51 protein-coding genes and 2 pseudogenes (1 of these 53 cut by a window edge) are annotated in these 56,947 nt (G+C 67.2%); 25 read left to right on the top strand and 28 right to left on the bottom strand.

Going from position 1 to position 56,947, the window contains the following annotated elements:
* From ACFUTU_RS10145 to glyA, 13 genes are all read right to left on the bottom strand, one after another.
* Positions 1-256: the start of a YihY/virulence factor BrkB family protein gene (locus ACFUTU_RS10145; protein ID WP_377963826.1), read on the bottom strand. The gene continues 809 nt to the left of window position 1, outside the view; only the first 256 of its 1,065 coding nucleotides appear in the window; the start codon lies at positions 254-256; its stop codon lies off the left edge, out of view.
* 37 nt (positions 257-293) lie between these two features.
* Positions 294-902 carry a 2'-5' RNA ligase family protein gene (locus tag ACFUTU_RS10140; RefSeq protein WP_377963764.1) on the bottom strand — a complete coding sequence of 203 codons (609 nt, stop codon included), beginning with the start codon at positions 900-902 and terminating at the stop codon, positions 294-296.
* 4 nt (positions 903-906) lie between these two features.
* Positions 907-1,995: a tryptophan--tRNA ligase gene (trpS, locus tag ACFUTU_RS10135; RefSeq protein ID WP_377963762.1), complete on the bottom strand. Its 1,089-nt coding sequence runs from the start codon at positions 1,993-1,995 to the stop codon at positions 907-909.
* Positions 1,996-2,013: 18 nt separating this feature from the next.
* Positions 2,014-2,847, bottom strand: a complete 834-nt coding sequence (locus ACFUTU_RS10130; protein WP_377963760.1) for an exodeoxyribonuclease III — start codon at positions 2,845-2,847, stop codon at positions 2,014-2,016.
* Between the two features lie 10 nt (positions 2,848-2,857).
* Positions 2,858-3,421, bottom strand: coding sequence for a hypothetical protein (locus ACFUTU_RS10125; protein ID WP_377963758.1), 564 nt, complete (start codon positions 3,419-3,421; stop codon positions 2,858-2,860).
* Between the two features lie 108 nt (positions 3,422-3,529).
* On the bottom strand, positions 3,530-4,363 hold the full coding sequence (locus ACFUTU_RS10120) for an ABC transporter permease (protein WP_377963756.1): 834 nt from the start codon (positions 4,361-4,363) through the stop codon (positions 3,530-3,532).
* Positions 4,360-5,178 (bottom strand): ABC transporter permease, encoded by an 819-nt coding sequence (locus ACFUTU_RS10115; RefSeq protein ID WP_377963824.1) that lies wholly within the window; start codon positions 5,176-5,178, stop codon positions 4,360-4,362. The genes ACFUTU_RS10120 and ACFUTU_RS10115 overlap by 4 nt, the downstream gene beginning before the upstream one ends.
* A gap of 91 nt (positions 5,179-5,269) precedes the next feature.
* Positions 5,270-6,229 (bottom strand): ABC transporter ATP-binding protein, encoded by a 960-nt coding sequence (locus tag ACFUTU_RS10110; RefSeq protein WP_377963754.1) that lies wholly within the window; start codon positions 6,227-6,229, stop codon positions 5,270-5,272.
* A 179-nt stretch (positions 6,230-6,408) separates the two neighbouring features.
* Entirely contained in the window at positions 6,409-6,729 is a 321-nt protein-coding gene (locus ACFUTU_RS10105) for an SHOCT domain-containing protein (RefSeq protein ID WP_377963753.1), read from the bottom strand.
* 142 nt (positions 6,730-6,871) lie between these two features.
* The gene (locus ACFUTU_RS10100) at positions 6,872-7,537 is read right to left on the bottom strand and encodes a response regulator (RefSeq protein WP_377963751.1); all 666 of its coding nucleotides are present in this window, start codon (positions 7,535-7,537) and stop codon (positions 6,872-6,874) included.
* Positions 7,534-8,730, bottom strand: coding sequence for a sensor histidine kinase (locus tag ACFUTU_RS10095; RefSeq protein WP_377963749.1), 1,197 nt, complete (start codon positions 8,728-8,730; stop codon positions 7,534-7,536). The genes ACFUTU_RS10100 and ACFUTU_RS10095 overlap by 4 nt, the downstream gene beginning before the upstream one ends.
* Positions 8,731-8,843: 113 nt before the next feature.
* Positions 8,844-9,743 (bottom strand): bifunctional methylenetetrahydrofolate dehydrogenase/methenyltetrahydrofolate cyclohydrolase, encoded by a 900-nt coding sequence (locus ACFUTU_RS10090; protein WP_377963747.1) that lies wholly within the window; start codon positions 9,741-9,743, stop codon positions 8,844-8,846.
* Positions 9,744-9,746: 3 nt separating this feature from the next.
* The gene (gene glyA, locus ACFUTU_RS10085; RefSeq protein WP_377963745.1) at positions 9,747-11,051 is read right to left on the bottom strand and encodes a serine hydroxymethyltransferase; all 1,305 of its coding nucleotides are present in this window, start codon (positions 11,049-11,051) and stop codon (positions 9,747-9,749) included.
* 303 nt (positions 11,052-11,354) lie between these two features.
* Here glyA and purU point away from each other — a divergent pair, with 303 nt between their 5' ends.
* The gene (purU, locus tag ACFUTU_RS10080; RefSeq protein WP_377963743.1) at positions 11,355-12,215 is read left to right on the top strand and encodes a formyltetrahydrofolate deformylase; all 861 of its coding nucleotides are present in this window, start codon (positions 11,355-11,357) and stop codon (positions 12,213-12,215) included.
* A gap of 95 nt (positions 12,216-12,310) precedes the next feature.
* Positions 12,311-12,670: a class I SAM-dependent methyltransferase gene (locus ACFUTU_RS10075; protein WP_377963741.1), complete on the top strand. Its 360-nt coding sequence runs from the start codon at positions 12,311-12,313 to the stop codon at positions 12,668-12,670.
* 21 nt (positions 12,671-12,691) lie between these two features.
* On the opposite strand, the gene ACFUTU_RS10070 is transcribed toward ACFUTU_RS10075, so the two are convergent.
* On the bottom strand, positions 12,692-12,841 hold the full coding sequence (locus tag ACFUTU_RS10070) for a hypothetical protein (protein WP_377963739.1): 150 nt from the start codon (positions 12,839-12,841) through the stop codon (positions 12,692-12,694).
* 69 nt (positions 12,842-12,910) lie between these two features.
* The gene (locus ACFUTU_RS10065) at positions 12,911-13,828 is read right to left on the bottom strand and encodes a DMT family transporter (RefSeq protein ID WP_377963822.1); all 918 of its coding nucleotides are present in this window, start codon (positions 13,826-13,828) and stop codon (positions 12,911-12,913) included.
* Positions 13,829-13,868: 40 nt separating this feature from the next.
* On the opposite strand from ACFUTU_RS10065, the gene ACFUTU_RS10060 reads away from it, so the two are divergent.
* The 3 genes from ACFUTU_RS10060 (at position 13,869) to ACFUTU_RS10050 (ending at position 16,359) form a co-directional block, all read left to right on the top strand.
* On the top strand, positions 13,869-15,281 hold the full coding sequence (locus ACFUTU_RS10060; protein ID WP_377963737.1) for a PLP-dependent aminotransferase family protein: 1,413 nt from the start codon (positions 13,869-13,871) through the stop codon (positions 15,279-15,281).
* 119 nt (positions 15,282-15,400) lie between these two features.
* Positions 15,401-15,721, top strand: coding sequence for a DMT family transporter (locus ACFUTU_RS10055; protein WP_377963735.1), 321 nt, complete (start codon positions 15,401-15,403; stop codon positions 15,719-15,721).
* Between the two features lie 113 nt (positions 15,722-15,834).
* Entirely contained in the window at positions 15,835-16,359 is a 525-nt protein-coding gene (locus ACFUTU_RS10050) for a gamma carbonic anhydrase family protein (protein WP_377963733.1), read from the top strand.
* An 89-nt stretch (positions 16,360-16,448) separates the two neighbouring features.
* Here ACFUTU_RS10050 and ACFUTU_RS10045 read toward each other — a convergent pair whose 3' ends face one another.
* Together ACFUTU_RS10045 and ACFUTU_RS10040 are read right to left on the bottom strand one after the other, a co-directional pair.
* On the bottom strand, positions 16,449-18,179 hold the full coding sequence (locus ACFUTU_RS10045) for a flavin monoamine oxidase family protein (protein ID WP_377963731.1): 1,731 nt from the start codon (positions 18,177-18,179) through the stop codon (positions 16,449-16,451).
* Positions 18,180-18,212: 33 nt separating this feature from the next.
* A complete protein-coding gene (locus ACFUTU_RS10040; RefSeq protein ID WP_377963820.1) occupies positions 18,213-19,751 on the bottom strand; it encodes an amino acid permease in 1,539 nt (512 codons plus the stop codon).
* Positions 19,752-19,852: 101 nt separating this feature from the next.
* Here ACFUTU_RS10040 and ACFUTU_RS10035 point away from each other — a divergent pair, with 101 nt between their 5' ends.
* Positions 19,853-21,607: a PucR family transcriptional regulator ligand-binding domain-containing protein gene (locus ACFUTU_RS10035; RefSeq protein ID WP_377963729.1), complete on the top strand. Its 1,755-nt coding sequence runs from the start codon at positions 19,853-19,855 to the stop codon at positions 21,605-21,607.
* A 27-nt stretch (positions 21,608-21,634) separates the two neighbouring features.
* On the opposite strand, the gene ACFUTU_RS10030 is transcribed toward ACFUTU_RS10035, so the two are convergent.
* A complete protein-coding gene (locus ACFUTU_RS10030; protein WP_377963818.1) occupies positions 21,635-22,450 on the bottom strand; it encodes a nitrilase-related carbon-nitrogen hydrolase in 816 nt (271 codons plus the stop codon).
* 211 nt (positions 22,451-22,661) lie between these two features.
* On the opposite strand from ACFUTU_RS10030, the gene ACFUTU_RS10025 reads away from it, so the two are divergent.
* The 11 genes and pseudogenes from ACFUTU_RS10025 to ACFUTU_RS09975 all read left to right on the top strand — a co-directional run bounded on the left by ACFUTU_RS10025 (position 22,662) and on the right by ACFUTU_RS09975 (position 36,676).
* Positions 22,662-23,852, top strand: a complete 1,191-nt coding sequence (locus tag ACFUTU_RS10025) for an ROK family transcriptional regulator (RefSeq protein WP_377963727.1) — start codon at positions 22,662-22,664, stop codon at positions 23,850-23,852.
* Between the two features lie 129 nt (positions 23,853-23,981).
* Entirely contained in the window at positions 23,982-25,538 is a 1,557-nt protein-coding gene (gene mmsA, locus ACFUTU_RS10020; protein WP_377963725.1) for a multiple monosaccharide ABC transporter ATP-binding protein, read from the top strand.
* A gap of 43 nt (positions 25,539-25,581) precedes the next feature.
* Complete coding sequence (gene mmsB / locus ACFUTU_RS10015; RefSeq protein ID WP_377963723.1) at positions 25,582-26,859, top strand: multiple monosaccharide ABC transporter permease; 1,278 nt, start codon at positions 25,582-25,584, stop codon at positions 26,857-26,859.
* 56 nt (positions 26,860-26,915) lie between these two features.
* Positions 26,916-28,016: a substrate-binding domain-containing protein gene (locus ACFUTU_RS10010; RefSeq protein ID WP_377963721.1), complete on the top strand. Its 1,101-nt coding sequence runs from the start codon at positions 26,916-26,918 to the stop codon at positions 28,014-28,016.
* A 327-nt stretch (positions 28,017-28,343) separates the two neighbouring features.
* Entirely contained in the window at positions 28,344-29,834 is a 1,491-nt protein-coding gene (locus ACFUTU_RS10005) for an ABC transporter permease (protein WP_377963719.1), read from the top strand.
* Between the two features lie 2 nt (positions 29,835-29,836).
* Positions 29,837-30,541: an ABC transporter ATP-binding protein gene (locus ACFUTU_RS10000; RefSeq protein ID WP_377963717.1), complete on the top strand. Its 705-nt coding sequence runs from the start codon at positions 29,837-29,839 to the stop codon at positions 30,539-30,541.
* A 122-nt stretch (positions 30,542-30,663) separates the two neighbouring features.
* Positions 30,664-31,734 (top strand): Gfo/Idh/MocA family protein, encoded by a 1,071-nt coding sequence (locus ACFUTU_RS09995; protein ID WP_377963715.1) that lies wholly within the window; start codon positions 30,664-30,666, stop codon positions 31,732-31,734.
* 126 nt (positions 31,735-31,860) lie between these two features.
* Positions 31,861-33,060: a hypothetical protein gene (locus ACFUTU_RS09990; protein WP_377963713.1), complete on the top strand. Its 1,200-nt coding sequence runs from the start codon at positions 31,861-31,863 to the stop codon at positions 33,058-33,060.
* An 87-nt stretch (positions 33,061-33,147) separates the two neighbouring features.
* Positions 33,148-34,752: an LPXTG cell wall anchor domain-containing protein gene (locus tag ACFUTU_RS09985; protein ID WP_377963711.1), complete on the top strand. Its 1,605-nt coding sequence runs from the start codon at positions 33,148-33,150 to the stop codon at positions 34,750-34,752.
* Between the two features lie 281 nt (positions 34,753-35,033).
* Positions 35,034-36,155, top strand: a pseudogene (locus tag ACFUTU_RS09980) (serine/threonine-protein kinase).
* Positions 36,152-36,676: a mucin-associated surface protein gene (locus tag ACFUTU_RS09975; protein WP_377963709.1), complete on the top strand. Its 525-nt coding sequence runs from the start codon at positions 36,152-36,154 to the stop codon at positions 36,674-36,676. The pseudogene ACFUTU_RS09980 and the gene ACFUTU_RS09975 overlap by 4 nt, the downstream one beginning before the upstream one ends.
* A 90-nt stretch (positions 36,677-36,766) precedes the next feature.
* Here the strand turns inward: ACFUTU_RS09975 and ACFUTU_RS09970 are convergent, their stop codons facing one another.
* Positions 36,767-38,983, bottom strand: a complete 2,217-nt coding sequence (locus tag ACFUTU_RS09970) for a catalase (RefSeq protein WP_377963707.1) — start codon at positions 38,981-38,983, stop codon at positions 36,767-36,769.
* A 273-nt stretch (positions 38,984-39,256) separates the two neighbouring features.
* Here ACFUTU_RS09970 and ACFUTU_RS09965 point away from each other — a divergent pair, with 273 nt between their 5' ends.
* The gene (locus tag ACFUTU_RS09965) at positions 39,257-40,174 is read left to right on the top strand and encodes an SRPBCC family protein (protein WP_377963705.1); all 918 of its coding nucleotides are present in this window, start codon (positions 39,257-39,259) and stop codon (positions 40,172-40,174) included.
* A 94-nt stretch (positions 40,175-40,268) separates the two neighbouring features.
* On the opposite strand, the gene ACFUTU_RS09960 is transcribed toward ACFUTU_RS09965, so the two are convergent.
* Positions 40,269-42,488, bottom strand: coding sequence for an NADP-dependent isocitrate dehydrogenase (locus ACFUTU_RS09960; RefSeq protein WP_377963703.1), 2,220 nt, complete (start codon positions 42,486-42,488; stop codon positions 40,269-40,271).
* A gap of 374 nt (positions 42,489-42,862) precedes the next feature.
* On the opposite strand from ACFUTU_RS09960, the gene ACFUTU_RS09955 reads away from it, so the two are divergent.
* Positions 42,863-43,864, top strand: coding sequence for a trypsin-like serine peptidase (locus tag ACFUTU_RS09955; protein WP_377963701.1), 1,002 nt, complete (start codon positions 42,863-42,865; stop codon positions 43,862-43,864).
* Positions 43,865-44,018: 154 nt separating this feature from the next.
* Here ACFUTU_RS09955 and purH read toward each other — a convergent pair whose 3' ends face one another.
* Complete coding sequence (gene purH, locus ACFUTU_RS09950) at positions 44,019-45,689, bottom strand: bifunctional phosphoribosylaminoimidazolecarboxamide formyltransferase/IMP cyclohydrolase (RefSeq protein ID WP_377963699.1); 1,671 nt, start codon at positions 45,687-45,689, stop codon at positions 44,019-44,021.
* A gap of 180 nt (positions 45,690-45,869) precedes the next feature.
* On the opposite strand from purH, the gene ACFUTU_RS09945 reads away from it, so the two are divergent.
* Positions 45,870-47,222: an MFS transporter gene (locus ACFUTU_RS09945; RefSeq protein WP_377963697.1), complete on the top strand. Its 1,353-nt coding sequence runs from the start codon at positions 45,870-45,872 to the stop codon at positions 47,220-47,222.
* Between the two features lie 71 nt (positions 47,223-47,293).
* Here the strand turns inward: ACFUTU_RS09945 and ACFUTU_RS09940 are convergent, their stop codons facing one another.
* On the bottom strand, positions 47,294-48,163 hold the full coding sequence (locus tag ACFUTU_RS09940) for a collagen-like protein (protein WP_377963695.1): 870 nt from the start codon (positions 48,161-48,163) through the stop codon (positions 47,294-47,296).
* 255 nt (positions 48,164-48,418) lie between these two features.
* Entirely contained in the window at positions 48,419-49,000 is a 582-nt protein-coding gene (gene purN / locus ACFUTU_RS09935) for a phosphoribosylglycinamide formyltransferase (RefSeq protein WP_377963693.1), read from the bottom strand.
* A gap of 39 nt (positions 49,001-49,039) precedes the next feature.
* On the opposite strand from purN, the gene ACFUTU_RS09930 reads away from it, so the two are divergent.
* On the top strand, positions 49,040-49,483 hold the full coding sequence (locus ACFUTU_RS09930) for a hypothetical protein (RefSeq protein WP_377963691.1): 444 nt from the start codon (positions 49,040-49,042) through the stop codon (positions 49,481-49,483).
* Between the two features lie 33 nt (positions 49,484-49,516).
* On the opposite strand, the gene ACFUTU_RS09925 is transcribed toward ACFUTU_RS09930, so the two are convergent.
* Positions 49,517-50,836 (bottom strand): DUF6350 family protein, encoded by a 1,320-nt coding sequence (locus ACFUTU_RS09925; RefSeq protein WP_377963689.1) that lies wholly within the window; start codon positions 50,834-50,836, stop codon positions 49,517-49,519.
* Positions 50,837-51,012: 176 nt separating this feature from the next.
* Here ACFUTU_RS09925 and ACFUTU_RS09920 point away from each other — a divergent pair, with 176 nt between their 5' ends.
* Complete coding sequence (locus tag ACFUTU_RS09920) at positions 51,013-51,474, top strand: DUF4383 domain-containing protein (protein ID WP_377963687.1); 462 nt, start codon at positions 51,013-51,015, stop codon at positions 51,472-51,474.
* Between the two features lie 210 nt (positions 51,475-51,684).
* Here the strand turns inward: ACFUTU_RS09920 and ACFUTU_RS09915 are convergent, their stop codons facing one another.
* Together ACFUTU_RS09915 and ACFUTU_RS09910 are read right to left on the bottom strand one after the other, a co-directional pair.
* Entirely contained in the window at positions 51,685-52,476 is a 792-nt protein-coding gene (locus ACFUTU_RS09915; protein ID WP_377963685.1) for a ZIP family metal transporter, read from the bottom strand.
* 51 nt (positions 52,477-52,527) lie between these two features.
* Positions 52,528-52,710, bottom strand: a complete 183-nt coding sequence (locus ACFUTU_RS09910) for a hypothetical protein (protein ID WP_377963683.1) — start codon at positions 52,708-52,710, stop codon at positions 52,528-52,530.
* A gap of 857 nt (positions 52,711-53,567) precedes the next feature.
* Between ACFUTU_RS09910 and ACFUTU_RS09905 the strand changes: the two genes are divergently transcribed.
* On the top strand, positions 53,568-53,951 hold the full coding sequence (locus ACFUTU_RS09905) for a hypothetical protein (protein WP_377963681.1): 384 nt from the start codon (positions 53,568-53,570) through the stop codon (positions 53,949-53,951).
* 88 nt (positions 53,952-54,039) lie between these two features.
* Positions 54,040-54,213: a hypothetical protein gene (locus tag ACFUTU_RS09900; protein ID WP_377963679.1), complete on the top strand. Its 174-nt coding sequence runs from the start codon at positions 54,040-54,042 to the stop codon at positions 54,211-54,213.
* Positions 54,214-54,329: 116 nt separating this feature from the next.
* Here ACFUTU_RS09900 and ACFUTU_RS09895 read toward each other — a convergent pair whose 3' ends face one another.
* Both ACFUTU_RS09895 and ACFUTU_RS09890 read right to left on the bottom strand, forming a co-directional pair.
* Positions 54,330-55,109, bottom strand: coding sequence for a MarR family winged helix-turn-helix transcriptional regulator (locus ACFUTU_RS09895; RefSeq protein ID WP_377963677.1), 780 nt, complete (start codon positions 55,107-55,109; stop codon positions 54,330-54,332).
* A 102-nt stretch (positions 55,110-55,211) separates the two neighbouring features.
* The gene (locus ACFUTU_RS09890; protein ID WP_377963675.1) at positions 55,212-56,072 is read right to left on the bottom strand and encodes a DUF2382 domain-containing protein; all 861 of its coding nucleotides are present in this window, start codon (positions 56,070-56,072) and stop codon (positions 55,212-55,214) included.
* 384 nt (positions 56,073-56,456) lie between these two features.
* Between ACFUTU_RS09890 and ACFUTU_RS09885 the strand changes: the two are divergent.
* A pseudogene (locus ACFUTU_RS09885) lies at positions 56,457-56,947 on the top strand (hypothetical protein); the annotation flags it as partial.

Here is a 56,947-nt window from a genome sequence, read left to right as displayed (position 1 = left end):
CAATCCGGTCCAGCAGCGCCGGCTGGCCGCGGAGCGCCAGCCCCGCAATGGAGAAACCGGTGGTCAGCAGGCCCGTGATGGAGAAGAACATGTTGAAGCCCGTGCCGGCGCTCATCAGCGGTCCGTGCTGCAGCGTGTAGTGCTGCCAGGTCCGCATCGGCCGGAAGGCGTTGAGCCGGGCCTGCAGCCACTGGGCCAGCGCCATGAGCTGCGGAAAAGCCCCCTGGCCGGAGCGGCGGGCCTTGCCCCACTCCACCTGCTTGCGGATGACCTGCAGCTTCAGCTGCGCCCGCTCAGTGGGGAGCGGTGGCTCCGTCGGCGTTTGTTGCTCGGAGGGCGTCCCGTTCGTCGTCTGGTTCGGTACCAAAGTCAAGCTCTTCCCGTAGCTGCCAAATACCGTCGGAGTCGTGCTCGTAAAGTCCCATGCTAACCACCGGGAAGGTTGCCCTGTAGTCTTTCAGCACCGTTTCGGCCTCATCGAGGCTTTCCGGTGCCACATCGTGGGCGATGGTCACATGGGGATGGTAGGCAAAGGGGAGCTCACGTTGCAGCGGCCCGGTCTGGAGCCTTTCGTGGAGGTCGACGCACTCCTGGAACCCTTCCTCCACGTTGATGAACACCACCGGGGAGACGGGCCGGAAAGACCCGGTTCCGCAGATGGTCACCATGAACGGCGCCTGCGTCCGTGCGACCTCCCGCACGTGGTCCCGGGCAGCTTCCCAGTCATGCGTGGGGGTGGTGGTCACCAGGGTGATGTGCGCCGGAATGACGGTGGCCATGGGGTCCCCGAAGGACGCCCGCCACCGCTGCAGTTCCTCGGCGATTTCAGGCGGGAAGCCCAGAATGACCCCAAGGCTCATTCCTTCGCTGACTCCGCTGTTGGCGGGCTTTGAGGCCGGCATCTCGCTAGCGGGCTCCGGCATATGGAAGGAAACCGGTCTTGGCGTAAACGTCCTCGAGGGTGGCCGAGGCGATTGCGCGGGCCTTGTCGGCACCGTGGGCCAGCAGCCGGTCCAGCTCTGCCGGGTCCGCGAGGAGTTCGTTGGCACGGTTGCGGATGGGGGTCAGGTGCTCGGTGACCACCTCGGCGAGGTCCACCTTCAGGTGGCCGTACATCTTGCCTTCGTAGGCCTTGACCAGCTGCTCCACGGTCTGCCCGGTGATGGCCGAGTAGATGGTGAGCAGGTTGGACACGCCGGGCTTGGTTTCGCGGTCGAACCGGATCTCCGTCTCGGCGTCGGTCACGGCGGACTTGATCCGCTTGGCGGTGACCTTCGGCTCGTCCAGCAGGTTGATCAGGCCATTGGGAGACTCCGCCGACTTGGACATCTTGGCGGTGGGAAGCTGCAGGTCATAGATCTTCGCCGATTCCTTCTGGATGAAGGGCTCCGGAACAGTGAAGGTCTTGCCAAAGCGGGTGTTGAACCGGGTGGCGAGGTCGCGGCTGAGCTCCACGTGCTGGCGCTGGTCCTCCCCCACCGGAACGCCCTGCGGCTGGTAGAGCAGGATGTCCGCGGCCTGGAGGATCGGGTAGGTGAACAGGCCGACGCTGGCGGAGTCCGAGCCCTGCCGGAGCGACTTGTCCTTGAACTGGGTCATGCGGGAGGCCTCGCCGAACCCGGTGATGCAGTTCAGGACCCAGGCCAGCTGGGCGTGTTCGGGCACCTGGGACTGGACGAACAGGGTGCATTTGTCCACATCCACGCCGCCGGCGATGTACTGGGCCGCCGTGACGCGCGTGCGGCGTGCGAGCTCCGCCGGGTCCTGGGGAACGGTGATCGCGTGCAGGTCCGGGATGAAGAAGATGGCGTCGTACTCATCCTGCATCCGGACCCAGTTCACCAGGGCACCGATGTAGTTGCCGAGGTGCAGGGAGTCGGCGGACGGCTGCATCCCGGACAGGATGCGGTGCCGGATCCCGGCTGCCGGCTGGGTGCCGTTGGCTGCCGCGGGCTGGGCAGCTGCGGTGTCAGTCGCGGTGGAAGTGGAAGTCATTCGTCAAAGCCTTAGGAACTAGAGCCGGTAGTCCACTACCAGCGGGGCATGGTCAGAGAAGCGGGTGTCCCACGACGGCGCCCGGTCCACGACGGCCTGCACTGCGGCGGCCGCCAGGGCGGGGGTGGCCAGGTGGTAGTCGATGCGCCAGCCGGTATCGTTGTCGAACGCCTGGCCGCGCTGCGACCACCAGGTGTAGGGGCCGTTGACGTTACCCGCCAGGCCCCTGTGAACATCCTTCCAGCCGATCTCCTCGCCGAAGAAGCGGTCAAAGTAGGCACGCTCCTCCGGAAGGAAGCCGGCACGCTTGACGTTGCCCTTCCAGTTCTTGATGTCCAGCTCGGTGTGGCCGACGTTCAGGTCACCGGTGACCAGGGCATGGTCGCTGTGCTTGGTGAGCTCGGGCAGGCGCGTGCTCATGACATCCAGGAAGCGGTATTTGTCCTCCTGCTTGGGGGTGCCGGCCTCGCCGGAGTGCACGTAGGCGCTCACGACGGTCAGCTGGGAGGCGTTGCCTTCGGCGTCGCGGACGCGGAAGTCCGCCTCCACCCAGCGGCCGGCCGCGGCGAAATAGTCGTCGCCGATGTGGTCACGGGTGACCAGGGGCTCCTCGCGGGAGGCGATGGCGACGCCGGCGCGGCCTTTGGCCTCGGCTTCGGCGTGCAGGATGTGCCACCCCTCACCGATGAGCTGGCGGACGATGGCGTCCGGGGCCCGGACTTCCTGCAGGGTGAGGATGTCCACTTCGCGGGTCGCCAGCCACTCGGCCATGCCTTTTTTGTAGGCTGCGCGGAGGCCGTTGACGTTGACTGTTGCGATGCGAAGGTGGTCCTTCTTCAATGCCGAGCTCACCCGTTCCACTCTAGTCGATGATGGTTCCGGTTACGGGCTCGCCGGAGCCGCCGGACGACTTGATCATGTCACGGGCGTTGGTGGCGGTAATTTCGATGGTCTCGAGGGCCCGGCGGATGGTGTCCTGGTCCGCTGCGGCGCCTTTGGCGCGCTCCTGCTCCACCACGCGCACCTGCACCTGCACGATCTTGAAGGAGTGGTCGAGCTTCATGTCGCGGAGTTCCTCCGCCTCGCTGCGCTCCTGGACCAGGCGGGTTCCGCCGTGATCTGCCGAAACGGTGGAGGGGGCACGGCCGGTGGCGGCGTTGAACGCGTTGTGCGCCTCGTTGATCTTCGCCCCGGCCTTCTTGGCCGCCCGCTGGATGCTGAAGACCACGAAGGAGGCGAGCGCCAGCCAGAACAGCGCGATGACGGCCACGACCCAGCCGACGACGTCGTTCTGGTTGGCCGCGAAGATCACTGCCACCAGGAAGGCGGTGATCAGGACCAGCAGGCCCGGGCCGCTGATGCGGAACAGGGAGAAGCCGCCCCGGCCGGGGGTGGATGAAGACTTGGAGCTGCCCAGAGATTGCATGCAGCTATTCTCTCAAATCCCCGGAGCGCCCCAGGACGCTTCCACCGGCGGCGAACACCTGTCAGCGAACAACCCCCGGCACCCCTCCCGTGAACTCCGGCGGGGAACCTACTTGAGGAACAGGCTGCGCAGCCTGCCGGTGGTGAGCATGAGGCCCAGCACGATCATCACGAGGTAGTAGCCCACGTGGATGGCCGTCGCCGGGGTGAAGGAGGCGGCGCTGATCTGGCGCAGCAGCTCCACCCCGTGCCACAGGGGCATGGCCTGGATGAGCCACTGGATGTACTGCGGGTAGACGCTCAGCGGGTAGAACGTGGCGCTGAACAGGAACATCGGCAGCATGATGAAGTTCACCCAGTCCATTTGCTGGAAGGTCTTCATGAAGCTGGTGATGCCCATGCCGAAGCTCGCGAACCCGAACGCAATCAGCACCGAGGCCGGAATCATCAGCAGCGCCCACGGCGTGGTGATCAGGCCCATCACGCCCATGACCGCCGTGAACCCGGTGGCGTATAGCAGGCCGCGCAGCAGCGCCAGGAAGATCTCCCCGATGGCCACGTCCAGGGGTCCGAGCGAGGTGTACAGCATGCCCTGGTAGAGCCGGGCGAAGTTCATCTTGAAGAAGACGTTCCAGGTGGAGTCGTAGACCGCGCCGTTCATGGCCGACACCGCCAGGAGCGCGGGCGCGATGTACGCCGCGTAGCTGATCTCCTGCCCGCCCGGCCCGGTGACGGAACCCACCACGGCACCCATCCCGACGCCCATGGAAATCAGGAACAGCACCGGCTCGAAGAACCCGGACAGCATGACCAGCCAGTTGCTGCTCTTGGTGGCCATCAGCCCGCGCCCGATCACTGCCCGGGCGTTGCGTGAATAGAGCGGGCCGAAGCGCCGGTTCCGGGCTTCCTCCGTGACGGCGTGGCCCTGCGTCAGGACTGTCACTGTCCCATCCTCCTGACGAACTGCCGTTTGGTGAGGACCCACCCGAACCACGCCAGTCCCAGCAGGAATACGACGTGGATGATGGTCAGCACCGGGGACTCCCCGTAGCCGAAGGTCATCACCCGGCCCAGCTCCGTGCCGTGCCAGATCGGCGAGATCCAGCCGATCCACCGGACCAGCACGGGCAGCGTATCCAGCGGGAAAAACGTGCCGGAGAAGAGGAACAGCGGCATGACGATGAACCGCATCACCATGGCGAACTGGCCCTTGTCATCCTTGATGGATGCCGCGTAGGCCATGAGCGGCAGGCCGAACGAGAGCCCTGCCAGGGTCGCCACCAGCACCGAGCCCCAGCCCCAGCCGCTCGGCGAGGCACCGAACATGGCCACGATGGCGAAGTAGATGACAGACTGCAGCAGGAACCGCAGCGTGACGGCGATGATCTGCCCGGCCGCGATCTGCTCAGGGGTCAGCGGGGAGGCGTGCGGCCCGTAGTAGACCCGGCGCCATTTGAAGCCGTCCATCACGGGGAACGTGAACTCGTTGGCGGCGGTCATGACGGCGGCGGAGACCAGCAGGGCCGGCGCAATGAAGGCGATGTAGCTGACCCCGCCGAACGCTGCGGCGCTGCTGGTGTCCACCAGGGTGGCCAGGCCGACGCCCATCGCGAACAGGTACGCCGCCGGCTGGCCCACGCTGTACAGGAAGATGGACCAGCCGTAGCCCTTCATGACGCGCAGGACCTGTTCGGCGTAGTAGAAGGCGCCCCAGCGCCGCGCTTTGGCGGCCGACACCCCGGGAGGGTGGGCGCGCAAGGTGCGTCCCGCCGTCGGACTTTCCGGTGAGCCGGCGGTGACGGCGGCCGGCCCGGCGGAACGGCCCGGGGACGGCTCAGTCCGGGATGGCTCAGTCAATGAGGCTCCTGCCGGTCAGCCGGAGGAACACGTCCTCCAGCGAGGACCTGCGCACCAGCGAGGTCAGTGGCCGCAGCCCGCGCGCCGAGACGTCTTCCAGTGCCGCCTCGCCGTCGTTTGTGTAAATCAGCACCCGGTCCGGGAGTGTTTCCAGGCGTTCGCCGATGCCCTCGAGCTCGGACCCGATGCTGGCGTTGCGCTCCGATCCGAACCGCAGCTCCAGGACCTCCCGCGTGGAGTAGTCACGGATGAGCGACGCCGGAGAGCCCTCGGCCATGATCCGGCCCTTGTCCACCACGATCAGCCGGTCGCAGAGCTGCTCGGCCTCGTCCATGTAGTGGGTGGTGAGGATGAGCGTGACGCCCTGCTCCTTCAGCCGGAACAGCCGGTCCCACAGGATGTGCCGTGCCTGCGGGTCCAGGCCGGTGGTGGGCTCGTCCAGCAGCAGGATACGCGGCTCGTTGATGAGCGAACGGGCGATGGTGAGGCGCCGCTTCATGCCGCCGGACAGGGCGTCCACCTTTGACTTGGCCTTGTCCGTCAGCTGCGCGAACTCGAGGAGCTCGTCGGCCTTGGGCCTGAGGTAGCTCATGGGAAGGCCGAAGTAGCGGCCGTAAACCAGCAGGTTGTCCCGGACCTTGAGTTCCTCGTCCAGGTTGTCCTGCTGCGGCACAACACCCAGGTGTGCGCGGACCTCGGGACCGTTCTGCTCCGGGTCCAGCCCCATGATGGTCAGGTTCCCGGAGGTCCGCTGGGACACCCCGCCGATCATTTTCATGGTGGTGGACTTCCCCGCACCGTTGGGCCCGAGCAGCCCGAAGGACTCCCCCGCGGGAACGCTGAAGGAGATCCCGTCGACGGCGGTCACGTCGCCGTAGGTCTTGGTCAGGTTCTCGGCGGTGATCACGTACCGCGGCGCGGCGGGCACAGCAGTGCCATCATTTTCGGGCACAGGCTTCCTGGACGTTCCTTCGGCGGAATGGAGTTCGGGCACCCCATCACGCTAGTACGCGGCGTTAGCCAAAGGAATAGCTGAATCTCGAAAACCCTGAACGGCGGCAACGCGAGGTCACTTTCCGCCCAATCCGACGTCTCCATTCGGCGCCATCTGACCTCGCGTTGCGGTTGGCGTTACCGGCGGGTGCCGCGGGTGTCTCCCCGCAGGACCTCCAGCCGCTGGCGGTACTCGGTCTCGTCGATCTCGCCGCGTGCATAGCGCTCCCGCAGGACGCTTTCGCCGCCGCGGGCGGTGGCCCACTCGTGGTTCCGGCGCCACGTGCGCCGGAAGAAGAAGATCAGCAGGCCGATCACCAGGATCCAGAACAGCGGGAACAGCAGGAACCATGGGGAGAATCCTGCGCCCCAGGGGCCTGTACCCCAGGGACCGTGGACGGGATCGGTCAGCAGCTGCACGGTCTGGGCCGTGAAAGTGGTGGCTAGGGGTGTGGTCATGTCATGCTCCCAAATCTCGGTAAGGGCCGTCTTTCGGCTCTGCTTCGAGTCTGGCTTTCCGACGGCGGCGGGTCGTCCGGCGCCGGGAGTCACCTTGGATGCCCCGCATACTCCGTCGGGAGGCCCCCAGTGCGCTGCGGCCTCAGCCGGTCCAGCCGGGGCGGACGAGGCCTGACTCGTAGGCCAGCACCACCAGCTGGGCCCGGTCCCGGACCAGCAGCTTGGTCATGATGCGGGAGACGTGGGTCTTGGCCGTGAGCGGCGTGATCACCAGCCGCTCCGCGATCTCGGCGTTGTTCAGGCCCTCGCCCACGAGCTTCAGGACTTCCCGTTCGCGTTCGGTGATGTTCGCCAGGGATACCGGGGCATCCGTCGCCCGGGACTGCACCGCCAGCTGGGCCATGATGCGCCGGGTAACTGACGGCGAGAGCAGCGCGTCGCCGTCGTGGACCACGCGCACGGCGCGGAGCAGCTCCTCGGGTTCGGTGTCCTTCACCAGGAACCCCGCTGCCCCGGCCCGCACCGCCTCCGCAATGTATTCGTCCAGTTCGAAGGTGGTGAGGATGATGATGCGGGTGCCGGCGAGGCCGCGGTCAGCCATGATTTTCCGGGTGGCCTCCAGGCCGTCGGTGCCGGGCATCCGGATGTCCATGAGTACGACGTCGGGACGCTCCCGGGCGGCGAGCCGGACGGCGTCTCCTCCGGTGCCGCACTCAGCCACCACCTCCATGTCCGGTTCGGCATTCAGGAGGGCACGGAAGCCGGCCCGGATGAGGGTCTGGTCATCGGCGAGCAGGATGCGGATCATCGCGTCTCCCGTTCCGGAGCCGGCAAGGGCGCGGCCGGCGGCCCGGCTACCGGCATCACGGCACGGACGCGCCAGCCCGGCCGCAGCGGCGCAAGGTCCAGCGACCCGACGGAGAGCGAACCGCCCACGGCGGCCGCCCTCTCCCGCATCCCCGTCACGCCGTTGCCTTCCGGCACTCCGGCGGCCCCGGCGCCGTCGTCGTCAACGGTCACGGTGAGCTGCTGTCCCTGGTTCCGCGCCGCCGTCGGGCGTTCCAGGGCGATTACGACGGCGGCCTTCCGCCCGCCTGAATGGCGCACCACGTTGGTCAGTGCCTCCTGGACAATGCGGTACGCCGCTTCCTGGACGGTGTCCGGGAGCTGCTGCACGGCGGCTGTGTCCGGCTGGGTCAGGCTGACCTCGAGCCCGGCGCGGCGCGCGTCATCGGCAAGCGCGGGAACGCGGTCCAGCCGGGGCGGGGGTGCGGGGCTTAACGGGGCATCCTCACGGAGCACGCCCAGGAGCTGGCGGATCTCGGCGAGCGACTCCTTGCTGGCGGCTTTGATGGCCTCCAGCGCCGGGCGGAACTGGGCCGGGTCCTTCTCGCCCAGATGCAGCGCCACCGAGGCGCGGACGTTGATCAGCGACAGGGAATGGGCCACAACATCGTGAATGTCCCGGGCGAGGGCCAGCCGGTACTCGTCGCGGGCGGCCTGTTCACGGGCCTCCCGCTGGCGACGGCGTTCGGCCACCCGCTCGGTCCGCAGCCGGATGCCCTCCCCCATCAGCACCAGGATGGCCAGCCACGAGGTTCCGGCGAAGGCCCGGACCAGGGCGAACTCGTCACCGCCGGCCACCGCTGCCGCCACCAGCACCGCTGCGCATGCGCCCGCCACGGTCCAGGTCTGCCATCGCTTGCCCGCCGCGGCGGACAGCACGATCGCCAGCGCCAGCGACAGGAACACCGGACCCCACGCGTAGCCGAGCGCCAGGTAGGTCCCCACAGAGGAGGCCGCGACGGGCAGCATCACCAGCGGGGCGCGGCGCCGCAGCGACAGGGAGGCTGGTCCCGCCAGCAGCAGGACGAAGGCCAGGGCATCCAGCGGCCGGTGGTCCGGCTGCCGGGCGGAGGCGAAGACGGTGCCCACCACCTCGATGACGCCCACGGCAACCACGATGGCTGCTGTGGGCGGTCCCCGGAAACGGCGCTGCATAGGTCCGAGCCTAGCCGGGAAGGCAGCGCCCGTCGTCGGCTTAACGGGGTAGGGCGCCTACTCCCTCAGGAGTAAGCGCCCCACGACGATGGTTGAGCTGGGCCCAGCTCAGGCTAGGAGATACCCGCCTGGCGTTCCGCGGTTTCCACCACGTTGGCCAGGAGCATGGCGCGGGTCATCGGACCCACTCCGCCCGGGTTCGGCGACAGCCAGGCGGCGACGTCGGCGGCGTCGGGGTGCACGTCCCCTGTGACCACGGCCTTGCCGGTGCCGTCGTCCACGCGGCTCACGCCGACGTCGAGCACGATGGCGCCGGGCTTCAGGTCCTCCGCCTTGACCAGGTGCGGCACGCCGGCCGCAGCAATCACGACGTCGGCCTGCCGGAGTTCGGCGGGCAGGTCGGCGGTACCGGTGTGCGCCAGCACCACGGTGGCGTTGACGTCCTTGCGGGTCAGCAGCAGGCCCACCGGACGGCCGATGGTCACGCCGCGTCCGACCACGAGAACGCGCTTGCCCTTGAGGTCGATGCCGTGCCGGCTGAGCAGTTCCACGCAGCCCTTGGGGGTGCAGGGCAGCGGGGACTTCATGGGTCCGCTGATGTTGGCCACCAGCCGGCCCAGGTTCATCGGGTGCAGGCCGTCGGCGTCCTTGTCCGGATCCATGGCCTCCAGGATGACGTCCTGGTCGATGTGCTTGGGCAGCGGCAGCTGGACGATGTACCCCGTGCAGTCAGGGTTTTCGTTCAGCTCGCGGACCACGTCCAGGAGCTCGTCCTGGGTGGTTTCCTCGGGCAGGTCGCGGCGGATGGAGTTGATGCCCACCTCGGCGCAGTCCTTGTGCTTGCCGCCCACGTACCAGGTGCTGCCGGGGTCAGACCCCACCAGGATGGTGCCCAGTCCCGGAGTGACGCCCCTGGCCTTGAGTGCGGCCACGCGTTCGGTCAGCTCGGCCTTGATGGCAGCGGCGGTGGCCTTGCCGTCAAGGATCTGCGCGGTTTTTGCGGTTTCAGTCATGGATCACCACTGTTCGTGCTGCGGGTACAGCGGGAAGTCGGCTGCGAGCTTGTCAACGCGGGCCTGCAGGGCCTCGACGTCGGTTGCGGAACCGGCCTTCAGCGCGGTCGCGATGATGTCGGCAACCTCGGTGAACTCGGTGGCGCCGAAGCCGCGGGTGGCCAGGGCCGGGGTGCCGATGCGCAGGCCGGAGGTGACCATCGGCGGGCGCGGGTCGAACGGCACGGCGTTGCGGTTGACGGTGATGCCGACCGAGTGCAGGAGGTCCTCGGCCTGCTGGCCGTCCAGCTGCGAGTTGCGCAGGTCAACCAGCACCAGGTGGACGTCGGTGCCGCCGGTGAGGACGGAAACGCCGGCCTCGGCAACGTCGGACTGGTTGAGCCGGTCGGCAATGATCTTGGCGCCTTCCAGGACGCGCTCCTGGCGCTCCTTGAATTCCTGGGAGCCGGCGATCTTGAAGGCCACGGCCTTGGCGGCGATGACGTGCATGAGCGGTCCGCCCTGCTGGCCCGGGAAGACGTTGGAGTTCAGCTTCTTGGCCCACTCCTGCTTTGCCAGGATCACGCCGGAGCGCGGGCCGGCGAGGGTCTTGTGCACGGTGGAGGTGACGACGTCGGAGTGCGGCACCGGGCTCGGGTGCAGGCCCGCTGCCACAAGGCCGGCGAAGTGTGCCATGTCCGTCCAGAGCAGGGCGCCCACTTCATTGGCGATCGAGCGGAAGGCGGCGAAGTCGAGGTGGCGCGGGTAGGCGGACCAGCCGGCGATGATCACCTGCGGCTTCTCGGCGATGGCCTGCTCGCGGAGCTTGTCCATGTCCACCCGGAAGGTGTCCTGCTCAACCTGGTAAGCGGCGACTTCGTAGAGCTTGCCGGAGAAGTTGAGCTTCATGCCGTGGGTGAGGTGTCCGCCGTGGGCGAGGGACAGGCCCAGGATCTTGTCACCGGGGGTGATCATGGCGGACAGGGCAGCAGCGTTGGCCTGGGCGCCGGAGTGCGGCTGGACGTTGGCGTATTCGGCACCGAACAGGGCCTTGACCCGGTCGATGGCCAGCTGCTCGGCGACATCGACATACTCGCAGCCGCCGTAGTAGCGGCGGCCCGGGTAGCCCTCAGCGTACTTGTTGGTCAGCACGGAGCCCTGGGCTTCCATGACGGCGCGGGGGGCGAAGTTTTCGGAGGCGATCATTTCCAGGGTGCCGCGCTGGCGGCCAAGCTCCTGGTCCAGTACTGCGGCGATCTCGGGATCGAGCTCAGCCAGCGGCTGGTTGCTGACGGCGGAAGTGCTAACGGAAGTCGGTGAAGTAGTCACGAAGAACTCCTGGCTAGGGATGGGCACTGCTAAAGGTCAGGCTACCGGCTGGAACGTTGCTCCGCCCTTCGATGACCACCATCCGGAAAAGGCTCCGGGCGCAGGTCAATCAAGGGCGCCGCAGCGCACTGGGTGGCTGCTCTTGGAGAAGCGCACCGCTACCGGCAAAACATGACCCTCGGCCCAGGCGTACGATCCGTGGTCTTCGTGAGTGCCGCTCCCTGGTGGTTAGCCACCCAAACGCCAGTTGCGACGCCACCACACTATCAAAAGCAGGACCAACGCGCGGGTAGGCTGTTCTTCGTGAATGAAGACCAGCTCGCCAAATCGTACGTTGTAACCCTCTCCTGCCCCGACCGCCCCGGAATCGTGCACGCCGTTGCCGGCGCCCTGCTCGTGGCGGGCTGCAACATCACGGACTCCCAGCAGTACGGCAGCGAGACCACCGGCACCTTCTTCATGCGCGTGGAAGCCACCACCACCGCCTCGCAGAACGAGGTGGTCGCGGCCCTGGAACCGGTGGCCGAGGCCTTCGGCATGCAGTGGAACCTGAACCCCGTGGGGCGCAAAGTCCGCACCCTGCTGATGGCCAGCAAGTCCGCGCACTGCCTGAACGACCTCCTGTTCCTGCAGCGCTCCGGCACCCTGCCCATCGAAATTCCCGCGATCGTCTCCAACCACCGCGACCTGGCCGGGCTGGCCGACTTCTACGGCATCCCGTTCCACTACATTCCGGTCACGCCCGACACCAAGGAGCAGGCCGAGGACCAGCTGCGCAAGATCATCGCCGAGGAGGGTGTGGAGCTGACCGTCCTGGCCCGGTATATGCAGATCATCTCCGATGACCTCTGCACTGAACTGACCGGCAAGGCCATCAACATCCACCACTCCTTCCTGCCGTCCTTCAAGGGCGCCAAGCCGTACCACCAGGCCCACGCCCGCGGCGTGAAGCTAATCGGCGCCACCGCGCACTACGTCACGGCGGCGCTGGACGAGGGTCCGATCATCGAGCAGGAGGTCATCCGCGTCAGCCACGCCCGCACGGCTGAGCAGCTCGTGCAGATCGGCCGTGACGTGGAGGGCCGCGCCCTCGCCCAGGCCGTGCAGTGGCATGCCGAACACCGCGTGCTGCTGGACGGCAACCGGACCGTCGTCTTCAACTGACCGAAACGCCGCCGCGGGCCGCCGGGTCCGCGGCGGTTTCGGGTCCCGGGCAGCGGTTCACAGCCGGCGGGTTTTAACCAAGACTGGTTAACACGATGACCCTGCTGACGGAAACCTCGCTCGAACCCTTCATCGCCCTGCTCAAGGCACAGGGCAGGCACGCCGTGCTGGACGTGTGCTGCGGCCCGGGCGACGACGGCCTCCGCTTCGTCCAGGCCGGAATCCACTACACCGGCGTTGATCCCTTCGACGGCAACGTCCGGTACGCGATGGCCCGCCGCCTGAGCGTGACGGTGGCAGACCCGGCGTGCCTGCCCTTTGCCGCGAACACCTTCCCCGCAATCTGGGCGGTCCAGTCGCTGGAGGGCCTCACGGCAGAGCAGGCGGACGACGTCGTACGTGAACTTGAGCGCGTGGCACAACCGGGTGCGCCGATCGCCGTCATTCTTCCTTGACCACCGCTGGAACTGATCCGGTTAAACCTCGGTTACAGCGTCCCGCGCCTTTTCTGCCTCGTACGACCGCAGGCCGTGCTTCACACCGAGCCGGATGATCCAGTACAGCGCCGTTGCCACGAGCGCCGTCGGAACCACGTAGATGACTATGGGCATAAGTATCGAAAGCATGTTTCCCCCTTGTGAGCGTTCCGTACTGGGGATAGCGTCTCATGCGGATCGCAGGCGGGGACAACTCCGTCAGGACGCTGCCGGACGGTTGAGCCGCACGCGGACCGCGGCGCCGGCGCAGAGCATAACGGCCAGTCCGCCGACGGCGGTGGCCCACGTCAGCTGTTCCCCAAGCAGCAGCGCAGCCCAGCAAATGGTCATCACCGGCTGTGCGAGCTGGACCTGGCTCACCTGTGCCATGGGCCCGATGGCGAGGCCGCGGTACCAGGCGAAGAAGCCCAGCAACATGCTGACAAGGGCGAGGTAAACAAAGGCGGCCCATTGCCCGGGCGTACCCGAGGGCGGCTGGTGCGACACCGTGAATGCCACAACACCGGCCATCAGGGGCGCGGCCAGGACAAGGGCCCAGGATATGGTCTGCCATGCACCCAGTTCGCGGGCCAGCAGCCCGCCCTCGGCGTACCCCACGGCAGCTGCCAGCACGGCGCCGAAGAACAACAGGTCCGTCCAGTGCAGCTGCCCGAAGCCGCCGGGCTGCGCGAAGGCGAAACCGACGGCGGCAAGGGCGCCCGCTCCGGTCGCAGCCCAAAACGCCACCGGCGGCCGCTCACGGCCGCGCAGAACCGCCGTCGTGGCAGTGGCGGCTGGCAGTAACGCGATCACAACAGCCCCGTGGCTGGCCGGCGCGGCGGTGAGTGCGAAGGAGGTCAGCATGGGGAAGCCGACGACGACACCGCCGGCAACCACCGCCACGCGCAGCCACTGCCTGCCGCGGGGCAGGCGCTGCCGCGCCAGCACCAGCGCCGCGGCGGCCAGAACAGCTGCTGCCACCGCCCGGCCTGAGCCGATGAACAACGGCGACAGCCCCTCCACGGCAACCTTCGTAAAGGGAACCGTAAACGAGAAGGCCAGCACCCCCAGCAGGCCCCACCACAGCCCGCTCCGCACTGGCCTGTCCTGGGACGTTTTGTCCTGCGGCGGGAGTATCACCAAGTGAGCAGCAACAGTAGCGCTATCATTATCTCTCATGAACAACGATAGCAGTTCGCGCATCGCGTCGGAATTAAGGGAATGGGTGGCCAAGGCGGCGCCCGGGGCGCAGCTGCCGTCAACCCGCGCGCTGGTCGCCGACTACCAGGCCAGCCCCGTCACGGTGCAGAAAGCACTGCAGGTGCTCACCCGGGAAGGCGTCATCGAGAGCCGGCCGGGTGTGGGCACATTCGTGCGGGCCATCCGGACCGCGCGGCCCGCGGATTACGGCTGGCAGACGGCGGCCCTGCGTTCGCCGCAGGCGCCGCTCCGGCCGGCCTCCGCGGCGATGCGCAGCGCACCGAACGATGTCATTGCATTCCATTCCGGCTATCCGGACCGCGAACTTCTGCCCGAGCGGCTGGTACGGGCGGCGCTCACGCGCGCGGCACGCGGCGAAGCGGCGCTGTCCCGTCCCCCGGCCGCGGGGCTGCCCGAGCTGCAGTCCTGGTTCGCACACGAGCTCGGCGGTGCAACACCGGCCGGCGTCACCCCGCCAACCCCGAGTGACGTCGTCGTTCTTCCGGGCAGCCAGAGCGGGCTAAGCTCCATCTTCAGGGCGCTCATCGGCTACGGGCAGCCGCTGCTGGTGGAGTCCCCCACCTACTGGGGCGCCATCCTGGCCGCGGCGCAGGCCGGCGTCCGGGTGATCCCTGTACCCAGCGGGACCGGCGGCCCGGATCCGGAGGAGTTGGCCCGCGCCTTCGAGGAATCGGGGGCGCGGATGTTCTATGCCCAGCCGAACTACGCCAACCCCACCGGAGCCCAGTGGGATGGCAAGCTCGCTGAACAGGTACTGGACGTCGTGCGAAAGTACGGCGCCTTCCTCCTCGAGGACGACTGGGCGCACGACTTCGGCATCACCACCACAGCCCACCCGGTGGCGGCCCGCGACGATTCCGGGCATGTTGTGTATCTGCGGTCACTGACCAAGAGCGTCTCCCCTGCCATCCGCGTGGCCGCCGTCATTGCCCGCGGCCCGGCACGCGAGCGCATCCTCGCAGACCGGGCGGCCGAGTCCATGTATGTCAGCGGCCTCCTCCAGGCCGCCGCACTCGACGTCGTCTCCCAGCCGGCCTGGCAAACCCACCTCCGAAGCCTCCGGCATCAGCTCCAGTCGCGCCGCGACCTGCTCCTCACTAGCCTGCTTGAACACACCCCGCAGGCCCACATGGAGAACGTCCCGAAGGGCGGGCTGAACCTATGGGCGCGCCTTCCCGACGGGACCGACGTCGAACAGCTCGCCCGGAACTGCGAAAGGGCCGGCGTGGTCATCGCTGCGGGAACGGAGTGGTTTCCGGCCGAACCGGCGGGGCCGTTCATCCGGCTCAACTACGCGGGACCCAATCCGGCAGCCTTCCCCGAAGGTGCCCGGATCATCGGCCGCGAGCTCGGGCGGGCCGCAGGGTAATTCCGGCCCGCCCGGCGCGCCTAGGATGGGAGTGGCCGGGTGCGCGCATCCCACCTCTGGGTTAGCGGTCCCGGCAGCACGCCGGTCCAGGCTCCGGCGACGGGAAAGGACGAATCTTCGTGGGCTATGTCTATCTGGCGCTGGCAATCGCCGTGGAGGTCTTGGGCACCAGCCTGCTGAAGTCAACGGAGGGATTTACCCGGCTCTGGCCGAGCGTCCTGTGCCTGGGGTCCTACGGGGTGGCCTTCGCCCTGCTGTCGCAGGTGGTCAAGAGCGTCCCGGTCGGGGTCGCCTATGCCCTGTGGTCCGGCCTCGGAACGGTTGCCATCGTGGCGATCGGTGCGATGTTCCTCGGCGAAGAGCTCAATCTGACGAAGATCCTCGGCATCGCGCTGGTGGTGGCTGGCGTCGTCGTCCTCAATGTCGGCGGAGCCCACTGACCGGACTGGGTGAGTTTTTGTCCAGATATCGCGGGTTAGAGGCCCTTTAAGTCACGATACGTGGACAAAAACTCCTGAGGAGTTGGGGGCTTATCGTGTCCTAGGCTTGGGGCATGGCTCCCATTTACCCCTTCGCCGGTGACACCCCGGACGTCCACCCTTCCGTTTTTGTTGCGCCGACGGCGTCGGTCATCGGCCGCGCCACCCTCGCCGAGGATTCCAGCGCGTTCTACGGCGTGTCGGTCCGCGCGGACACGGCCGCCATTACCGTGGGCACGGGCAGCAACCTGCAGGACAACGTGGTGCTGCACGCGGATCCCGGCTTCCCCTGCAGTGTCGGCGCCCGCGTCAGCGTCGGGCACAGCGCCGTCGTCCATGGCTGCACCGTCGAGGACGACTGCCTCATCGGCATGAGCGCCACCATCCTCAACGGAGCAGTGATCGGCGCCGGCTCGCTTGTGGCGGCCGGCGCCGTCGTGCTGGAAGGGACGGTGGTCCCGCCCCGCTCGCTGGTGGCCGGGGTGCCGGCCAAGGTGCGCCGCGAACTCACCGATGAGGAGTTCGAGGGCGTGAAAGGCAACGCCGCGCGCTACCGCGAGCTCGCGGCGGCCCACCGGGAGATGCACGCACCCAAGTAGGTCGCAGCACAGGGCGTTCCCGGCGCTGGGAACGCCCTGACGTGCTACCCAGTTGGGCGTTTGCGCCTGCCTTAGTCCAGGCTGATCGGCTAGTCCAGGCTGATCGGGCCCAGCTCGTCCAGCAGGTCGCCGGGGCCCGGGTTGCCGGGGGCCGACGAGCCGCCGAGGTGGTTCACCACGCCCCACACCGCGTTCAGCCCGGTGGTCACGGCACCCTCGGCCCAGCCCGCCGTGAAGGAGACGTCGTCGCCCGCAAGGAAGATGCCGCGCTGGCTTTCCGGCAGCCTGTCCTGCTTGAAGTGCGTGAACAGCCGCTGCTGGTAGCGGTAGTGGCCGGGGAGGTTCGCCTTGAACGCCCCCATGAAGTTGGGGTCGGCCTCCCACGAGACGGTGATGGGCTGGCCCACGATGTGGCTGGCGATGTCCACGCCCGGGTAGATCTGCCCGAGCGAGTGCAGCATCAGCTCCACCCGTTCGTCGGCATCGAGAGCCAGCCACTTCAGCGCGTCGTCGTTCCACGTGTAGGACAGCAGGATCACGGCGGGCTGGTCGGGCCCGTTGTCCAGCAGGTAGGTGGCACGGTTGAGCCGGTCGGTCAGCGTCATGGACAGCACCTCCCTGCCGGTTTCGGGATCGATGTCCTTCCAGAACGGCCGGTCCACCATCACGAACGTTTTGGACGACTGCATGTAGTGCGAGCGCTCGATCGCGGTCCACAGCTCGGCCGGGAACAGCGCCTCCTCGGTGTGGATCCGGGTGGACAGCAGCCACGACTGGCAGGTGGTGACCACGGCCGGGTAGGACGCTTCCCTCCCCCACCGCTCACGGATGCGGAGGTTGCCGTCGGCGTCGCGGCTGATCCGTTCGACGGCGCCGCGCGGGGAGCCGGTGTGCAGGGACGCCAGGGACGTTCCTTCCGGCCAGTGCGCCATGTTCGACGGCGCGTGGTGCCAGAGTGCCTCGGGGAGCCTTTGTGCTCCCCCGGCGATGAGGCGGTGCTGGTCATCGGCGTCGGTGTACACGACGCGGAGGATTTCCAGGATGGAGTTGGGGAAGTCGGTGTCCCAGCCGCCGGTGCCGAATCCCACCTGGCCGAACGCCTCGCGGTGCGCGAAGCCCGCCTTGCGGAATGCCTGGCTGCCGGCGATGAAGCCGTAGAAGGTCTCCTCGTCGAGCTCCGGAAGAAGATCGTTCCACAGTTCCTTGATCCGGGCCGTGTCCCGCGCCCGGATGGCTTCCTGCATCTGCGAGAACCGGGCGCCGTCGTTCACGGCGGCCTTCCAGGCATCGGCCACTTCGCGGAAGAACGGCGGCAGGTCCGCCGAGGTGTTGGCGTAGTGCTTTTGCCCCGCCAGTTCGATCACCGTGCTGGAGGTTGCCGGAGCCAGCGGGTTGGGAAAGTCCCGGGTCTCCAGTCCCAGCAGGTCCACGTAGTGGTAGAACGCCTTGCCGGACACCGGGAACCGCATGCCGCCCAGGTCGGCCACAACGTCGGGAGCCGCCGGGAAGCTGGCGGTGCGCAGGCGCCCGCCGAGCCGGTCCGCTTCATACAGCACCGGCCGGAGCCCAAGCTTCATCAGCTCGTACGCCGTCACCAGCCCGGACAGCCCGGCGCCCACCACGGCCACCTCGGTGCCGTGCAGCTCCGGCGGGACCGACCCCAGACCGTCCGGGTGGGACAGGTAGTGGTCATAGCTGAACGGGAAGTCCGGGTTCAGCATGGTCACCGGGGCCTGTTCCGGCGCCCCGGCTCCCGGGAGGCCGGGGGCAGTGGTGGTGCTGGACGGGTCGAAGGCCGGCAGTTCGGTAGCGGTAGTCATGGAAGGTCTGTCTCCGTGGTCTTGGGTGTCTTGTTACTGGTGAAAGGTTGACTGGTCAGCGGGTGCAGGCGCTGGGGAAAAATCACGGCCGGATAGTTCAAGGTATTCCTCCTGCCCCAGCGCGGCTACCCGCGAGTGCCGGCGGCCGTAGCCGAAGTAGGCGGCGAGGCCCACCAGCATCCAGGCCGCGAAGGTCACCCACGTCTCTGCGCCCAGGTTGGCCATCAGGTAGACGCACATCAGTGCGCCGAGGATCGGTGTCAGCGGGAACAGCGGAACCCGGAAGGTCCGCCGGAGCTCGGGCTGGGTGCGGCGGAGGTAGATGACCGCCACGTTCACCAGGGCGAACGCGAACAGGGTACCGATGCTGGTGGCATCCGCGAGCGCGCCGAGCGGGACCAGCCCGGCGGTGAGGGCGACGGCGGTTCCCACGATCAGCGTTCCGGCAACGGGGGTGCCGGTGCGGTGGGAGACACGGCCAAAGACGCGTGGAACGAGTCCGTCGCGGGACATGGAAAGCAGGATGCGGGTTTGTCCGTAAAGCACTGTCAGCACGATGCTGGCGATGGCGAGGACCGCTCCGACGGCGAACACCAGCGCGATCCACGGCTGTCCGGTGATTTCCTCGAGGATCTTCACCAGGGCCGCTTCGGTGCCGTCGAACCAGCCCCAGGGACGGGCACCGATCGCCGCAACCGCTACCAGGACGTAAATGGTGGTGACGATGAGCATGGAGAGCATGATGGCGCGGGGCAGGTCGCGCTTGGGGTTGCGCGCCTCCTCACCCGCGGTGGAGGCGGCGTCGAAGCCGATGTAGGAGAAGAACACCCGGGAGGCGGCGGCGGAGACGCCGGCTGCGCCCATCGGCAGGAGCGGTTCGAAGTGTCCGCCGTTGAAGGCGGTGAAGGCCACCGCGCAGAAGAAGACCAGGATGCCCACCTTGACCAGCACGATCGCGGTGTTGATCCAGGCGCTCTCCTTGGCGCCGCGGACCAGCAGGACCATGGCCAGCACCACGATCACCATTGCCGGGACGTTCACCAGGCCGCCGTCGCCCGGGGGCTGCGACACAGCATCCGGCAGTGCCTGTCCGAAGACCGCCAGTGTTTCGTTGACGTACTGGCCGGCGCCCACTGCCACCGCCGCAACGGAAACGGCGTATTCGAGCACCAGGCACCAGCCGCAGATCCAGGCCATGCCCTCCCCCATGGTGGCGTACGTGTATGAGTAGCTGGAGCCCGCGGCCGGGACGAGTCCGGCCATTTCGGCGTAGGACACGGCCGAGAGGAGCGCGGCGAGGCCGGCGATGGCGAATGAGATCCAGATGGCCGGCCCTGCCAGCGGCACTGACTCACCCAGGATGACCAGGATGCCGGTGCCGAGGGTGGCCCCCACGCTGATCATCGTGAGCTGGAGGACCCCGAAGCTGCGGACCAGGCGGGTTCCGCCATGGCCCGTCTCGGCTTCCTGGACCATTTGCCCGATCGGCTTGCGGCGGAGCAGCTGGGCAGCCAGTCCGGGGCGGCCGGCCTGCACGGGAGGCCGCGGTCCTGCTTGGGTGGGCACAGTCATCATTGACGTCCGTTCGTGAGTAGTTGGGGGCTTCCGTCGCTCCAGCCTAGGCCTGTGAGTCACCTCTCAATGCTGTGCAAAATGACCTAGAGTGTTCTGTCATGGGACGTAATGCACAACACGGAGCTGCGCCGGGCCAACCCGGCAGCGCGATACAGGCCGGCGAACCCGCGGTGGAATCCCACGGCGGCGTCACCCTCAACCAGCTCCTCGCAAAGCTGCCCCCGGGGGTTGAGATGCTGCACGACGGCGGCAACGGTTCCGGCCTGCTCCGGTGGGTCGAGCCGAGCGAACTGGCAGACCCCACGCCGTACCTGCTCGATGGCGAGTTCCTCCTCACGGCCGGGCTGCCCTTTGTTGGCGGATCAGCTGAAACGGCGGATCACGGCGTGGCCGAGCGGCCAGATGCCGCCGGCGCGGCCGGTGAAGCCCCGGGGGTGGCTTCCGATGCCACCGGTGACGCCGACGCCTACGTCAGGCGCCTGGTGAAGGCCGGGGTGGTGGCCCTGGGCTTCGGCCTGGAGCCGTACTTCAGCGCTGTCCCGGACAGCGTCGTGGCGGCGTGCGCCCGGCACAACCTGACACTGTTGCAGGTGCCGAGCACTGTCCCGTTCGCCGCCATCGGCCTCGAGTTTTCCCGGCTCCTCGAATCGGACAACGCGAAACTGTTCCGGCACCTTGCGGACACCAACCGGCAGCTGATGCGGGCCGTGCTGTCCGCCCGGCCTGAGCACGAACTGCTCGCCGCCCTTGCCCAGCGTGTCCCGGTATGGGCCATGCTGATCGGCGCCGACGGCCGGGTCCGCGCCCGGGCGGGCTCCGGCGTCGAGACGGCTGCCCTGCAGCCGCTGCTCGGCCGGCTCCTGGGCGGCAGCGGCCCCCGCGTCGAGATGGATTCCCTGGACCGTCCGGGATCCGGGCTTGTGTTCGGCCATCCGCTGCGCAGTGCGCGGGACGCCAACCTCGGGGCGCTGGTGCTGGGCAGCGATGTGCCGCTGACGCCCGCGCAGAACAGCGTGGTCTCCTCCGCCGTCGGGCTGCTGGAGCTCCTGGTCCGGCAGCGGACCAGCGGATCACTGGCGCCAAGCCAGCTGGCGACCGCGCTGCTGCTGCACCCAGACAGCATGAACTCCGGCGGGACGCGGCACATCAACGGACTGCGGGACCTGCTGGCCCAAAGCACCTCCTCCACACGCTCCGGTCCTCTGCGCGTCATCCAGGGAATCAGGGCAGCACAAAGCTCCCCTGCCGCTCAGGACATCCGGCCCGGGCAGGCGGCCGGACGGGCCGGAGAGAGCCCGGTCCGGGAGCTGCTGCAGTGGCGCCGCCTGTTCGACACCAAGCTCGTGGAACTCACGGACTACGGCTTCGCCGCAGTGACCCGGCTCCGGGTGGACGATGCTCTGCTGGCCGAGGTCGAAAAGCTGGGGTGGCGCGTGGTCATCGGCGACCCCAGCGAGCTGACGGACCTGGGCAGTGCCTACCAGCGGGTGACGGCGCTGCGGCAGCGCGTCCAGACCACCGGCAAAAGCGCCCGGGTGGGGGAAGTGGCGTGGACGGTCACCGGACTGCTGGGACAGGAGGCCGGAAGCATGCTGGCCGGCCGGCTGCTGGAGCCTGTGCTCAGCCAGGAGAGCGGCCGCCGCACCGCGCAGCTGTCCTTACTGAGGGCGTGGCTCGGCGAGAACGGTAACTGGGATGCCACCGCCAAGGCCCTGGGCCTGCACCGCAACAGCGTCCGGCGGCAGGTCAATGCGGTGGCGGAGCTTTTGGACGCAGACCTGAACCAGGCGCAGGTGCGGGCCGAACTCTGGATTGCGCTGCAGTACGTCGACGAACTGCAGGCCGGCACATAGGCCCGGGCGCTACATGGGCCTCACGGCTTAGGGCCTTGCGGCGCCGCCGGCATCTTCCCAGGCACGGTAAACATCGGCCCGGCGTTCGCGCAGGTAGGGCACGGCATCCCGCGCCTGGCGGGCCGCCTCGGCACTGACCTCCGCATACAGCAGTTCCTCGCCCCGCCCGGCGGCGGCCAGCAGTTCGCCGTCCGGCCCTGCGATCACGCTCCCGCCCAGGAAGGCGCAGCCGTCTTCCTCCCCGGAATGGTTGGCGTAGGCCACCGTCAGCTGGCTCTCCAGGGCCCGGGCCCGCAGCAGCACCTGCGGCACCGATTCGAAGCCGTGGGCCAGCGCGGTGGGAACCAGGAGCAGCTCGGCGCCGGCCGCGGCCGCCGCCCGCACCGTCTCGGGGAACTCCACGTCGTAGCAGATAACCAGCGAGGCTTTGAGGCCACCCAGGTCGACGACGGCGGGCGCAGCGTCCGCGGGGCTGAACGCCTTCCGCTCCTCCGGCCCAAAAAGGTGGACCTTGGCGTAGCTGAGCAGTTCGTTTCCGTTGCGATCCAGGACGGTCGCGCTGATCTGCCACTCGCCGCCGGGTGTCACAACGGGCAGGCTGTGAACGAGGGCTATCCGGTGCCGGGCGGCGATGCGGGCCAGGTCCCGCCGGATGGCGGGCAGGGCGCCCGGGTCGAGTTCCGTCCGGACGCGCAGCGGGGCGTAGCCCACCGGGAAAAGTTCGGGAGTGAGGAGCACCCCGGCACCCGCTTCCGCGGCCGCCTGCGCTGCCCTGTCGATAACTGCGCAGTTCCGCCCGATGTCCAAAACACTGGAGTTCGCCTGCATCAGCGCCAGCTTCACCGTGATCACCTCAAGTCTTCGTGGCCGCCCCGCCCAGCACCGGACGCCGTTTCCTTCAGCGTAACCGCGCACGGCGGCCGCCGAGACGGTCTATTTGCACCGTTCCTCGCGCCGGGTGGGGCGGATTGCCCGGCGACTGCATTAGTCCATATGCTGGGGCATTGCGTTAACTTCTTGACTACAAGGGCCGGGATGGTGCAATGTTCATTTCATGCCCTCACCATCGAGCTCGACGAGGAGCCGAACCAAAAACCCCGGGTCGCAGTCAGCCCTCAGGAGCCTTAACCAGCAGCGGATCATCGAGTGCCTGCTGAACGGCCCATCGACCCAGGCGGAGCTGGCCCGGCAGACGGGACTGTCCACCGCCACCGTGTCCAACATCGTCAAAATCATGCAGGACTCGGGCCTCGCCTCCACAGAGCCGACCACCAGTTCCGGGCGGCGCGCACTCAACGTCCGGCTCAACAGCAACGGAGCCGTGGCGGTGGGCATCGACTTCGGCAGGCGGCACCTGCGCGTGGTCCTCGCCACGCTCAGCTACCACGTCATCGCCGAGGAATCCGTGCTGCTGCCCCTCGGCCACCAGGCCGAGCAGGGCATCCAGGCCGCGGTCGCCCTGCTGGACAAACTGCTCGCGGACAGCGGGGTGGAACGTACCGCGGTGGTGGGTGCCGGCGTCGGGATTCCCGGCCCCATCGACCGGCGGACCAGCACGGTGGCCCAGGGGGCGATCCTTCCTGAATGGGTAGGCATCGACATTCAGGAACGCCTCGAAGATGCCTTCCAGTTCCCCATTTTCATTGACAATGACTCGAATCTTGGCGCGCTGTCCGAGGTCACATGGGGGCCCCACAGCGGCATCAGCAACCTGCTGTTCATGAAGATCGGCTCCGGCATCGGGGCGGGGCTGATCCTGAACGGCAACCCGTACTACGGCAACGTCGGCATCACGGGCGAAATAGGCCATGCGACCATCCACGAACACGGCCTGATCTGCCGCTGCGGCAACAGGGGATGCCTGGAAACCATCGCCTCCACCACCACCATGATCGAACTGCTGAGCCGGGGCGAGGAGCGGCCGCTCACGCCCGAGGACATCGTCCGCAAGGCACTGGCGAGGGATGCCGCCACCCTGCGCGTGGTGGACGACGCCGGCCTGGCCGTGGGCCGGGCACTGGGGAACGTGGCCAACCTGATCAATCCCGAGGTGATCGTGGTGGGCGGCCCCCTGGCCGCGCTGGGCGACATCCTCCTGGACCCGATCCGGCGGGGACTGGTCCGTCACGCCGTGCCGGTCATCGGCGAAACCACCAAGCTCACCATGTCCTCGCTGAATGACCGGGCCGAGGCCCTGGGCGCCGCTTCGCTCGTGTTCCAGCACGCCGGAATCCGGCGCACGTAGCGTTTCGTTATCCCGCCGTTGCGTTAAAGACTTGACGACAATGGCATGCTCCATCTACTTTTTTCATCAGACGGCCCTGTGGATTGCAGGGAAGACAACGAAGTCAATGCATTGGAGGCGTAAGGGCAAATGACGTCCCTCAACACGCAAAGCGAGCCGGTTCTCCTGGAGATGCGCTCCATCACCAAGGAATTCCCCGGCGTTAAAGCCTTGTCCGATGTGAACCTTCGGGTGAAGGCCGGGGAAATCCACGCGATCTGCGGGGAGAACGGCGCCGGCAAGTCCACCCTCATGAAGGTGCTCTCCGGCGTGTACCCCTACGGCAGCTACAGCGGCGACATCGTGTACCAAAACGAGGTGCAGCAGTTCAAGGACATCCGGGCCAGCGAGCACGCCGGCATCGTGATCATCCACCAGGAGCTGGCGCTCATCCCGGAGCTCTCCATCACGGAGAACATCTTCCTGGGCAACGAACCGGTCAAGAGGGGCGTGATCGACTGGGCTGAGGCCCGCACCCGCTCGCGTGAGCTGCTCGCCCGAGTGGGCCTGCGCGAAGACCCGGACACCCCCATCAAGGAAATCGGCGTCGGCAAGCAGCAGCTGGTGGAGATCGCCAAGGCGCTGAACAAGTCCGTGAAGCTCCTCATCCTCGACGAGCCCACTGCCGCCCTGAACGAATCCGACTCGCAGCACCTGCTGGACCTGATCCTGGGCCTGAAGGGCCGCGGCATCACGTCCATCATCATTTCCCACAAGCTGAACGAGATCGAGCAGATCGCGGACTCCATCACCATCATCCGCGACGGCAAGTCCATCGAAACGCTCAACGTGAAGGCCGACGGCGTCGATGAGGACCGCATCATCAAGGGCATGGTGGGGCGCACCTTGGAATCCCGGTTCCCGGACCACGAGCCCAAGATCGGCGACGTCCTGTTCGAGGTCAAGGACTGGACGGTGGGACACCCGCAGGTCCAGGACCGCCTCGTGTGCAAGGGCTCCAACTTCTTCGTCCGCCGCGGCGAGATCGTCGGCTTCGCCGGCCTGATGGGCGCCGGCCGCACCGAGCTCGCCCGGTCGGTCTTCGGCCGTTCCTATGGCCGCTTCATCAGCGGCCAGATCTACAAGGACGGCAAGGAACTCCACCTCAAGAACGTCAGGCAGGCCATCGACGCCGGCCTGGGCTACGTCACGGAGGACCGCAAGTCCCTGGGCCTGAACCTCCTCGATGACATCAAGACCACTACAGTTTCCGCGGCACTGAAGAAGATCAGCAAGCGCCTGGTGGTGGACGCCAACAAGGAATTCACCATCGCGGAGCAGTACCGCAAGTCGCTGCGGACCAAGACGCCGTCCGTGGAGGAGGGCGTGGCCAAGCTGTCCGGCGGCAACCAGCAGAAAGTGGTCCTGGCGAAGTGGATGTTCACGGACCCGGACCTGCTGATCCTGGACGAGCCCACCCGAGGCATCGACGTCGGTGCCAAGTACGAGATCTACGGGATCATCCAGCAGCTGGCCAACCAGGGCAAGGGCGTCATCGTGATCTCCTCCGAGCTTCCCGAACTGCTCGGCCTCTCCGACCGCATCTACACGATCTTCGAAGGCGCCATCACAGGTGTCCTGAACAAAGAGGAGGCCAGTCAGGAAAGCCTGATGAAACTGATGACCTCCAGCCGAAAAGCCGCCTGACCCTCTGGAATCTTCCAGAACCTTCCAGAACAAGGACTGACAAATGAACGCGCTCAAGAAGCTCTTTGGCGGCAACACCCGCCAATTCGGCATGATCTTCGCCCTTGTGGCGCTGATTATCTTCTTCCAAATCGCCACCGAGGGCCGCACGCTGACGCCGGGCAACGTGATCAACCTCTTCAACGGCAACTCCTACATCCTGATCCTGGCCATCGGCATGGTGCTGGTGATCATCGCCGGGCACATTGACCTGTCAGTCGGTTCCGTGGCCGCCTTCGTCGGCGTCACGGTGGCCCTGGCCATCCGCGACTGGGGCATCCCCTGGTACGCCGGCATCCTGCTGGGCCTCGCCCTCGGCGCCCTGATCGGGGCCTGGCAAGGGTTCTGGACCGCCTACGTGGGCATCCCCGCATTCATCGTCACACTGGCCGGCATGCTGCTGTTCCGCGGCTTCAACCAGTTCGTCGGCAAGTCCAACACCATCCCCGTCCCGTCGGACTTCCAGTACATCGGTTCCGGCTACCTTCCGGAGGTCGGCCCGAACACCGGCTTCAACAACCTGACGCTGCTGCTGGGCCTGCTCGCCGTCGCGTTCGTGGTCTTCAGCGAACTCCGCAACCGCCGCACCGCCAAGGCACTCGGCGCGGAGGTCCCCGAAGGCTGGGTGGTGGCCACCAAGCTGATCCTGGTCTGCGGCGCGATCCTCTACGCCACCTACCTGTTCGCCACCGGCCGCCCCGGCACGTCCTTCCCCATCCCCGGCCTCATCCTGGCCGTCATGGTCCTGGTCTACGGGTTCATCGCCTCCAAGACCGTGATCGGCCGCCACATCTACGCGGTGGGCGGCAACCGCCACGCCGCCGAGCTCTCCGGCGTCCAGTCCAAGAAGGTCAACTTCATGGTCATGATGAACATGGCCATCCTGGCCGGCCTCGCCGGCATGATCTTCGTCGGCCGGTCCACCGCTTCCGGCCCGTTCGACGGCGTGGGCTGGGAACTCGATGCGATCGCCGCTGTGTTTATCGGCGGCGCCGCGGTCACCGGCGGCGTGGGCACCGTGATCGGCTCGATCGTTGGAGGCCTGGTCATGGCCGTGCTGAACAACGGCCTGCAGCTCCTCGGCGTCGGCGCCGACCTGACCCAGATCATCAAGGGCCTGGTGCTGCTGATCGCCGTCGCGTTCGACGTCTACAACAAGAGCCAGGGCAAGCGCTCCATCATCGGCATGCTGACCCAGGGCTTCAACCGCCCCAGCGGCGGCACGCCGCTCCAGCCTGACGAAGTGACCTCCACCAAGGAAACCATCTCCCGGGAAGCCTGAGCACCGCCCGCTCCCCGGTTGCATTTCCCCACCCCTATAGAAAGTGAACCGAGCAAATGCGAATGATTGGTAAGGCAGGAAAGGCGGCAGCAATCGCTGCCATTGCGGCACTGGCGCTGACAGCCTGCGGCCGTTCCGATACAGGAACTACGGGCGGCGGCACCGGCGGCGGTGAGGCGTTCCCCAAGGACTCCTCGATCGGCGTCGCACTCCCCCAGAAGACCAGTGAGAACTGGGTCCTGGCGGAAAAGCTGTTCAACGACGGCCTCAGCCAGGCCGGCTTCAAGCCGGACGTGCAGTTCGCCAACGGCGGCGTCTCGGAGCAGCAGAACCAGATCAGCGCCATGATCACCAAGGGCGCCAAGGTCATCATCGTCGGCGCGATCGACGGCGCCCAGCTGGGCACCCAGCTGAAGCAGGCCAAGGACGCCGGCGCCACCATCATCGCCTACGACCGCCTGCTGCTGAACACCGAGAACGTGGACTACTACGTGGCCTACGACAACTTCAAGGTGGGTGAACTGCAGGGCAAGGCGCTGCTGGAAGGCATGCAGGCCAAGAAGCCGAACGGCCCGTACAACATCGAGCTCTTCGCCGGTTCCCCTGACGACGCCAACGCCAAGGTCTTCTTCGACGGCGCCATGAGCGTCCTGAAGCCGAAGATCGACGACGGCACGCTGAAGGTGCTCTCCGGACAGAAGTCTTTTGAGCAGGCTGTCACCCAGGGCTGGAAGGCCGAAAACGCCCAGCGCCGTGCGGACACGCTCCTGACCGGCAGCTACACCTCCGCCTCGCTGGACGGCGTGCTGTCCCCGAACGACACCCTGGCCCGCGCAGTGCTGACCGCCGTCAAGGCTGCCGGCAAGCCGCTTCCGGTGGTCACCGGGCAGGACTCCGAGGTTGAGTCGGTCAAGTCCATCATGGCCGGCGAGCAGTACTCCACCATCAACAAGGACACCCGCAAGCTCGTTGAGCACGCGATCGTCATGGTCAAGGACATCCAGGCCGGCAAGAAGCCTGAAATCAACGACGACAAGTCCTACAACAACAAGGTCAAGACCGTTCCGGCCTATCTCCTGGAGCCGGTCATCGTGACCAAGGAAAACGTCAAGACGGCCTACGTGGACGATCCGGTTCTCGGCCCGATTACCAAGTAACACCGATCACCAAGTAAAACCACAGGCGCCACAGGGCCCCGGCTCCCCCAAGTGACCAGTTCACACGGGAGGGCCGGGGCCCTTCCGTTGCCGCCGCCCAACGCCCCCTCACGTCCTGCCGCCTCTCCCCCAACGCCTCCTCACGTCCTGCCGCCTCTCCCCCAACGCCTCCTCACGTCCTGCCGCCTCCCCCCCAACGCTTCCTCACCCGCGCCGCCACGGCTTCACAGCGGAAACATAGGTTCGGCCCGTTTCCCGCACAGCAGCGGGCACCAGTGTGGAATCCGAAGCCGGCCGATCCGCCGGCACGTGATCCCAAGGAGTGCAGTGAGCGTCCTCGCCCGAAGTGTAGGCAATGCGTTTAGAAACAAGGTCCGAACAACCGCCGTGGTGACCGTGCTGGCGGTCGCGATCGGCCTGGCCCTCGCCATGCTGGTGGCCAACCAGGCCGTCGGCGCCAAGGTCCAGGAGCTGAACGCTTCGGTGGGCACCGTGCTGACGGTGAATCCGGCCGGCGGCCAGGGCTTCGAGGGCGGCGGGGAACCGCTCACTGCCGAGCAGGCGGCAACCGCGGCGGACGTTCCCAACGTGACCGCCGTCGTCGGAACCAAAGCGCTGCGGCTGCGCAACGCGACCGAAGCCGCTGCACAGGCGGCAGCAGGCACACAAGCCGGAACCCAAACGGGTCCCGGCGGCGGGCAGGGCGGTCCGGGCGGCCTGACCAGCACCACACTGACCACCAGCCTCACAGCCGCCGTCGACGCCGGAACCCTCGGCGCCCGCAACCAGGACAGCACGGGGACCACCGGGACAAACGGGACCACCGGTACAGGTACCACTGGCACCACCCAGCCTGCGCGGTCCCTTCCCATCACCGCCACCGGCACCGGTGCCGAGGTGGACAGCACTGGCAAGGCGCTGGAACTGACCTCCGGCACCGGCCTGGGTGACTACACGAAGGAGTCCGCCAAGGCACTGCTGGGCACCACGCTCGCCGAGAAGAACAACCTCAAGGTGGGCTCCACCTTCACCATCAACAGCAAGACCTTCACCGTCGCGGGCCTGTTCGACGCCGGCACCGCGTTCGGCAACAACGCCCTCTACGTCACTCTCCCCACGGCCCAGACCCTGGCCGAGCTCCCCGGCGAGCTGTCCACGATGATCGTCACCGTCGACAGCATGGAGCACGTCGATGCCGCCAAGGCGGCGCTGCAGAACGCACTCGGCACGGACAAGGCCGACGTCACCCAGGGCCAGCGCAACCTCGAAACCGCCGTCACCTCCCTGGACAGCGTCAGGAACATCTCCATGGTGGCGTTCATCGCCGCACTGGGCACCGCGGGGCTGATCATCCTGCTGATCATGGTCATGCTGGTCCGCGAGCGCCGCCGCGAAATCGGCGTCCTCAAAGCCATTGGCGCACCCAACCGCACCATCGGGCTGCAGTTCGTGCTCGAGGCCCTGGTCCTGGTGGCCCTCGGCAGCGTGGCGGGCGCCGTCATCGCCTCCTTCGCCAGTGGCGGCATCGCCTCCGCGCTGGTCAGTTCAAACACCAGTACGACGGCGGCCCCCGCCAGCCAGCGCGGCGGCGGTTTCGCCGGGGCTGGCGGAGGATTCCCGGGCGGACAGTTCCCGGGCGGACAGGGCGGACCCTTCGGCGGCGCGTCCCAACTGCTGACCTCCGTCACGGCCAGTGTGTCCCCCGGCATCCTTGCCGCCGGCATCGCCGCAGTGTTCGGCGTCGCCATCATCGGCGCGCTGGTTCCGGCCCTGCTCACCGCCCGCATCCGCCCCATCGAAGTCCTCCGAGGAGAATAGCCATGATTGAAGTCAAGGATCTCGTCCGCACGTTCAAGTCCGGCGACCGCACCATCAAGCCGGTCAACGGCGTCAGCTTCGAACTGGAGCAGGGCACGCTGGCCTCCATCGTGGGCAAGAGCGGCAGCGGCAAAAGCACCCTCCTGTCCCTCCTCGGTGCCCTCGACAAGCCCACCGGCGGAGACGTCGTCGTCAACGGCGTCAGCCTGGCGGGCATGCCGGACGGCAGGCTGACCGAATACCGCCGCCGGGACATCGGCTTCGTGTTCCAGCAGTTCAACCTGGTTCCCAACCTCTCTGCGTTGGACAACGTCATGCTGCCCATGGAGTTCGCCGGGATGCGGAAGTCCGCCCGGGCTGAGCGGGCGCGGACACTGCTGGAGCAGGTGCAGCTCGACCCGGACAAGCATGGCCGCCGCATTAACCGCCTCTCCGGCGGCGAGCAGCAGCGCGTGGCGATTGCCCGGGCCCTCGCCAACGAACCCAAGCTGATCCTCGCCGACGAGCCCACGGGTAACCTCGACGAGCAGACCGGCGACCACATCATCGAGCTGCTCAGCTCCCTCAGCCGTGACCACAACACCACCATCCTCGTGGTCACGCACGACCGCACGCTCGCTAACAAGACGGACCGCAGGTTCCGGCTGCAGCAGGGCAGGCTCACGGAGGAACCCGTCCGCCGCGCTGCCGAACCGGCAGCCATTTAGAGCGCGCTGTTCAGGAGAGCCGGCGTCGGAGCAACGCGGAAGGTGGGGGCGGGCGCAAACCCTTCCTCACCTTTCGCACGTCTTGACCCAACCCTTCCTCACCTTGGTGAGAGGATGGCGTCATGACGTCACCGATCGCCAAGCCGTGGCTCTTCAGCCAGCCCAACCAGGATCCCCTTGCCGCCACAGGCCGCCGGCTGCGGTGGGGTGTCATTGCCACCGGACGGATCGCTTCCCTGGTCTCGAAGGACCTGGCCCTTCTGGAGGACGCGGAGCTGCACGCTGTAAGCTCCCGCGCGCAGCACACCGCGGACGCGTTTGCCAGCGAGTTCGGCTTCGCCGTTGCCTACGGGGACCACGGCGGACGCCACGGCTATGAGCGGCTCCTCGCCGATGATTCTGTGGACGTGGTGTACGTGGCCACGCCGCACGCCCAGCACCACCGGGTGGTCCTGGCCGCGCTTCGGGCAGGCAAACACGTGCTCTGCGAAAAAGCGTTCACCATCAACGCCCGTGAGGCTGCCGAGCTGATCGATGTGGCCCGTGAAAAGAAGCTGTTCCTGATGGAGGCGGTGTGGAGCCGCTTCCTGCCCAGCATGCAGAGGGCGTTCGAGATCGCCCACTCCGGCGAGCTGGGAACCGTCCAGTGGGTCACGGCTGACCTTGGTTTCCCGGCGCCCTACTCCCCCACCGCCAGGCTCTGGGCTGTCCAGGACGGCGGCGGGGCACTTCTCGACATCACCGTCTATCCCCTGCTGTGGGCCCTCGGCACCCTGGGTTTCCCGCAGACGGTCAGCGCCATGGGCACTTTGAACGACGACGGCGTGGACGCCCAGAATGCGCTCACTCTGGGTTACCACCACGGCGCACAGGCACAGCTCACCTCGTCCCTGCTCGCGCACGGCCCTCGCACGGCGACTGTTGCCGGCAGCCTGGGATACCTGCAGACGCTCGGCTCGATCAACAACCCTAAGAAGCTGGTGGTGGGGATCGGCCAGGAAAATCCACGCACGGAACACTTCGAGGTGACGGGCCGGGGCTACACCTACGAGCTTCGTGAGGTGACACGCTGTGTCCAGCAGGGCCTCACCGAGAGCCCCGTCATGCCGCTCGAGGACTCACTCAATACGATGCGGCTGTTCGACGGCGTGCGCGCGCAGCTCGGTGTCGCATATCCGAATGACGCGCACTGAGCTTAGGCCCCCGGCCTTCATCTAATCGAAAGAATTATTGTCTGCGGGTCTGGACTCTCACTTTGGGGCAGGCTTAGGCTGTAGACGATCGTCGATTGTTTCGGTGAGCCTTTGGGGGTGTTAAGCATGACCATTGCGGCTTTGTCGCGGTCTGTGCTGCGCCCCATGCGTCCGGTTCTGCTGGCGGGCGCCGCTGCTGTGGCCTGGCTGGCTGTTTCCGCCCCGGCCGCCGACGCCGACACTTCCCACCAATCCGACTCGCTTGGCAGCACCATTTCTTCGGCTGTCTCGTCTGTCAAAGGCAGTGCGGACAGCGTGACAGGCAATGTTGGCGCGCTGGTCTCCTCGACTGCCCATGAAGCCCAGGCTGCTGCCCAGTCAGCACCGCCTCTTACGCCGCCGCCACCTCCGGCCGTCGATCCGGCTGCCATCCCTGCACCATTGCCGGCGCCAGTTGCGCCGGCGCCGGCGCCGGCGGAACAGCCGCCGGCCGTTGCGCCTCCGACTGCGGCCCCCGCTCCTTCCACGCCAGCGGACGCCCCGGATGTGGCCGTAGTGGCCCCAATTGTGGCGGATGTTGTGGAACCGGTTGACGCCGCCCTGGGCGGCCTGCCGCTCGGAGAGGCCCTCCCGGAAGGCACTTTGGCGGGGGTCGCCGATCCTGTCGTCGCCGTTACTGACGGAGCGCTCACGGACGCCAATCAAGCGATCGTGAAGCCAGTGACCGGGGTTGTTGAGCCGGTCGCCGAGGTCGTGGAACCCGTAGCCGACGCTATAGCACCAGTAACCGGCGCCCTGCCGGTGGAGCTCCCCCTTGAGCCGGTCACCGACGTGCTCACGCAGGCTCCCGTAACTTCGCCCGTCACGGATGCCGTGGCGGGAACTGTGGCGGCTCCGGAACGGCTCCAGGCGGTATCTGGCGCCGAAACAGGACAGATTTCCGCAGCTCCCGTGGGCCCGATCGCTACCGTCACCGCGTCTGTTGTGGTGTCCGCGCCGCCTGTTCAACCCGTCGTCGGATCCCCGGCCCACTTCGGCCATGCCGTCACGCCAAAAGCCGCCGTTCCAACGGGGTCTGCCCCGAAGGTTCCTGCCGGCGGAGACTCGCCGTCCGGTGGGGACCGTACGCCCACGCCCGAGGCGCTGCTGCCCGCTCCGGCCTCAGGATCGGGCAGCGGCACGTCCTCCGGTGGCCCCTCCGCTTCGGCCGCGTGGCTGAACAGCCCCTTTGAATACCTGCCGCTCATGGGTTTTGTTCCCGTCAGCGGACCCCTTCAGCATGTTCCCTCGCCGGTGGCCATAGACCCCGGCTCCTCTCCTGACTAGTTGGGCCCTTTCTGCCTCCCTGCGGCAGACACACGGCCAATCAGGCTGCCATGGGCGCCTGACAACAACTTTTCAGGAGACATCACAATGCACCAGACAGTTCGCAGGGGCCTCTTAGGCACCCTCTTTGCCGGGGGGCTACTGGCCCTCGGCGCTACCGCGGCGAGCGCGGATACCACTGCAACGGGCGCGGTCAACATCGCGTCTGAAACCGTTTCGGCGGACCTTAATGCTTCGACGTCGCTGGGTCTGCTGGGTGGCCCAGCGCCGTCGAATTCTTCGACGGCCAGCGTGGACGCCGATCTTGCCCTCAACACCGGGACCTCGAACGGCAGCACCGTCGCGGCTCCCGCAGCCACCGTGGCAGCAGCCGCGGACGTCAACCTGGGCTCCACCGGAGTGACCGGAACAGACACCACCGTCCCGGCCGTCGACGCGACCGCCCTGGTCGACGTCAACCTCGGCAACACCGGCGTGACCGGAACTGACACCACCGTCCCGGCCGCCGACGCGACCGCCCTGGTCGACGTCAACCTCGGCAACACCACGCTGACCGGAACAGACACCACCGTCCCGGCCGCCACCGTCGCAGCAGCCGCCGACATCAACCTCGGCAACACCGGCGTGACCGGAACAGACACCACCGTCCCGGCCGCCACCGTGGCAGCAGCCGCCGATATCAACCTCGGCAACACCACGCTGACCGGAACAGACACCACCGTCCCGGCCGTTGACGCGACCGCCCTGGTCGACGTCAACCTCGGCAACACCGGTGTGACCGGAACTGACACCACGGCTCCCACAGCCACCGTGGCAGCAGCCGCCGACGTCAACCTTGGCAACACCGCGGTAGGTGGAAGCGACGCCGCTGTTCCTGCTTCTGACGTGGCAGCTGCGGTAGATGTGAATCTTGGCGGTATCGGCACCGGAACAGACACCACCGTCCCGGCCGCCGATGCGACAGCCGCCCTCGACGTCAACCTCGGCAACACCGGCCTGCTGGGTACCGGCACCGTCGCCGACGCCCTCCTGGACGTCAGCCTCGGTAACAACAGCGGAACAGGAACCGGCACCACCACGCCCGACCTTGCCGCCGTCGTCGACGTCAATCTTGGCAACACAGGTTCCTCGGGAACCGGTGCTGACGCCGCCGTCGACCTCGGGCTCGGCACGGGAACGGGCACAACCGTGGACCTGGGCGTCGACCTGGGCATCGGACTCGGCACAGGAACTGTGACCATGCCGCCTGCCACTGATCCCGGCGACGGAACAGGCTCCGGCACCGATCCCGGTGACGGAACGGGTACGGGAGGCACCGGTGGAACGGACACCGATGGCACCGACACTGGCGGCACGGGTGCCGAAGGAACTGGCACCGATGACACGGCAACCGACGGCGCCGGCACGGAGGGTACCGGCTCCGACGCCACCGGCGGTGCCGCAACGGGCACCGGCGCAGGGATCGGCACCACCGCACCGGGAGCCGCCATCCTGCCTGCGGGCTCGGTGACCACCGGGGTCTCCGCATCCGGGGGCATGGCAGCATCGGCAAACGGAAGCATGGCCAACGGAAACACGGCCACCGCACAGCAGACGCTCGCCAACACCGGCGCCGACACGGGGCTGCTGCCGCTGGCCTTGGTGCTGCTGGCCGTCGGAGCGCTGCTGGTGATCCGCAGGAAGAAGGCCTGACGGTCCGGATCCTGTCCGGACAGGGATAACCGCCCTTCGTCGGCGGTCCGCATCTGGGAAGTCCTCGAGACTTCCGGATGCCGGGCCGCCGGCGAAGCCGTGCCCCGGGGACGCCACCTGCGGCCATCACCCGCGACCGGATTTAGTAAGTACACGTATTATCCTTAACACCGAGCCAAAGCTGATAGGACGGCAACGTGTTGGAAAAAACGCCCGGTGGGGTGGCAACGGATGTACTGGGCGGGCGCTACCGGCTGGGTGAGGTGATCGGCCGCGGCGGCATGTCGTCGGTCTATACGGCCACGGACCAGAATCTTGGCCGGGACGTTGCCCTGAAGCTCTTCGCGCCGCAGGCAGCAGATGCCGACGAACTCAAACGGCAGGAAGCCGAGATCCGGCTCCTTGCAACCTTGAACCACCCCGGCCTTGTCACCCTTTTCGACGCCTGAGTGGATACCCGGGTGCCGGACCAACCCAGGCCTTTCCTGACCATGGAACTCGTGGAGGGCCAGGACCTGCGCAGCCGGCTTCGGCACAGCCGGGTTCCGCTCGACGAACTGTCCGTCATCGGCGCCGGCATCGCCGACGCCCTGGCCTACGTTCACGGGCTGGGCATCATCCACCGCGACATCAAACCCGCCAATATCCTCCTGGTCCAGGTCCGGCCCGGCGAGCCGGTGCGGCCCAAGCTGACAGACTTTGGCATTGCCCGGATAGCGGACGGCACGCGACTCACGGCCACCGGCACCATGGTGGGCACCGCCGCGTACCTGAGCCCGGAGCAGGCCATGGGCTCCCCGCTGTCGCCCGCCTCGGACATTTACTCCCTCGGCCTCGTGCTGCTGGAATGCATCAAAGGCACCGTGGAATATCCGGGCAGCCCCGTGGAATCAGCGGTGGCCCGCCTACACCGCGCGCCGGAAATCCCCGACGACCTGCCCGCGGAATGGCAGCACCTGCTGGCCTCAATGACCTCCCTCGAACCACTGGAACGGCCCTCCGCCGCGGACCTGGAAGTGGCTCTCCGGCATGCCCTCGTGTCACCGGATTCCGCCCCGGCGGAGCTGGCGCAGGAGCACACCCGCGTTTTCCCTGCCCTGCCGTCCCGGGCCCCGTCCGTCCTCCCGACCGGTCCTTCCGAAACCCAGCCGACCGCCGAGACGCCAGCACGCGAAACCCCGGCCCGCCCAAAGGCCCGACCAAAGACCCGCCCCGCCAGCGCAAAGGGGCGCCGCCGGCTCCGGATCGGCGCCGGCCTGGCCGCCGCAGCCCTGCTCGGCGGGGCAGCCGCATTTACCGTCGCCGCCAACTCACCTGAAACGCCCGACGTCGTCCCCTACCCCAGCGTCAGCGGCACCTTGGGCGACCATCTCAAAGAGCTGCAAAGGAGCGTTGAACCATGAGCCCACGCCGGGCACCGGCCGCTTGGCGCCGGACGGCCACCGTCCTCACAGGATGCGTGCTGGCAGCTGCACTGGCGGGCTGCGCCAGTGCAGCCCCCGAACTCGAAACCGGCGCGGCCGCAAAGCTTCAGCAGCGGGTCCTGGAGGTCACCCGGTCTGTCGCCGGCAGCAACCCCGCCGCCGCGTTGACGTCCCTGAACAAGCTGTCCACCGAGCTGGATGCTGCCGCGGCCGCAGGACAGGTCTCCTTCAAGCGCCACCGGAGCATCATGGCGGCCATCAGCTCCGTCCGTGCGGACCTCACCGCTGCACAGTCCGCCAGAAAGGCTGCGGCCGACGCGGCCGCCAAAGCCGCAGCTGCGAAGGCCACCGCAACCGTGAAACCCTCACCCCCTGCCGCCCCGGTGATAGTGGTCCCTGCCCCCGCCCCGGTTCCCGCGAACGGCGGACAGCAGAACAACTCCGGGAAGGGCAAATCGGAAGGAAACAAGGACAAGGGCCCGGGCAAAAACAAGGACTAGTCCCGCCAGGGACCAGTCCTTGTTCTACAACCCTCAGGACGGTTCCATAACCCTCAGGGCGGATTCCGCCTGTCAGGTGTTCTCCAACCGTCAGGCAGCCGCTGCCGGGAAACGCTCCCACGCCCGGTGGGCGCCCAGCAGCTCCTGGATCTGCGGAACAACCTGCCCGGCACTGTCGCCGAGCACCACGCCTGCCGCGTCATCCGGAATTCTGGCGGCATCCAGACCGGCGGAACCTGATCCCCAGGCCCCGATCGCCTTGGCGTGGCGGAAGGTCTCGGACAGCAGCAGCACGATGCGGGGATCGAGCGAGGCACCGGGCTCGCCGGCCTTCGGGTCCAGGCCCTGCTCGGCGTCGTCGGCCGGGGCCACAGATCCTGCCAGGATGACGGCGTCGAACTCAGTGGAGCGGGCGGTGAGGTAGGTGCGCTGAACCGGGATCCCGCCGTCGGCCTCTCCCCCGAGCGTCCCGCCGGACGGTGCGATCACCAGCGGCACGATCCCCGCGTCGTCGAGCGCCTTGCGCGCATCCCGGACCGCCTCCAAATCGCTGGATTCGTCCGCCACAATCCCGACCACGCGGCCGGCCACCGGCCAGGTCTTGCCGAGCTGGGAGAGGGCAGGGCTGGGCTGGGCCTCCGGAACGTCCTCGGTAGCCTCTGGGACTGGCATGCCCAGGCCCCGCGCGACGGCGGCGCACAGGGAGGCATCGATGTTCGCCAAAGCGAGCAGCTGGCGCTCACGCACCGGCTTCTCATAGCACTTGCCCAGCTCGAACGTGTACGCCTGGATCACGTGGTCCTGCTCCACGGGAGTGAGGCTGCGGAAGAACAGCCGGGGCTGGCTGTAATGGTCGTCAAAGGAGGCGGGGTTCCTGCGCTGCTTGATGGCTTCCGCCACGGCTTCCGGAACGTCGACGAATGCGCCGAGGTCCGCACCGGCCTTGAACGGGCAGCCGCCGTCGAGGGAGTTGGGGCGGTAGGGGGCCACGCCGGCATGGACGGCGCTCTGGTGCATGCCGTCACGCAGCATGTCGTTCACCGGAGCCTGCGGCCGGTTGATGGGGATCTGCGCGAAGTTCGGTCCGCCCAGCCGCGAAATCTGGGTGTCCAGGTAGGAGAACAGCCTGACCTGCAGCAGCGGGTCGTTGGTGACGTCGATGCCCGGCACGAGGTGCCCGGGGTGGAAGGCCACCTGCTCCGTTTCCGCGAAGTAGTTGACCGGGTTGGCGTTGAGGGTCATCAGGCCGATCGGCTGGACGGGAGCCAGTTCCTCGGGCACAAATTTGGTGGGGTCCAGCAGGTCGATCCCCTCGAACATCTGGTCCTCGGTGTCCGGGAAGGTCTGGATTCCCAGCTCCCATTCGGGATAGGCGCCGGCCTCGATCGCGTCGGCCAGGTCGCGCCGGTGGAAATCCGGATCCATGCCGTTGATGATCTGGGCTTCCTCCCAGACCAGCGAGTGCACGCCCTGCTTCGGCTTCCAGTGGAACTTGACGAGCGTCGTAGCCCCCTCAGCGTCAACCAACCGGAACGTGTGGACGCCGAATCCTTCCATGGTCCGGTAGGAGCGCGGGATGCCGCGGTCCGACATGTTCCACATCGTGTGGGCCTGGGCCTCGGTGTGCAGGGACACAAAGTCCCAGAACGTGTCGTGGGCGCTCTGGGCCTGCGGGATCTCACGGTCCGGATGCGGCTTAGCGGCGTGAACAATGTCGGGGAACTTGATCCCGTCCTGGATAAAGAACACCGGAATATTGTTGCCGACGAGGTCGTACACGCCCTCGTCGGTGTAGAACTTGGTGGAGAAGCCCCGGGTGTCCCGCACGGTATCGGCCGAGCCGCGCGAGCCGAGGACGGTGGAGAACCTGACAAACACGGGCGTTTCCACGTCCTTGGCGAGGAAGCCTGCCCGGGTGATGTTGGCGGCAGTGCCGTAGGAACGGAACACGCCGTGGGCACCGGCACCACGGGCATGCACCACGCGCTCCGGGATCCGTTCGTGGTCGAAGTGGGTGATCTTCTCCCGGAGGTGGTGGTCCTGGAGGAGGATGGGACCCCGCGGACCGGCCTTCAGCGAATGGTCGGTATCTGTCAGCCGGAGGCCCTGCGCGGTGGTCAGGTACTGTCCGGACTGGGCCCGGGCGTGCTCCGGGGCTCCGGTGGGGCTACCGGTCGGGGAGACTGCTTCCGGTCCCTGCTGGTCCGGCTTGGGCGGCAATGGTTCCCTCGGGGTGGTGGGTTCGACGACGGCGGGCTGCTCGCCTGCCGGGGCTCCCGGAATGTTGATTGCTGATTCTTCAGGCACAGAGACGATCCTTTCCGAAGCGACGGCCTAACCGGACTCGGCCGCCGGCGCTGGGCGCCCGGCCGAAAGATAAGCCTACTTAGTACCCTAGGAAACCCCGGGGCCACCCGCAACCGCGGGCCGTCATTTGGGCGCTTCGGGCTTCATAGTCAGCAGCCTTACTTTCTCTCTTCAAATGCCGACGGCTTCCCGCTACGTTGGAGGTGTTCCATCCGAACAAGGGCAATCAGAACCACGGGCCGACCGCCCGTACGCTGAAGGAGTGAACCAAGCATGGCAACTGTCCAGGAATCGATCACTGTCGATGTCCCCGTACGCCAGGCCTACAACCAATGGACACAGTTTGAGGATTTCCCCAATTTCATGAGCGGCGTCGATGCAGTCCGCCAGCTCGATGACACCACTGTTCATTTCGAAACCAGCATTGCGGGTGTGAAACGCGAGTACGACGCCCAGATCACTGTGCAGGAGCCGGACCAGCGCGTTACCTGGGAGAGCCTGAATGAGCCCCGCAACGCCGGCACCGTGTGGTTCGAGTCCCTGGGCGACGACGAAACCAAGGTGAATGTCGAACTGACCTGGGAGCCTGAATCGGCGGTGGAGAAGCTCGGCGCAGCCACCGGTCTCGATTCCCGGCAAGTCGCCTCGGACCTGAGGAAGTTCAAGAAGTTCATCGAGGAACGTGACACCGAAACCGGCGCCTGGCGAGAAAGCGTCAGCGGCGGCGAGGTGGAAGGTGACACTCGTTCGACGGCGGCCGCTCCCGGCGCCGGAACCGGAACCGGCGGCGTCGGTGGCGTGGGTGCCGGCGGCGTGGATGCCGGTGCCGGTGGCGTGGGAGCCGGTGGCGTGGGGGCCGGTGGCGTGGGGGCTGCGGGAGCCGGCGCAACGGGCGCCGGCATCGGAACGGGAGCGAGCAGGGAGACAGGCACCTGGGGAGCCACGGCGGCCGGCGGCAACGGCGACCCGGGCGCAAGCACCGGGTACTCCGAGGGCGCAGGCATGGACGCGGTGCCGGGACGCAGCTACGAATCCGGTGACGCCTATGACGCCTCGGCGACGGAACGGCCCGTGGACGCGGACCCGGACATGGCCGTCGATGCCCCTTACGGCGACGACGAGAACGCCGGTGAGCCGCGCAACGAAACCCGGCACACAGACACCCGCCGGGACGACATTCCCGACCGGTAAGACCAGGCAGCAGCCGGACAAACACAGAACGCCCCGCCACCCAAATCGGGTGGCGGGGCGCTTCCGTGAGTGGCTCAGCCGCGGGGCCGGAGCATTAGCTCAGGCTGGCGACGATCTTGTTGAGCGTGGCGGACGGCCGCATGACGGCTGCTGCCTTCTCGGCATCCGGGCGGTAGTAGCCGCCGATGTCGGCCGGCTGGCCCTGGGCGCCCAGCAGTTCGGAGACGATGGCGTCCTCGTTGGACGTCAGTGCCTCGGCCACCGGCGCGAAGGAAGCCGCGAGGTCGGTGTCCTCGGTCTGCTTGGCCAGCTCCTGTGCCCAGTACTGGGCCAGGTAGTAGTGGCTGCCGCGGTTGTCGATCTCGCCGGCCTTGCGGCTCGGGGACTTGTTCTCCAGCAGGAACGTGCCGGTGGCGCGGTCCAGGGTGTCGGCCAGGACCTGGGCACGCGCGTTGTCCGTGGTGTTGGCCAGGTGCTCGAAGCTGACGGCCAGTGCCAGGAATTCGCCCAGGCTGTCCCAGCGCAGGTGGTTTTCCTTGAGCAGCTGCTGGACGTGCTTCGGGGCGGAGCCGCCGGCGCCCGTTTCGAAGAGGCCGCCGCCGTTGATCAGCGGAACGATGGAGAGCATCTTGGCGCTGGTGCCGAGTTCCAGGATCGGGAACAGGTCCGTCAGGTAGTCGCGGAGCACGTTGCCGGTGACGGAGATGGTGTCCTCACCCTTGCGGATGCGCTCCAGGGTGAAGGCGGTGGCCTTGACCGGGGAGAGGATTTCGATCTGCAGGCCCTCGGTGTCGTGCTCCTGCAGGTACTCGCGGACCTTCTCGATGAGCTTGGCATCATGGGCACGGGTCTCGTCGAGCCAGAACACTGCAGGGGTCTGCGAGGCACGGGCGCGGTTGACGGCCAGCTTGACCCAGTCACGGATGGGCAGGTCCTTCGTCTGGCAGGCGCGCCAGATGTCACCGGGAGCAACCTCGTGTTCGATTAGGACGTTGCCCGAGCCGTCGACCACCTGGATCTTGCCGGGGACCTGCGCCTCGAAGGTCTTGTCGTGGCTGCCGTACTCCTCGGCGGCCTGGGCCATGAGGCCGACGTTCGGGACCGTGCCCATGGTGGTGGGATCGAAGGCGCCGTTGGCACGGCAGTCGTCGATGACAACCTGGTAGATGCCGGCGTAGGAGCTGTCCGGGAGGACGGCCAGGGTGTCGGCTTCCTTGCCGTCCGGGCCCCACATGTGGCCGGAGGTGCGGATCATGGCCGGCATGGAGGCGTCCACGATGACGTCGCTGGGGACGTGCAGGTTGGTGATGCCCTTGTCGGAGTCGACCATGGCGATCGCCGGGCCGTCCTCAAGGCCCTTCTTGATGGCGGCCTGGACGCCCTCGCGGACATCCTCGGGCAGCTCGTCCAGTCCGTTGAGGATGGAGGCAAGGCCGTTGTTGGGGCTGAGGCCGGCGGCGGCGAGCTGCTTGCCGTAGGTGTCGAACAGCTCGGAGAAGTAGGCCTTGACCACGTGCCCGAAGATGATGGGGTCGGAGACCTTCATCATGGTGGCCTTCAGGTGTGCGGAGAACAGCACGCCTTCTTCCTTGGCGCGGGCAACCTGTGCGGCCAGGAATTCGTCCAGGGCGGCTGCACGCATCACGGTGCCATCGATGACTTCGCCGGCGAGCACGGGGAAGGCCTTCTTCAGGACCTTGACGGTGCCGTCTTCGCGGACCAGCTGGATTTCGATGGTGCCGTCGGCCGGGACCACCACGGACTGCTCGTTGGAGCGGAAGTCGTTGGCGTCCATGTGTGCCACGTTGGTCTTGGACTCGGGGGTCCAGGCACCCATGGAGTGCGGGTTCTGCCGGGCGTAGTTCTTGACCGACAGCGGTGCACGGCGGTCCGAGTTACCTTCACGCAGGACCGGGTTCACGGCGGAGCCCTTGATCTTGTCGTAGCGGGACCGGATGGCGGTCTCTTCGTCGGACGTGGGGTTGTCCGGGTAGTCCGGGAGGTTGTAGCCCTGGGACTGAAGCTCGGCAATGGCGGCCTTCAGCTGCGGCACGGATGCGCTGATGTTGGGCAGCTTGATGATGTTGGCTTCCGGCTTCTTTGCCAGTTCACCGAGTTCAGCCAGGGCGTCACCGATCCGCTGCTCTTCAGTGAGGTAGTCGCCGAAGACGGCGATGATGCGGCCGGCCAGCGAAATGTCGCGGGTCTCCACCTGCACACCTGCCGTGGACGCGAACGCCTCGATGATCGGCAGGAACGAATATGTGGCCAGCATCGGCGCTTCGTCGGTGTGGGTATAGATAATTTTGGCCATGCTCGGGCGTCTCCCTGAAGGTCGGCTTGTATCTGGTATTCCGGCTATTTCACCAACCTTTAACTTACCCGAGGTGAACCGGTTGAACCCTACCCGGACGGCCGGATGCCCGTGCATGACCCCGCTCCCGTGACGTCCGCCACATTGTCCATTGTCCCCGGGGCAAAGGAGTCCTAATCTTTTTCTCATAAACGAATACCGCTTCGGCGGCTGAACTCAGTTGGAACCCCTTTGCGGCAGGGGCAGATCAGCATACCCCTACCTGGCAAACAGAAACTTGAACCGTCATTGGCCGGGCTTGTCATCCCCCGGGTAGGTCAATCAGTCACCCGGCGTGCCTCCCGGGCCCGCCCCACCTGATAGGTAGGACCGCAATGACGAGCAAAAAGACCTTGGCCGGCAGCCTTGTGAGCCTTTCCACAGGTCTGCTGGTGGCAGTGAGCGCCATCGGGGGCGCCACAGCATCGTCTGCCACGTCGCAGGACACAACCCAACTGCAAGTCACAAGCACCCCGGCGTCCAGCCCGCAGGGCTACTGGACGCCCGAACGGATGCGCGCCGCCGTTCCCGGCGAAGTGCTGGCAGCCAAGGCGGTGGCCCGGCAGGAGCGCACGGACCCGTCGGCCAGCGTTGCCGTGGAGACCGGTACGGCCACGAGAATCGCCGGCACGGCTGCGCAAAGCCCTGTCACCGCAGCACTGCACGCTGCGGAGGTCCCGGTGAAACACATCGGCAAGGTCTTCTTCACGCTTGGCGGGGTGAATTTTGTCTGCTCCGGCAATTCGGTTGCCGCCACGAACAGGAGCCTGGTGGCCACAGCGGGCCACTGCGTTAACGAGGGACCGGGAGCCTTCGCCACCAACTGGATCTTCGTGCCGGGCTACGTCGACGGGCGCGCCCCCTATGGACAGTGGCCTGCCCGGTCGCTGCACGCCGCCCGCAACTGGACCTCCAACGGCGACATCCGGTACGACACCGGCTTCGCGGTCGTGTCCCGGGTCCGGGGACGGGCCCTGGCCGACGTGGTCGGGGCATCCGGCGTCGAGTTCGGCCAGCCCCGTGGCCTGACGTACAAGTCCTACGGCTACCCCGCCGCGCCACCGTTCACGGGCCAGAAGCTGGTCAGCTGCACGGGGACGGCCCATGACGACACCATCAACCCGCAGTTCAAATCGCAGGGCATTGCCTGCGACATGACGGGCGGATCCTCGGGCGGACCATGGTTCGCCCAGGGCGGCGGAACGGATGCCAGCGGGGCGGGCGGCTTCCAGAACTCCGTCAACAGCTACGGGTACGGGACGCGTTCCACCACCATGTTCGGGCCGTTCTGGGGCTCGACCATCATGAAGGTCTACAACAGTGCACAGAAGAAGTGACACCTGACGGTGCCGCGGTAAGCCAGAGCCAGTTTTAAAAGCCCGACGGCGGCCGTCCCCTTAAGGGGGCAGCCGCCGTCGAGCTTTGTATTGGGCCCACGCCGCCAGGGTGCCCTGGCCGAGCGCAGCGAGGCTAGGGAGGCGGCGGGGAGGATTAGTGGAAGAAGTGGCGGGCGCCGGTGAAGTACATGGTGATGCCGGCAGCGTTGGCTGCGGCGACGACTTCCTCGTCCCGGACGGAACCGCCGGGCTGCACCACAGCCCGCACGCCGGCGTCGATCAGGATCTGCAGGCCGTCCGCGAACGGGAAGAACGCGTCGGAGGCGGCCACCGCGCCACGGGCGCGGGCAGGAGCGCTGCTTGCGTTGGCGTTGGAGGCACCACCGGCACCGTCCACATCGGACTCAACCTGCACGCCAAGGGTGTTGGCCCGCTCGACGGCGAGCTTGCAGGAATCGAGGCGGTTGACCTGGCCCATGCCAATGCCCACTGCGGCACCATTGGAGGCAAGCAGAATGGCGTTGGACTTGGCCGCGCGGCAGGCCGTCCAGGCGAAGGCCAGGTCGGCCAGGGTGGCGTCGTCGGCTGCTTCGCCGGCGGCGAGCGTCCAGTTGGCGGGGTTGTCGCCGTCGGCATTCACCTTGTCCGCGACCTGTACCAGCACGCCGCCGGAGACCTGGCGGATTTCGGTCGGATAGCGGCCGTAGCCCTCCGGGAGGGCCAGCAGACGGATGTTCTTCTTCTTGGAGAGGATTTCCACGGCCTCGGGCTCGAAGCCGGGGGCGATGACCACCTCGGTGAAGATGTCCTTGACGGTGTTGGCCATGCCGGCCGTTACCGTGCGGTTGGCTGCAATGACGCCGCCGAAGGCGGAGACGGGGTCGCAGGCGTGGGCCTTGGCGTGGGCGTCGGCGATCGGGTCGGCGGCATCGGCGGATGCCACGGCCACGCCGCAGGGGTTGGCGTGCTTAATGATGGCCACGGCCGGCTCGGCGAAGTCATAGGCGGCGCGCAGTGCGGCGTCGGCGTCCACGAAGTTGTTGTAGCTCATGGCCTTGCCGTGGATCTGGTCGGCCTGGGCGATGCCTACCGGGGCCGCCTTGTCGACGTACAGCGCGGCCTGCTGGTGCGGGTTCTCGCCGTAGCGAAGGACCTCCGAGCGTTCCAGGGCCAGGCCGGCGTAGGCGGGCCAGTCGATGACGCCGTCGCCGTCCTCGTCGAGGAACTGGCTGGCGGTCCAGGTGGCGACGGCGGTGTCGTAGCTGGCGGTGTGTGCAAACGCCTTCGCCGCGAGCCGCCGGCGGGTCTTGAGGTCGAAGCCGCCCTCGGCGGCAGCGCGGACCACGTCACCGTAGAACGCCGGGTCCACCACAATGCTGACGGCGGCGTGGTTCTTCGCAGCGGACCGCACCATGGCGGGGCCTCCGATGTCGATCTGCTCCACGACGTCGTCCTGCGCGGCGCCGGACTTCACCGTCTCCACGAACGGGTAGAGGTTCACCACCACGAGGTCGAAGGCTTCGATCTCCATCTTGGCGAGCGTCTCCATGTGGGCGGGGACGCGGCGGTCGGCGAGAATGCCGCCGTGGACGCGCGGGTGCAGCGTCTTGACCCGGCCGTCGAGCATTTCCGGGGAACCGGTGACTTCTTCGACTTCCTGGACCGGGATGCCGGCCGCGGCGATCTTCTTGGCGGTGGAACCGGTGGAAACAATCTTGACGCCTGCTGCGTGCAGGCCCTTGGCGAGCTCCTCCAGACCGGTCTTGTCGTATACCGAGATCAGGGCCCGGCGGATGGGAACACGGTCAAGCTGCGTCAAGCTCACAAAAGTCTCCGTCTTTATAACGCGGTTGATGTGCCGCGGTTGGTGGGGATACGGCCAGTTTATCGTGTCGGCGGGCCTCGGCTGGCTGGCGGGCACAGTGTGAAGGCCGGCCCCTCCGGAAGCCGGGCGGCGCGGCGCTCCGGGGCGTTCTGCAACGTAAGGTTTAAGCAGGAGGCCGAGATGAACATTTACACCGCTGTGCCCAGTGGCGAGCAGGTTGTCCAGGAACTGCCGTGGCGCTGGAAGGTGCAGGGCCGGATCTTCGTGATCGGCGGCCTGGGATTCATGTTCGATGCCTGGGACGTCACCCTTAACGGCATCCTCATTCCGCTGCTGTCCACCCACTGGAGCCTCACTCCGGGCGAGGCCGGCTGGATCGGCACGGCCAACCTGATCGGCATGGCCCTGGGTGCCTTCATCTGGGGCACCATCGCCGACACCATCGGGCGCCGGAAGGCCTTCACGGCCACGCTGCTGATCTACTCGCTCTTCACGGTCCTCGGCGCCTTCTCCCCCGACTTCATCTGGTTCTGCGTGTTCCGCTTCATGGCCGGCTTCGGACTGGGCGGCTGCATACCCGTGGACTACGCACTGGTCGGTGAATTCACACCGCGCAGGCAACGGGGCCGGGTCCTCACCGCCATGGACGGCTGGTGGCCCGTAGGTGCTGCTCTCTGCGGCTTCGTGTCCGCCTGGCTGGTGGCCGCCTTCGCGGACTGGCGGCTGACCATGCTCGTCATGGTGCTCCCGGCCCTGCTGGTGTTCTGGGTCCGGCGCAGCGTGCCGGAGTCGCCGCTGTTCCTGATCCGCAAGGGCCGCCGCGACGAAGCCGCCCGGGTGATCGACGGCCTCATCGAGGCCACCGGTGCCGAGCCCCGTGCCTACAGCCTGCCGGAGCCGCAGGCCGTGCCGCGGCTGTCCCCCGGCAGCGCGTGGCAGCAGCTGCGCGGCGTCTGGCAGTTCAACTGGAAAATCACGGCCGCTGCCTGGGCCCTGTTCATGAGCATCCTGCTGGTCTACTACCTGTCCCTGACCTGGATGCCGCGGATCCTGATCGGTGCCGGGTTCGCCGAATACAAGGCGTTCCTGACGACGGCGGGGATGGCCGCCGTCGGGCTTTTGGGTGTCATCGCGGCAGCGCTGCTCGTGGAGCGCCTGGGCCGCAAGTGGCTGTTGGCCATCACCGGGCCGCTGTCTGCGCTGATCCTTGTGGTGGTGGCGTTCGTGGTGGACGTGCCCACGGCGGCGGTGTTCTGGCTCCTGGTGTTCGGGTTCGTGGTGCAGGTGGCCATCCCGGTGCTCTACGCGTACGTGTCCGAGCTCTACCCCACGGAACTGCGCGGCAGCGGGTTTGGCTGGGCGTCCACCTTCTCGCGGCTGGGTGCCGGGCTCGGCCCGCTCATTTTCGCGAACTACTTCTGGCCGCAGCTGGGGCTGGCGACGTCCTTTGCCCTCGCCGGCGGGCTGGTGGTCCTGTCCGTGCTCTGGATGGCGTTCTTCTCACCCGAAACACGCCAGCGCCGCCTCGAGTAGCGCTTCTCCCCGGCAGCGGCGGGGGCATTCCCACAGGCCGGAACACCCCCGCCGCTCTGCAGAGGCGGCTGCTACTGGATGCAGGTCACGTGGACGGTGAGCGATACAGCGCGGGTCTGGGTCACAGACCAGCCCCTCTGGTCTCCCACCGTGACAGGCTGGCTGGCCGTCACCTGGTTGCTGGAAGTCGTAATAAGGCCGCTGAACCCGCCCCCCATAGCCACTTGGCCTGCGTCGCAGAGGGCCGTCACGGTGAATGCCGAACCGGTCGAAGACCTCACGCTCGCGCTTGTTGAGGCCGCGGCTCCGGTGGCACCCGTCTCGCCCTTCTCGCCCTGGGCTCCGGTCGCGCCGGTGGCACCCATGGCCCCGGTCTCGCCCTTCTCGCCCTTTTCCCCCGGGGCGCCGGTGGCTCCGGGGTCACCCTTCTCACCCTGGGCACCCGTGGCCCCGGTGTCGCCCTTCTCCCCCTGGGCGCCGGTCGCGCCAGTGTCCCCGGTGTCACCCTTCTCACCCTGGGCGCCGGTCGCGCCAGTGTCCCCGGTGTCGCCCTTCTCCCCCTGAGCGCCGGTCGCGCCAGTGTCCCCGGTGTCACCCTTCTCACCCTGGGCGCCGGTTGCTCCGATCGCACCGGTTTCACCTTGGATCCCCTGCTGCCCCGTGGCCCCGGTGTCGCCCTTGACTCCTTGGATGCCTTGCAGCCCCTGGATCCCCTGGCTGTTCCAAGAGATGGCCGTCTCCTTTTTGCCGTCGCAGGTGGCGCCACCGGACAGAATCCGGAGCTGGCCGCCGTTGTTGTTGTTATAGCAGCCGCTGATCTCGCCTGCAGCCGGCGTCGTCGCCGAGGCGTAGACAGCCGTGACGGCACCGGTGCCGAGAACCAATGCTGCTGTGAGACCGAGAACCTTTGGGCTGGATTTAGTAATGCTGAAGTGCGACATGTGAAACCTCCTGGCAAGCCGCGTGCTGGATGAGACGCAGTCAGCGTAGGTGCTGTTCCCGGCGAGCAACCAGCGTAATTCAGGCGCTGCGGTACCCATTTTTTCGCAGACGCTACCCGGACGGCCGGAGCCAATTACTCGCTAGTGCGGAGGCGTGGCCGACTCAAGTATCGACACAAGGCGGCGGCCACAGCGGGCACAGGCCAAGCAGGTAGTAGCTCAGTCCCCCCTAGGGAGCCAACTGGGGGCCGGCTGTTACTTGGGGGCCCGGGCGTACTCGGCGGCCAGGGATGCCAGGGTGGAGACCAGCAGCCGCCGCTCCACCACCTTGATCCGTTCGTGCAGGGTTTCTTCGGTGTCGCCGTCCTCGATGGCCACGGCCTCCTGCGCGATGATCGGGCCGGTGTCCACACCGGCGTCGGCCCAGTGCACAGTGCAACCCGTGACTTTCACTCCGTACGCCATGGCGTCCCGGACCCCATGGGCACCGGGGAAGGACGGCAGCAGGGCCGGGTGCGTGTTGAGGTATTTTCCATCGAAGGCGTCGATGAACTCCGGGCTTACGATCCGCATGAAGCCCGAGGACACCACCACGTCAGGCTGGTACGCCGCAACGGCCTCGGTCAGGGCCGCGTTCCACTCCGCGCGGTCGGAGTAGGCCTTGAAGTCCACGACGAACGTGTCAATCCCGGCCGCAGCAGAGCGCTCCACACCATAGGTAGCCGGCCGGTCCGCGCCCACGGCAGCGATCTCAACATCCAGGTCCCCGGCTTGAACGGCGTCGATGACGGCCTGGAGGTTGGAACCGGTTCCGGAGACGAGGACTACTATGCGCATTGCTCAAGCTTAGGCGGCTGCTCGCGTAGGCTGGAAAACATGAACCCCACACCGGGCCCCCGGGGGCCGCAGCGGACCGCGCGTCCGCTCAGCGAGGAGGCCAAAGCCTCGCTCCAGAAGACGCACAACCTGTTCCGCATGTTCATTGTGGCGGTGCTGGGCGCCTTCTTCGTGTTCCAGCTGGACATCGCGTACCTCTGGCTCACGGCCATTCTGACTGCGGCGGGGATAGCGCTGGGGATCATCGTGCTCATCCGGGCCATCCGCTTTAAGGAATCCAAACTGGTGCTGTTCGGCACGATTTCCGGCCTGGTGGTCTCCGCCGTCATGGTTCTTCTCGTGCTGACCTCGGCGTTGTTCTTCAACCAGGTGCGCGACTTCCAGCAATGCTCCCGCCAGGCGCTGACCAGCAAGGCAAGCACGGAGTGCCGGGTCCAGCTGGAGAACTCGCTGCCGGGACCGCTTCAGCAGTCCGTTCGTTAGGGCCGCCTGCCTCCGAGGCTGCTCCCCGGGAACCTAATTGCCGCCCGGGGCAGTCCCGAGCTCGGCGTCCCGCAGCTGCCGGCGCTCCAGCCACGGTCCCGCTGCGTACCCAATGACGACGCCGATGCCCACTTCCGCTGTCAGCCAGACCGCCGTCCACAAAGGGTCCGGGCCGATGTCCGTAAGCCGGCCGATTCCGGCCGAGCCGTGCGCCAGCCAGGCGAGGGCGCCTGCCAGCACGCCGGCAGAGACCCCGATGATAAGTGCCAGGAACAGCGTGGACGCTGCCGCGGTCAGCCAGCGGACGTGGAGCTTGATGGACAGCCATTCATCGAAATGGTTTTCGCCCTCGCGCAGAAACCACCAGCCGGCCAGGACCCCGGCCAACACGGGAACCACCAGCGCCACGAATCCGAAGTCCAGCGGACCGGCAGGAATCGCCGCAAAAACCGGGATGGTCGGAAGCGGTCCCACGGCGGTCCCCAGCGGAGCGACGTGTGACCCGGCCCCGAGGGAAAATCCCGAGCCCGTGAGCCAGGCGAGCGCGAAAACGGCGAGGTTGGGGAGGAAGCCGAGCTGCGCAATGGTGAGGGCCGCGCCTCCGACGGGTCCGGCGTCGAGCGCTTCGTAAACCGCGACCACGAGGTTCCAGTGAATGAAAAGGTCAATGGCCAGCAACGCCGAGGAGATGGCGAGCGCCGCCACGACCGCCACGAATCCGGCCTTGGCTGCTGAGGCCAGATACGACCCCGCCCACCGCGAGTGCTGGCTGGTGCGGGCAATCCAGTCCACCGCGTCGACGCCGATCAGCCGGCTCCACGAACCGGCCTCACGCCGGGCGCCGATCACCATCCCGAGCCCGAACGGAACCAGCGGCAGGAGCCCGGCCCACCACAGGAAGACCCCAACGTCCTCGGTCCGGCAGATGAACCCGGTGGCGATGCCGAAACCCGCGTAGACCAGCCATGAGCCAAGCAGCGCCTGCCACAGCTGGTCGGTGTACGAGGCCCGGGCCAGGCGCCGGCCCGCCCGCCAGGCCAGCAGGAACGGGATAAGGGTCAGGCCCAGCGGAAGCAGCCACAGCGTGCCGGCCTCGGGCGTCGCGGCAGCGCCCTCCCCCACTGTGGTGAGGTAGAGCGGCACCCCATGGATGACCAGCCAGGCCTGGCCGGCCAGCCGGGCCAGGACGTCGAGGCCCGCATTTCCGAACCCGGAGGTCGCCCAGACCGCAACGATGGGCACGAGGACCGCCAGCGCCGAGATGACGGCCGCCTGCGCGGACTCAAGCCCGCCCTGCAGCCACAGGGGCATGGGTAGGCCACGGTCTCCGGTCTGGTCAGCACGCAGTTTCATCGCCTCCCATCGTGCCACGCGGGGCCGCGCCGACCCGGCTTCGACAGGCTCAACAGCGCGGGAAAGTCGGACGGTCTTGGGCCTGCACCGCTATTGGGCTGGCCCGGCGGCAAGCGCTTTTTCGGAAGGCCCGACGTAAAATTAGCTTGTCCGCATTCAGTGGTTGGAGGCAGAAAATGACTACCGCATCCCCACATGCACACGGCGTTCACTTTGGCAGGACGGACGTCCAGAACGCCGGCATGGGTGTAGGTATTGTCTTGATGGTGGTCGGTGTCCTGGGGTTCATCCCGGGAATCACCGCACGGTATGGCGAACTGATGTTCCTTGGGCCTGATTCGCACGCCATGTTCCTGGGCCTTTTCCAGGTGTCCATGCTGCTCAACATCGTGCAGCTGGTCATCGGTGCAACGGGCTGGGCCATGTCCCGCGGCGAGATGGGCGCGCGGAGGTTCCTGCTGGGCGCCGGTGCGCTGTACATCGTCCTTAGCATCTACGGGCTCAGTGTCGGAGTGGATTCGGCGGCCAACTTCCTGTCGCTGAACATGCTGGACAACTGGACGCACATGGTGCTGGGCGTGCTGATGATTGCCTGTGGCTGGATGTTCTCACGGCATTCGGTCGAGGACAGGAGATAGCCCGGAACGCGAACGCCGGGAACTAGGAGCCGCGAATGAATAGATATCTAATCTGAGTATTCGTACTACCGGTTGGTGCAGGCGGCCACGCAAGGCGTGGGCGGCTGCACCAACTTTTTGCCTGGAGAAGCGTTTGTCCGGGAAAGTGCCCGGCACGCAGTGGTCAGGCCAGGCAGGGTCGCGCCAGGGAGGGTCAGGCGTTAGGCAGGGTCACGCCAGGGAGAGCACGAAGGAGAGCACAAACCCGGCGGCCGTGCTGAGCGCCACCGCCGGACCGCCGTGCTCGAAGGCTTCCGGCATCAGGGTGTCGGCAAGGGAGGCGATGACGGCCCCGGCGGCAAAGGCCAGCGGCAGAGAGATGGTCTCGGGATCCGTGCCGGACAGCGGGCCGGCGCCCAGGACGACGGCGGCCACGAGCAGCACCGCGCAGACAGTCCATAGCGTCATAATTGCCCCGCCCGTGTGGCCCTGGCTGCGCATGGACGCGGCACCCACCAGCGCCTCCGGCAGGTTGGATACGAAGATCGCGGCCAGGAGCGCCAGACCCCCTGTGCCCTCCCCCAGCGAAACACCAAGGGCAATGTTCTCGGGCACCCCATCCAACGTCACGGCTGCCAGCAGCGCCATTCCCGCGGCGCCCCGGGTGGAGGCGGGCGTGGGGGCCCGCTCTTCGGCAGCCGCGTCCGTGTCCAGCTTCGCGCTGCCGCGGAACTCGCCGGCCGGCACCGGTTTGGATCCTGGCTGCGCCCATCGGTCCAGCAGGGCACTCAAAGCCGTGAAGACCGCCGCACCGACCAGGAGGCCGAGCGCAGCACGCACAATGCCGCCGCGCTGATACGCGTCCTCAAACAGCTCAAACGTCAGGGCCGTGATTAGCGCACCCGCTGCGAACGACAGCAGGATCGCCAGCAGGCGTTTTGGCAGTTCGAAGCGGACGCCGATGAGGGCGCCCAGAACAAGTGCGCTAGAAGCCACCGCGCCGAACAGGAGGGAGGTTCCCACACGGTCAGTATAGGATCGGGAGCCGTGACCGGGAACGGCGCCGCCGGTCAGCTATTTAAGGCGGATCAGGACGTACGGCTCACTGGGCAGGTTGCCGGCAGCCCATGGTTCCTCGGAGGGGTCGCTCCGAACTTCCCCACGGCCGTCGTGCAGCACGGCACGCACCGTTGCCGCAATGGCGACGACGGCGATTGCAGCCAGCAGCACAAGGACGACGACAATGGATCCAGACATCCTCTGAGCACCTTCTGGGTTAATTTTATTGCGTTTGAACACGCCGCTCACGGGTGAAAATTTTCCCTCTGGACGCGAAAGGATCCCGGGCATATTCTGGTCTCCCATTGCGCTGGGGGGTGATTCGAATGGGCAACAGATTGCGCCTGCTCAAGGCGGCCCTTCTGCGTGCACTCCTGTTGCCCGTTCTCCTGGCTCTTGCCTGGATTGTGTGGGGCTTGGCGTCTGCCAGTACCGCGTCCGCGGACAGCGGCACGGCCGGCCCGGACGCAGCACCCGCGGTGACCAAATCCGTTTTGTCTGCTCCATTGACCTCCGCTGTGTCCGGGGTGGCGCGGTCCACCAAGCTGCTGCCGGCAGTTCCAGCGCTCCGGGCGCAGCCGAGCCTCGCGGCAGTTACCGGGCCATTAGTGAGCGAGCCTCTGTCGTCCGCCGTCGGGACTGTGGCAGGCACCGCCGGCACTGTGGCCACCGCCTCCTCGACGGCGGTTTCCACCGTGACCACCACCGTCACCACAGCTGCTGCACCCGTACTCGACACGGCAAACAGCCTCATAACAGCCGCCGAAGACATCGTTGCGTCCGTCCCCCGGTTGCCCGTGGCCCCTCCGGTGCCGGCTATCCCTGCGGTGCCTGTTCCTGCCGTGCCGGTTCCTGCGGTGCCTGTTCCTGCCGTGCCCGTACCGCCGGCGCCAGTTCCCTCTATGCCAGTGCCGGAAGTGCCTGCAGCTCCCCTGCCGGGTACCACACCAGCGGGACCGGGTCCCGGCGCCGCCCACGCGGGTCTTGCCGAGGCGCCACATGCCGGTTTCCGTCCGGGGGGAAGGCCCGCGACAAGCGCTGCAAAGGCAGCAGACGTGGCTGCACCAGCCGCACCAGCCGCGCCCATCTTCCCGGCCGTGCAGGCAACAGACACAGATCTGCCCCTTGCCGGGACCGGCCTTTCGCTGGCCGAGCTCCACATGACAACGCCCGAGCGGCCGGAACTGGCGGCCGCAAAAGCTGCCACCCATAAACTCCACCTCCACGCGCAGCACGGAGAAGGCCACCTCGACGCCTTTGCCGTAAGTGAGGGAACGTCGGGGAACTCGTCCTCAGGCTCCGAAGCTTCCGGCGCCCAGGCGGCCGAAGCCGCAGGCGAATGGGACCGCACGCAACTGTTTGCCGGAGCCCGCGTGTTTGATGCTGTTCGGCACCTTCCCGCCAGTCCAGCTTTTGATCCGGGGTGTTCGCCCGACTGAACAGGTCAGCCCTGCCCACTTACCGGGCAGGAACGACCCCCCTGCGCAACCCTGCGCAGACCACCAAGTTCAGTCAGGAGACCATGTCATGTCCACGCACGCCCCGCTGTCAGCCGCCCCCCGCCCGTCCCGTCCGCAGTCCGGAGCCGGTAGCCGGATCGGCAACTGGCCCGACCCGATGCGCGGCCGGATCGGCAACTGGCCGGATCCCATGTCCGGTGTTATCGGCAACTGGCCGGATCCGATGCAGCAGCAGCGCTAGGAAATGTCCACGCCGGGCCAGGGCCCTGTTCGGCGCTGAAACCGGATCGGACGAAACAAGAAAGTGTCGCCGCGTGGCGGCGCGGCGACACTTTCCTTTTTCAATAACCAATCCGCCTACGCAGGGGCGGGATCGCTCTTCCCGTGCGGCTTCTGTGTTCGCCTGCTGTCCGGGGCCGCCGGCGTTGCGTGCTGCGCGGTTACCCCGTCTGCGGCGGTGACTGCCCGCAGGTCAGGTTCCGCAGGAGCATCCGCTGCCGGCGACGGCGGAGCGCCTTCCGCCGGCGCTGCTTCCGCGGACACACCGGCTGCGGCAGAACTTACTTTCGCAGCGCCGCCCGCTGCGTCCGCGGTCTGCGCTTCGTCCGGCGCACCTTCGACCGACGCACCTTCGACCGGCGCACCGTCGTCCGCCGCACCTTCGTCCGGCGCACCGTCGGCCGGTGCATTCCGGGGCTTGTCCGGGCCGGGTTTGGCCCGAACGGGAAAATAGCTGATCACCCGGGCGAGTTCCCTGCCCAGGACAGTTCCCCCGACGACATCAGGCGGAAGTGCCTCCCGTTCGGCTTTCCGGGCAGCCTCCAGTGCCTGGCGGCCTGCCTCCGTTATGGACACCTCGTTGTGCCGCCGGTCCTGTGAACTGGACGCGCGCGACACAAGCCCTGCCCCCTCCAGCCGGGACAGCACACGGCCGATCGACTGGCTGCGGACCTTGATGTCAGCGGCCAGCTGCTCCTGGTTCAGCGGCCCGTCGAGTAGGCCCTGCAGCGCGATGACTGCCGCGTGGGTGAGGCCGAGTTCGGCCAGGGCCTGGTCCTGCCTTCGCTGGACAAGCCTGGCGGCCATGGACAGCAGCTGGTGAGGGCCCCACTGGTCTGCGTCAGGATTCGGGACCATCGGTTTAGACCTTCTTTCCCCTTTGAGCCCGTGCTGGCACCATGGCCAGCCCCAAATGCCGGCGACACCGGGGCCGGTAACCCGGCCCCGGTGTCAGGCATACTAACGGCGGGTGTCCTCAACGCCGTCGGTCTCAATGCGCTCCTTGCGGACCTGTTCGTCCACGGTCACCTCGTCAGTGACCGTTTCGGTGTCCAGCCTGACGCGCTCAACCGGCACGGCTTCCTTGTCCACCACGGGGCGTTCCTCGTGGAGGACCACTTCGTGCTCTGCCTCGCTGATGTCCGGGCCCCTGAGCGCCTCGTCCCGGTTTCCTTCGGTAATCGGTTCGCGCTCCACCCGCACTTCCTCGCGCTGCACGGGAACTGTCTGGGTCACATTCTCGGTGACCACGTACTTGCGCAGGCGCGCCCGGCCGGCAGCCTGCCTTTCCGTGCCAACATTTATGCGTTCCTCGGAGCGGGTCATGGCGTCGTCGTCGCCCAGCCTTGCGGTGGCGTCACCGGCCCTGTCATCTGCCGCGCTGTAGGTTCCGCCGCTTCCTGCCGCAGCAAATCCCGCGTCCCGCTCGGTTGCGGTGGACTGGTCTGCCGTCCGGCCAAAGTCGGCGCCATGCCCGTTGGCAGCCTCGGAGTAGGTCACGTTGCCGTGCAGCTGATAGTGGTCATAGAGCCGGTCTTCTTCTGCCGGATCAAGGTGGCCGTCGGTGTCCACGCGGGGGGCATCCTTGACCTGGTCCTTCGTGTACGGAACAACAATGTCGGCCCCTTCAACCCGTGCTCCCTCAAGCGGAATGAAGGATTCCGACGTCCCGAAAAGTCCCGTCCGTGCCGTCACCCAGGTTGGCTGTCCGTTGTCATCATCCGCATAAACCTGGCCGACGGAACCGATCTTGTCTCCGTCGACGGAAAGGATGTTTCCGCTCTTGTTGAGCAGGTCGTCGATGTGTTCCTTGGTGAGCATGCTGTCTCCTTGGAGTTTGACTTCGTGTTCACATTTGGCTGTTGACGCTAAGGCCGACGGCGGCACCCCCGCGGCGCGGCATCCGCCGTCCCGCAGCGGGCAACCCGCCGTCCCTGCCGAGGCCGACGCTCCGACCTCGCACATATACCCTAAGCATGCTTACTATCAGATTGGCAAGCCTGCTTAGCTTTTTTCTTCCGGGAGAGCGCCGCTCAGTCTGGCTGCACAACCCCATCCCTGGGGCGCGGCTGCCGGAACCAGGGGCGGCAGCAGGAAAAATAATGACAAGGGTACTTACTATTTATTAGTAAACATGCTTACCATTGCATGCCAGCACTGCTGGTTCTGAACAGCCGCTGACCCTTTCGGAAAGAGAGAGCGAAGATGACAGAGAATCAATGGCCGCAGGATGAAAGCCTTACGACTCCCCCGGCCACACAGAACTCGGCTTACAACGCGGGCACCACCGGCTACGGCAACACTGGCGCGGGAACCGCGGACTACGCAGGCACCGCCGGCTACCAGGATGATGCCTCCAAGAAGGACGTCGCGAAGGACGAGGCGGCAAACGTCGCCAGCGAGGCTAAAGGCGCAGCCCAGAATGTGGCGGAGACCGCCAAGACCGAGGCGAAGAACGTCGCCTATGAAGCCAAGAACAGCGCGCGGGATCTGCTGCACCAGGCGAAGTCGGACCTGACCAGCCAGGCCGGCACCCAGCAGACCAAGGCCGCTGAAGGCATCCGCAACATCTCCTCGCAGCTGCGCAGCATGGCCGACGCCCCGGACCAGCAGGGTGTGGCCTCGGACCTGATCCGCCAGGCCGCCGACCGCTCCGCAGACGTCGCCTCCTGGCTGGACAACCGGGACCCGGGATC

Source organism: Arthrobacter sp. NPDC057388 (genome assembly GCF_042668165.1).
GTDB lineage: Bacteria > Actinomycetota > Actinomycetes > Actinomycetales > Micrococcaceae > Arthrobacter.
Note: the sequence above shows the minus strand (reverse complement) of the source record. Positions and strands in the feature narration are given on the sequence as shown.

Coding starts and splice junctions, on each gene's coding strand:
- ACFUTU_RS10140 (WP_377963764.1), bottom strand. CDS start 902: ATGCCGGCCTCAAAGCCCGCCAACAGCGGAGTCAGCGAAGGAATGAGC.
- trpS (WP_377963762.1), bottom strand. CDS start 1,995: ATGACTTCCACTTCCACCGCGACTGACACCGCAGCTGCCCAGCCCGCG.
- ACFUTU_RS10125 (WP_377963758.1), bottom strand. CDS start 3,421: ATGCAATCTCTGGGCAGCTCCAAGTCTTCATCCACCCCCGGCCGGGGC.
- ACFUTU_RS10105 (WP_377963753.1), bottom strand. CDS start 6,729: ATGACCACACCCCTAGCCACCACTTTCACGGCCCAGACCGTGCAGCTG.
- ACFUTU_RS10100 (WP_377963751.1), bottom strand. CDS start 7,537: ATGATCCGCATCCTGCTCGCCGATGACCAGACCCTCATCCGGGCCGGC.
- ACFUTU_RS10095 (WP_377963749.1), bottom strand. CDS start 8,730: ATGCAGCGCCGTTTCCGGGGACCGCCCACAGCAGCCATCGTGGTTGCC.
- ACFUTU_RS10090 (WP_377963747.1), bottom strand. CDS start 9,743: ATGACTGAAACCGCAAAAACCGCGCAGATCCTTGACGGCAAGGCCACC.
- ACFUTU_RS10075 (WP_377963741.1), top strand. CDS start 12,311: ATGACCCTGCTGACGGAAACCTCGCTCGAACCCTTCATCGCCCTGCTC.
- ACFUTU_RS10070 (WP_377963739.1), bottom strand. CDS start 12,841: ATGCTTTCGATACTTATGCCCATAGTCATCTACGTGGTTCCGACGGCG.
- ACFUTU_RS10060 (WP_377963737.1), top strand. CDS start 13,869: ATGAACAACGATAGCAGTTCGCGCATCGCGTCGGAATTAAGGGAATGG.
- ACFUTU_RS10050 (WP_377963733.1), top strand. CDS start 15,835: ATGGCTCCCATTTACCCCTTCGCCGGTGACACCCCGGACGTCCACCCT.
- ACFUTU_RS10045 (WP_377963731.1), bottom strand. CDS start 18,179: ATGACTACCGCTACCGAACTGCCGGCCTTCGACCCGTCCAGCACCACC.
- ACFUTU_RS10040 (WP_377963820.1), bottom strand. CDS start 19,751: ATGACTGTGCCCACCCAAGCAGGACCGCGGCCTCCCGTGCAGGCCGGC.
- ACFUTU_RS10035 (WP_377963729.1), top strand. CDS start 19,853: ATGGGACGTAATGCACAACACGGAGCTGCGCCGGGCCAACCCGGCAGC.
- ACFUTU_RS10025 (WP_377963727.1), top strand. CDS start 22,662: ATGCCCTCACCATCGAGCTCGACGAGGAGCCGAACCAAAAACCCCGGG.
- mmsA (WP_377963725.1), top strand. CDS start 23,982: ATGACGTCCCTCAACACGCAAAGCGAGCCGGTTCTCCTGGAGATGCGC.
- mmsB (WP_377963723.1), top strand. CDS start 25,582: ATGAACGCGCTCAAGAAGCTCTTTGGCGGCAACACCCGCCAATTCGGC.
- ACFUTU_RS10010 (WP_377963721.1), top strand. CDS start 26,916: ATGCGAATGATTGGTAAGGCAGGAAAGGCGGCAGCAATCGCTGCCATT.
- ACFUTU_RS10000 (WP_377963717.1), top strand. CDS start 29,837: ATGATTGAAGTCAAGGATCTCGTCCGCACGTTCAAGTCCGGCGACCGC.
- ACFUTU_RS09995 (WP_377963715.1), top strand. CDS start 30,664: ATGACGTCACCGATCGCCAAGCCGTGGCTCTTCAGCCAGCCCAACCAG.
- ACFUTU_RS09990 (WP_377963713.1), top strand. CDS start 31,861: ATGACCATTGCGGCTTTGTCGCGGTCTGTGCTGCGCCCCATGCGTCCG.
- ACFUTU_RS09985 (WP_377963711.1), top strand. CDS start 33,148: ATGCACCAGACAGTTCGCAGGGGCCTCTTAGGCACCCTCTTTGCCGGG.
- ACFUTU_RS09975 (WP_377963709.1), top strand. CDS start 36,152: ATGAGCCCACGCCGGGCACCGGCCGCTTGGCGCCGGACGGCCACCGTC.
- ACFUTU_RS09965 (WP_377963705.1), top strand. CDS start 39,257: ATGGCAACTGTCCAGGAATCGATCACTGTCGATGTCCCCGTACGCCAG.
- ACFUTU_RS09960 (WP_377963703.1), bottom strand. CDS start 42,488: ATGGCCAAAATTATCTATACCCACACCGACGAAGCGCCGATGCTGGCC.
- ACFUTU_RS09955 (WP_377963701.1), top strand. CDS start 42,863: ATGACGAGCAAAAAGACCTTGGCCGGCAGCCTTGTGAGCCTTTCCACA.
- ACFUTU_RS09945 (WP_377963697.1), top strand. CDS start 45,870: ATGAACATTTACACCGCTGTGCCCAGTGGCGAGCAGGTTGTCCAGGAA.
- ACFUTU_RS09940 (WP_377963695.1), bottom strand. CDS start 48,163: ATGTCGCACTTCAGCATTACTAAATCCAGCCCAAAGGTTCTCGGTCTC.
- purN (WP_377963693.1), bottom strand. CDS start 49,000: ATGCGCATAGTAGTCCTCGTCTCCGGAACCGGTTCCAACCTCCAGGCC.
- ACFUTU_RS09930 (WP_377963691.1), top strand. CDS start 49,040: ATGAACCCCACACCGGGCCCCCGGGGGCCGCAGCGGACCGCGCGTCCG.
- ACFUTU_RS09925 (WP_377963689.1), bottom strand. CDS start 50,836: ATGAAACTGCGTGCTGACCAGACCGGAGACCGTGGCCTACCCATGCCC.
- ACFUTU_RS09920 (WP_377963687.1), top strand. CDS start 51,013: ATGACTACCGCATCCCCACATGCACACGGCGTTCACTTTGGCAGGACG.
- ACFUTU_RS09910 (WP_377963683.1), bottom strand. CDS start 52,710: ATGTCTGGATCCATTGTCGTCGTCCTTGTGCTGCTGGCTGCAATCGCC.
- ACFUTU_RS09900 (WP_377963679.1), top strand. CDS start 54,040: ATGTCCACGCACGCCCCGCTGTCAGCCGCCCCCCGCCCGTCCCGTCCG.
- ACFUTU_RS09895 (WP_377963677.1), bottom strand. CDS start 55,109: ATGGTCCCGAATCCTGACGCAGACCAGTGGGGCCCTCACCAGCTGCTG.
- ACFUTU_RS09890 (WP_377963675.1), bottom strand. CDS start 56,072: ATGCTCACCAAGGAACACATCGACGACCTGCTCAACAAGAGCGGAAAC.